This window comes from Vibrio sp. B7 (assembly GCF_963888765.1).
In the GTDB taxonomy this organism is placed as follows: domain Bacteria; phylum Pseudomonadota; class Gammaproteobacteria; order Enterobacterales; family Vibrionaceae; genus Vibrio; species Vibrio anguillarum.
Map to the genome: position 1 here is coordinate 173015 of NZ_CAWPKR010000037.1, position 57671 is coordinate 230685.

Annotated in this window: 51 protein-coding genes, 2 tRNA genes and 2 pseudogenes (2 of these 55 running past the window's edge); 24 read left to right on the forward strand and 31 right to left on the reverse strand. The window is 45.3% G+C overall.

The window, feature by feature from the left end; translation table 11 throughout:
- Together AACV32_RS14510 and AACV32_RS14515 are read right to left on the reverse strand one after the other, a co-directional pair.
- A protein-coding gene (locus tag AACV32_RS14510) for a glycoside hydrolase family 32 protein (RefSeq protein ID WP_170895334.1) crosses the window boundary here: on the reverse strand, positions 1 to 236 show its 5' end (the start). The gene continues 1444 nt to the left of window position 1, outside the view; 236 of the gene's 1680 nt are visible here — the first part of the coding sequence; the start codon lies at positions 234 to 236; its stop codon lies beyond the left edge, outside the window.
- 118 nt (positions 237 to 354) lie between these two features.
- Positions 355 to 1341, reverse strand: coding sequence for a LacI family DNA-binding transcriptional regulator (locus AACV32_RS14515; protein ID WP_010319758.1), 987 nt, complete (start codon positions 1339 to 1341; stop codon positions 355 to 357).
- Positions 1342 to 1614: 273 nt separating this feature from the next.
- On the opposite strand from AACV32_RS14515, the gene AACV32_RS14520 reads away from it, so the two are divergent.
- The 3 genes from AACV32_RS14520 to AACV32_RS14530 all read left to right on the forward strand — a co-directional run bounded on the left by AACV32_RS14520 (position 1615) and on the right by AACV32_RS14530 (position 5702).
- Positions 1615 to 3054 (forward strand): sucrose-specific PTS transporter subunit IIBC, encoded by a 1440-nt coding sequence (locus AACV32_RS14520; protein WP_170895335.1) that lies wholly within the window; start codon positions 1615 to 1617, stop codon positions 3052 to 3054.
- Positions 3055 to 3138: 84 nt separating this feature from the next.
- Positions 3139 to 4059, forward strand: a complete 921-nt coding sequence (locus tag AACV32_RS14525) for an aminoimidazole riboside kinase (RefSeq protein WP_170895336.1) — start codon at positions 3139 to 3141, stop codon at positions 4057 to 4059.
- A 254-nt stretch (positions 4060 to 4313) separates the two neighbouring features.
- Positions 4314 to 5702 carry an EAL domain-containing protein gene (locus AACV32_RS14530; RefSeq protein ID WP_249339503.1) on the forward strand — a complete coding sequence of 463 codons (1389 nt, stop codon included), beginning with the start codon at positions 4314 to 4316 and terminating at the stop codon, positions 5700 to 5702.
- 46 nt (positions 5703 to 5748) lie between these two features.
- On the opposite strand, the gene AACV32_RS14535 is transcribed toward AACV32_RS14530, so the two are convergent.
- Positions 5749 to 6516, reverse strand: a complete 768-nt coding sequence (locus AACV32_RS14535) for a potassium channel family protein (RefSeq protein ID WP_017044802.1) — start codon at positions 6514 to 6516, stop codon at positions 5749 to 5751.
- 462 nt (positions 6517 to 6978) lie between these two features.
- Between AACV32_RS14535 and AACV32_RS14540 the strand changes: the two genes are divergently transcribed.
- Positions 6979 to 8610 carry a methyl-accepting chemotaxis protein gene (locus tag AACV32_RS14540; protein WP_170895338.1) on the forward strand — a complete coding sequence of 544 codons (1632 nt, stop codon included), beginning with the start codon at positions 6979 to 6981 and terminating at the stop codon, positions 8608 to 8610.
- A 68-nt stretch (positions 8611 to 8678) separates the two neighbouring features.
- On the opposite strand, the gene AACV32_RS14545 is transcribed toward AACV32_RS14540, so the two are convergent.
- From AACV32_RS14545 to AACV32_RS14560, 4 genes are all read right to left on the reverse strand, one after another.
- The gene (locus AACV32_RS14545; RefSeq protein ID WP_170895339.1) at positions 8679 to 9671 is read right to left on the reverse strand and encodes a cytochrome d ubiquinol oxidase subunit II; all 993 of its coding nucleotides are present in this window, start codon (positions 9669 to 9671) and stop codon (positions 8679 to 8681) included.
- Positions 9668 to 11008 carry a cytochrome ubiquinol oxidase subunit I gene (locus tag AACV32_RS14550; RefSeq protein WP_017050919.1) on the reverse strand — a complete coding sequence of 447 codons (1341 nt, stop codon included), beginning with the start codon at positions 11006 to 11008 and terminating at the stop codon, positions 9668 to 9670. The genes AACV32_RS14545 and AACV32_RS14550 overlap by 4 nt, the downstream gene beginning before the upstream one ends.
- Before the next feature lie 354 nt (positions 11009 to 11362).
- On the reverse strand, positions 11363 to 14167 hold the full coding sequence (locus tag AACV32_RS14555) for a BamA/TamA family outer membrane protein (RefSeq protein ID WP_170895340.1): 2805 nt from the start codon (positions 14165 to 14167) through the stop codon (positions 11363 to 11365).
- A 154-nt stretch (positions 14168 to 14321) separates the two neighbouring features.
- Positions 14322 to 14507 carry a hypothetical protein gene (locus tag AACV32_RS14560; RefSeq protein ID WP_249339345.1) on the reverse strand — a complete coding sequence of 62 codons (186 nt, stop codon included), beginning with the start codon at positions 14505 to 14507 and terminating at the stop codon, positions 14322 to 14324.
- A 61-nt stretch (positions 14508 to 14568) separates the two neighbouring features.
- Between AACV32_RS14560 and AACV32_RS14565 the strand changes: the two are divergent.
- The 8 genes and pseudogenes from AACV32_RS14565 to cydX all read left to right on the forward strand — a co-directional run.
- Positions 14569 to 15204 (forward strand): annotated as a pseudogene (locus tag AACV32_RS14565) (MBL fold metallo-hydrolase); the annotation flags it as partial.
- On the forward strand, positions 15194 to 15508 hold the full coding sequence (locus AACV32_RS14570; protein ID WP_170895341.1) for a hypothetical protein: 315 nt from the start codon (positions 15194 to 15196) through the stop codon (positions 15506 to 15508). The pseudogene AACV32_RS14565 and the gene AACV32_RS14570, both read left to right, overlap by 11 nt.
- Positions 15496 to 16357, forward strand: a pseudogene (locus AACV32_RS14575) (DUF692 domain-containing protein). The gene AACV32_RS14570 and the pseudogene AACV32_RS14575 overlap by 13 nt, the downstream one beginning before the upstream one ends.
- A complete protein-coding gene (locus tag AACV32_RS14580; RefSeq protein WP_170895342.1) occupies positions 16350 to 17096 on the forward strand; it encodes an HvfC family peptide modification chaperone in 747 nt (248 codons plus the stop codon). Before AACV32_RS14575 ends, AACV32_RS14580 begins: the two are co-directional and overlap by 8 nt.
- A complete protein-coding gene (locus AACV32_RS14585; RefSeq protein ID WP_170895343.1) occupies positions 17093 to 17692 on the forward strand; it encodes an HvfX family Cu-binding RiPP maturation protein in 600 nt (199 codons plus the stop codon). Before AACV32_RS14580 ends, AACV32_RS14585 begins: the two co-directional genes overlap by 4 nt.
- A 120-nt stretch (positions 17693 to 17812) precedes the next feature.
- Positions 17813 to 19090, forward strand: coding sequence for a cytochrome ubiquinol oxidase subunit I (locus AACV32_RS14590; protein ID WP_170895344.1), 1278 nt, complete (start codon positions 17813 to 17815; stop codon positions 19088 to 19090).
- A gap of 11 nt (positions 19091 to 19101) precedes the next feature.
- Positions 19102 to 20238 (forward strand): cytochrome d ubiquinol oxidase subunit II, encoded by a 1137-nt coding sequence (gene cydB / locus AACV32_RS14595; protein WP_170895345.1) that lies wholly within the window; start codon positions 19102 to 19104, stop codon positions 20236 to 20238.
- A 12-nt stretch (positions 20239 to 20250) separates the two neighbouring features.
- The gene (gene cydX, locus AACV32_RS14600) at positions 20251 to 20352 is read left to right on the forward strand and encodes a cytochrome bd-I oxidase subunit CydX (RefSeq protein ID WP_013856710.1); all 102 of its coding nucleotides are present in this window, start codon (positions 20251 to 20253) and stop codon (positions 20350 to 20352) included.
- A gap of 113 nt (positions 20353 to 20465) precedes the next feature.
- Here cydX and AACV32_RS14605 read toward each other — a convergent pair whose 3' ends face one another.
- From AACV32_RS14605 to AACV32_RS14620, 4 genes are all read right to left on the reverse strand, one after another.
- Entirely contained in the window at positions 20466 to 20828 is a 363-nt protein-coding gene (locus AACV32_RS14605) for a RidA family protein (RefSeq protein ID WP_064625364.1), read from the reverse strand.
- 12 nt (positions 20829 to 20840) lie between these two features.
- On the reverse strand, positions 20841 to 21893 hold the full coding sequence (locus AACV32_RS14610; protein ID WP_170895346.1) for a lactonase family protein: 1053 nt from the start codon (positions 21891 to 21893) through the stop codon (positions 20841 to 20843).
- 283 nt (positions 21894 to 22176) lie between these two features.
- Positions 22177 to 22253 (reverse strand) — tRNA-Val (locus AACV32_RS14615).
- Between the two features lie 37 nt (positions 22254 to 22290).
- Positions 22291 to 22367: transfer RNA gene (locus tag AACV32_RS14620), tRNA-Val, on the reverse strand.
- Positions 22368 to 22639: 272 nt separating this feature from the next.
- On the opposite strand from AACV32_RS14620, the gene AACV32_RS14625 reads away from it, so the two are divergent.
- A complete protein-coding gene (locus tag AACV32_RS14625) occupies positions 22640 to 23701 on the forward strand; it encodes a GGDEF domain-containing protein (RefSeq protein ID WP_170895347.1) in 1062 nt (353 codons plus the stop codon).
- On the opposite strand, the gene AACV32_RS14630 is transcribed toward AACV32_RS14625, so the two are convergent.
- The 7 genes from AACV32_RS14630 to AACV32_RS14660 form a co-directional block, all read right to left on the reverse strand.
- Positions 23689 to 24360 (reverse strand): DUF2726 domain-containing protein, encoded by a 672-nt coding sequence (locus tag AACV32_RS14630; RefSeq protein WP_170895348.1) that lies wholly within the window; start codon positions 24358 to 24360, stop codon positions 23689 to 23691. The genes AACV32_RS14625 and AACV32_RS14630 overlap by 13 nt on opposite strands.
- Positions 24361 to 24664: 304 nt before the next feature.
- Entirely contained in the window at positions 24665 to 30586 is a 5922-nt protein-coding gene (gene pulA / locus AACV32_RS14635; RefSeq protein ID WP_170895349.1) for a pullulanase-type alpha-1,6-glucosidase, read from the reverse strand.
- A gap of 390 nt (positions 30587 to 30976) precedes the next feature.
- Positions 30977 to 31795 (reverse strand): hypothetical protein, encoded by an 819-nt coding sequence (locus tag AACV32_RS14640; protein ID WP_249339502.1) that lies wholly within the window; start codon positions 31793 to 31795, stop codon positions 30977 to 30979.
- Between the two features lie 160 nt (positions 31796 to 31955).
- On the reverse strand, positions 31956 to 32930 hold the full coding sequence (locus AACV32_RS14645; RefSeq protein ID WP_170888357.1) for a chemotaxis protein: 975 nt from the start codon (positions 32928 to 32930) through the stop codon (positions 31956 to 31958).
- A 24-nt stretch (positions 32931 to 32954) separates the two neighbouring features.
- Entirely contained in the window at positions 32955 to 33734 is a 780-nt protein-coding gene (locus tag AACV32_RS14650; protein ID WP_170895350.1) for a substrate-binding periplasmic protein, read from the reverse strand.
- Between the two features lie 157 nt (positions 33735 to 33891).
- Positions 33892 to 34572 carry a response regulator gene (locus AACV32_RS14655; RefSeq protein WP_170895351.1) on the reverse strand — a complete coding sequence of 227 codons (681 nt, stop codon included), beginning with the start codon at positions 34570 to 34572 and terminating at the stop codon, positions 33892 to 33894.
- Positions 34569 to 36188, reverse strand: a complete 1620-nt coding sequence (locus AACV32_RS14660) for an ATP-binding protein (RefSeq protein WP_017049143.1) — start codon at positions 36186 to 36188, stop codon at positions 34569 to 34571. The genes AACV32_RS14655 and AACV32_RS14660 overlap by 4 nt, the downstream gene beginning before the upstream one ends.
- Before the next feature lie 360 nt (positions 36189 to 36548).
- Here AACV32_RS14660 and AACV32_RS14665 point away from each other — a divergent pair, with 360 nt between their 5' ends.
- The 5 genes from AACV32_RS14665 to AACV32_RS14685 all read left to right on the forward strand — a co-directional run bounded on the left by AACV32_RS14665 (position 36549) and on the right by AACV32_RS14685 (position 41632).
- Complete coding sequence (locus AACV32_RS14665) at positions 36549 to 36803, forward strand: hypothetical protein (protein WP_013856662.1); 255 nt, start codon at positions 36549 to 36551, stop codon at positions 36801 to 36803.
- Between the two features lie 144 nt (positions 36804 to 36947).
- Positions 36948 to 38378, forward strand: a complete 1431-nt coding sequence (locus AACV32_RS14670; RefSeq protein ID WP_170895352.1) for a TolC family protein — start codon at positions 36948 to 36950, stop codon at positions 38376 to 38378.
- Positions 38375 to 39349, forward strand: coding sequence for an HlyD family secretion protein (locus AACV32_RS14675; RefSeq protein ID WP_017042989.1), 975 nt, complete (start codon positions 38375 to 38377; stop codon positions 39347 to 39349). The genes AACV32_RS14670 and AACV32_RS14675 overlap by 4 nt, the downstream gene beginning before the upstream one ends.
- A 5-nt stretch (positions 39350 to 39354) precedes the next feature.
- Complete coding sequence (locus tag AACV32_RS14680) at positions 39355 to 40503, forward strand: ABC transporter permease (RefSeq protein ID WP_170895353.1); 1149 nt, start codon at positions 39355 to 39357, stop codon at positions 40501 to 40503.
- Positions 40496 to 41632: an ABC transporter permease gene (locus tag AACV32_RS14685; RefSeq protein ID WP_129532555.1), complete on the forward strand. Its 1137-nt coding sequence runs from the start codon at positions 40496 to 40498 to the stop codon at positions 41630 to 41632. Before AACV32_RS14680 ends, AACV32_RS14685 begins: the two co-directional genes overlap by 8 nt.
- 4 nt (positions 41633 to 41636) lie before the next feature.
- Here the strand turns inward: AACV32_RS14685 and AACV32_RS14690 are convergent, their stop codons facing one another.
- Entirely contained in the window at positions 41637 to 42011 is a 375-nt protein-coding gene (locus AACV32_RS14690; protein ID WP_164996775.1) for an ATP-binding protein, read from the reverse strand.
- Positions 42012 to 42148: 137 nt separating this feature from the next.
- Here AACV32_RS14690 and metA point away from each other — a divergent pair, with 137 nt between their 5' ends.
- Positions 42149 to 43090, forward strand: a complete 942-nt coding sequence (metA, locus tag AACV32_RS14695; RefSeq protein WP_013856656.1) for a homoserine O-acetyltransferase MetA — start codon at positions 42149 to 42151, stop codon at positions 43088 to 43090.
- 145 nt (positions 43091 to 43235) lie between these two features.
- Positions 43236 to 43949, forward strand: coding sequence for a type IV pilus biogenesis/stability protein PilW (gene pilW / locus AACV32_RS14700; RefSeq protein ID WP_017049141.1), 714 nt, complete (start codon positions 43236 to 43238; stop codon positions 43947 to 43949).
- Positions 43950 to 43971: 22 nt separating this feature from the next.
- On the opposite strand, the gene AACV32_RS14705 is transcribed toward pilW, so the two are convergent.
- From AACV32_RS14705 to AACV32_RS14715, 3 genes are all read right to left on the reverse strand, one after another.
- Positions 43972 to 44193: a hypothetical protein gene (locus AACV32_RS14705; RefSeq protein WP_017049140.1), complete on the reverse strand. Its 222-nt coding sequence runs from the start codon at positions 44191 to 44193 to the stop codon at positions 43972 to 43974.
- A 62-nt stretch (positions 44194 to 44255) separates the two neighbouring features.
- On the reverse strand, positions 44256 to 45290 hold the full coding sequence (gene rlmF / locus AACV32_RS14710; protein WP_170895354.1) for a 23S rRNA (adenine(1618)-N(6))-methyltransferase RlmF: 1035 nt from the start codon (positions 45288 to 45290) through the stop codon (positions 44256 to 44258).
- Positions 45290 to 45793: a M48 metallopeptidase family protein gene (locus AACV32_RS14715; protein WP_010318598.1), complete on the reverse strand. Its 504-nt coding sequence runs from the start codon at positions 45791 to 45793 to the stop codon at positions 45290 to 45292. The genes rlmF and AACV32_RS14715 overlap by 1 nt, the downstream gene beginning before the upstream one ends.
- A 165-nt stretch (positions 45794 to 45958) precedes the next feature.
- On the opposite strand from AACV32_RS14715, the gene AACV32_RS14720 reads away from it, so the two are divergent.
- Positions 45959 to 46186 (forward strand): glutaredoxin family protein, encoded by a 228-nt coding sequence (locus AACV32_RS14720; RefSeq protein ID WP_010318599.1) that lies wholly within the window; start codon positions 45959 to 45961, stop codon positions 46184 to 46186.
- A gap of 23 nt (positions 46187 to 46209) precedes the next feature.
- On the opposite strand, the gene AACV32_RS14725 is transcribed toward AACV32_RS14720, so the two are convergent.
- Positions 46210 to 47079 carry a LysR family transcriptional regulator gene (locus AACV32_RS14725; RefSeq protein ID WP_026027359.1) on the reverse strand — a complete coding sequence of 290 codons (870 nt, stop codon included), beginning with the start codon at positions 47077 to 47079 and terminating at the stop codon, positions 46210 to 46212.
- A gap of 154 nt (positions 47080 to 47233) precedes the next feature.
- On the opposite strand from AACV32_RS14725, the gene AACV32_RS14730 reads away from it, so the two are divergent.
- The 3 genes from AACV32_RS14730 (at position 47234) to AACV32_RS14740 (ending at position 49789) form a co-directional block, all read left to right on the forward strand.
- Positions 47234 to 48448 (forward strand): MFS transporter, encoded by a 1215-nt coding sequence (locus AACV32_RS14730; protein WP_013856650.1) that lies wholly within the window; start codon positions 47234 to 47236, stop codon positions 48446 to 48448.
- Positions 48449 to 48517: 69 nt separating this feature from the next.
- The gene (locus tag AACV32_RS14735) at positions 48518 to 49084 is read left to right on the forward strand and encodes a DUF1415 domain-containing protein (RefSeq protein WP_026028400.1); all 567 of its coding nucleotides are present in this window, start codon (positions 48518 to 48520) and stop codon (positions 49082 to 49084) included.
- A gap of 129 nt (positions 49085 to 49213) precedes the next feature.
- A complete protein-coding gene (locus tag AACV32_RS14740; RefSeq protein WP_010318603.1) occupies positions 49214 to 49789 on the forward strand; it encodes a nucleoside triphosphate pyrophosphohydrolase family protein in 576 nt (191 codons plus the stop codon).
- Between the two features lie 228 nt (positions 49790 to 50017).
- Here the strand turns inward: AACV32_RS14740 and btuD are convergent, their stop codons facing one another.
- The 8 genes from btuD to rtxA all read right to left on the reverse strand — a co-directional run.
- Complete coding sequence (btuD, locus tag AACV32_RS14745) at positions 50018 to 50773, reverse strand: vitamin B12 ABC transporter ATP-binding protein BtuD (RefSeq protein ID WP_017044830.1); 756 nt, start codon at positions 50771 to 50773, stop codon at positions 50018 to 50020.
- Positions 50760 to 51755, reverse strand: coding sequence for a vitamin B12 ABC transporter permease BtuC (gene btuC, locus AACV32_RS14750; protein ID WP_170895369.1), 996 nt, complete (start codon positions 51753 to 51755; stop codon positions 50760 to 50762). Before btuC ends, btuD begins: the two co-directional genes overlap by 14 nt.
- Positions 51756 to 51894: 139 nt before the next feature.
- Entirely contained in the window at positions 51895 to 52923 is a 1029-nt protein-coding gene (locus AACV32_RS14755) for a succinylglutamate desuccinylase (protein WP_017044832.1), read from the reverse strand.
- A 193-nt stretch (positions 52924 to 53116) separates the two neighbouring features.
- The gene (locus tag AACV32_RS14760; RefSeq protein ID WP_013856645.1) at positions 53117 to 53719 is read right to left on the reverse strand and encodes a histidine phosphatase family protein; all 603 of its coding nucleotides are present in this window, start codon (positions 53717 to 53719) and stop codon (positions 53117 to 53119) included.
- A complete protein-coding gene (gene cobU, locus AACV32_RS14765) occupies positions 53716 to 54285 on the reverse strand; it encodes a bifunctional adenosylcobinamide kinase/adenosylcobinamide-phosphate guanylyltransferase (RefSeq protein WP_017049138.1) in 570 nt (189 codons plus the stop codon). The genes AACV32_RS14760 and cobU overlap by 4 nt, the downstream gene beginning before the upstream one ends.
- Positions 54285 to 55085, reverse strand: coding sequence for an adenosylcobinamide-GDP ribazoletransferase (locus AACV32_RS14770; protein ID WP_017048661.1), 801 nt, complete (start codon positions 55083 to 55085; stop codon positions 54285 to 54287). Before AACV32_RS14770 ends, cobU begins: the two co-directional genes overlap by 1 nt.
- Complete coding sequence (gene cobT / locus AACV32_RS14775; protein WP_170895355.1) at positions 55085 to 56113, reverse strand: nicotinate-nucleotide--dimethylbenzimidazole phosphoribosyltransferase; 1029 nt, start codon at positions 56111 to 56113, stop codon at positions 55085 to 55087. Before cobT ends, AACV32_RS14770 begins: the two co-directional genes overlap by 1 nt.
- A gap of 192 nt (positions 56114 to 56305) precedes the next feature.
- A protein-coding gene (gene rtxA / locus AACV32_RS14780; protein WP_170895356.1) for an MARTX multifunctional-autoprocessing repeats-in-toxin holotoxin RtxA crosses the window boundary here: on the reverse strand, positions 56306 to 57671 show its 3' end. Its footprint extends 14267 nt past the window's final position; only the last 1366 of its 15633 coding nucleotides appear in the window; the start codon falls outside the window, past its right edge; the stop codon is at positions 56306 to 56308.

Sequence of the window (57671 nt, forward strand, 5' to 3'; positions counted from 1 at the left end):
TCATCGGCATATTCATTGATGCTATCTTGTTGAATCAAAAATGAAAGCTGCCATTCACCGAGCACTTCTCGCAAGCGCATATGACTCGGCAAAACATTGACTAAAGCTGGATCTCGCAGCGCAATAACGATTTCGCCTCTTGGTGCGAGTACTCGCTGAATATTGGCCGGCCCGCCAACTAATCTCACCATCTCTTCAAATGACTTTTTTTCTACTGACACTGTTTCTAATGACATGACTTACACTCAATCTCTGGGAACGATTGCAAAATATAAAAAAATAAGCCTGCTTGCAAGCATTGGTGAAATATTGCCCTCAATTATGCGGGCTTCCCCTCAGCAAGTACCTTCAGTCTTAGCCAGTTTCACGTTCGATATTTTGGAATGTTAACACGACTTTACTCATCTCCTGCCCACGACCAGCAATACGTTCAAGCAACATCTTGGCTGCATTTTCACCTGCTTTATCAAAGGCATAGTTGAATGTTGATAAGCTTGGGTTACTGACAAATGCGAGCTCATCATTGCCAACTCCTAATACTTTTATTTGCGATCCAACCTGAACTCCAGACTCTTGTAGTGCTTTCACCGCTCCAACCGCAATTCTATCGGTTGCGCAAAAAAGACCATCTAATTGTGGGTATTGCGTGATTAATGTTTTAGCTTGTAAGTAACCAGATTCAATCGAAAAATCACCACGCACATGAAACAACAGGGTTAAATTGTTGATACCCAGTGCTTGCTCTAACCCTTGAGAACGCAAGCAATCCACCGCTACGTCATCGCTCTGAACACCAATAAAACCAATGTGTTGACAACCTTTTGCTATCAACCGTTTACCCGCTTCGAATCCAACGCGAAGATCATCATGAACAATACTCGGGATATCGTGCAGTGAGCCATCTTGCCCAACCAATACCACCGGGACATTAGATTGTTGGATTGCTTTCACTAATGGCATATCAAGGTGTGTAGCGTAAAGTACAATGCCTTCGACTCTCTTTTGATTAAATATTTGAATATATTCTAATTCTTTAGCGTGATCTTGATGAGTATTGGCAAGCAACACGTGTTTGCCCGCTTGTTCAAATATGGCACTTAAACCATCAACGCCTTGTGCTGTCGCATGCGAAGAGACTCGCGGAACGATGACTCCAATTAAATTGGTTTTTTGTGATTTGAGATCTTTAGCGACTTGGTTGACCATATAGCCGCATTCGGAAATTGCCTTTAACACTTTGATTTTTGTAGACTCTTTAACACCATACTCATCATTTACAACGCGTGAAACCGTCGATTTAGAAACTCCGGCCAGCTTAGCGACATCGTGCAAACTCGACATACATAACCTTACTCATTCTGTTTTGGGATTGTTTGCAAAACTCAGCGCTGCAAACGATCGAATAGTGTGATTCTAACGCTGTTTGTAGAATTATCGATCTCTCTTTTACTGATCTAATTCACAGAATCAATGGTTGGCTTTTGACTACTTTGAATTATTCATCAAAAATTCATTATGCAAACGTTCCCAAAAATACTTATTTTAATTTTATCCACCATGCTTATCTTAAAGAGATCAAGTCATCTGGATACCAAACAACAACCGGGGTGGGTTATGAACTATCCAGTCATAGCAAAACAATTATTAGAGCAATTAGGTGGCAGAGAAAATATCCAAGCCCTTGCTCACTGTGCAACACGTTTAAGATTAGCGCTAAAAGATGACGCATTGGTTGATGAACAAGCCATTGATTCACTTGAAGGTGTCAAAGGACAATTCAAAGTCGCTGGCCAATATCAAATTATTTTTGGCTCCGGTATCGTTAACCAAGTTTATGCGGAAATGGCCAAGCTGACCGGCCTTGCTGAAATGTCAACCAATGATGTTGCAAGCGCGGGAGCACAAAAGCAGAACCTAGTGCAGCGCGCCGTTAAAGGGTTGTCGGACATTTTTGTCCCTATTATCCCGGCCATCGTTGCTGGCGGTTTATTGATGGGGTTGTTCAATGTACTGACAGCCACTGGGCTTTTTATCGAAGGGCAGTCACTGATTGATGCCAACCCGGGCTTGGCTGATCTTGCCAGCATGATCAACACCTTCGCTAACGCCCCTTTTGTTTATCTTCCTGTTTTGTTGGCATTTTCTGCTTCTAAAAAATTCGGCGGCAACCCATTCCTTGGCGCTGCATTAGGTATGCTGATGGTTCACCCAGACCTGCTTAATGGTTGGGGATTTGGCGGCGCGTCTGTCGCAGGCACCATCCCTACTTGGAATATTTTTGGCTTTGAGATCCAGAAAGTCGGCTATCAAGGCTCTGTCTTACCCGTTTTAGTCTCCGCCTTTATTCTTGCAAAAATCGAAAATGGCCTGCGCAAAATTATCCCTTCTGTACTGGATAATTTACTGACGCCTATGCTCTCGATTTTCATTGCAGGCTTTTTAACCTTCACACTGGTAGGCCCGATGACCCGCGATATCGGCTTTCTATTAGGTGATGGGCTGAACTGGCTATACGATTCTGCTGGCTTCATTGGTGGTGCACTGTTTGGCTTTATCTACGCGCCGTTTGTGATTACTGGCATGCACCACAGCTTTATTGCTATCGAAACACAACTATTGGCTGACATCGCCATTACTGGCGGTACGTTTATTTTTCCTATTGCGGCCATGTCAAACGTCGCACAAGGTGCAGCAGCTTTAGCGGTTGGTATGAACACCAAAGATATCAAATTAAAAGGCATTGCGATTCCATCAGGTGTGACCGCCCTTCTGGGCATTACCGAACCCGCAATGTTCGGTGTAAACCTGAAACTTCGCTACCCATTTATTGCTGCGATCATCGGTTCAGCTTGTGCCAGTGCATTCATCACCTTGTTTAATGTCAAAGCACAAGCGTTAGGCGCGGCTGGGCTTCCAGGAGTGATTTCTATTAACCCAGAGAAAATCAGCTACTACATCATTGGCATGCTTATTTCTTTTGTCATTGCCTTTACCTTAACACTTGTTTTGGGTGCCAAAGAGCGCGCAAAGCTTGATAAACAAGCAACAGCGTAACCCCCAAGGCTGTTATGCTCCTAAGCCCGCTCGATGTGAGTGGGCTTATTTCTTCAGCGAATAACACGGATATTGGAAGAAAAAATGAATCGAGTTTGGGTGACAGGCGACGCGGTCGTCGACTTAATTCCTGATGGTGAAGCACACTATCTAAAATGTCCGGGCGGTGCTCCGGCGAATGTGGCTGTTGCCATCGCAAAATTGGGGGGTAATAGCGCCTTTTTTGGCCGTGTGGGTAATGACCCTATGGGGCGCTTTATGCAATCCACATTAACCGAAGAGAAAGTGGACACCCGATATTTGCAGTTGGATGGTCAACAAAGAACATCAACCGTCGTGGTCGATTTAGACTCGCACGGCGAACGCAGTTTTACCTTTATGGTGAAACCGAGCGCGGATCAATTTGTCCAATGTTCAGACATTCCCACCTTTTTAGCGGGCGAATGGCTGCATTGTTGCTCCATTGCACTGGCCAGTGAACCGAGTCGCAGCACTACCATTGAAGCGATTAAACGCATCAAAGCCAACGGGGGATTTGTCAGTTTTGATCCCAATCTACGAGAAGAGGTCTGGCCTAACCCCGAAGAGATGATCCCAGTGGTGATGAGCGTGGTGGCAATGGCGGATGTGGTTAAGTTTTCCGATGACGAACTGCTCTTGCTCACGCAGCGCCCTAGCCTTGAGCAGGGATTAATCTCAGTGAAAGAATTGAACATTCCGCTGATTGTCATTACTCAAGGTGCAAAAGGAGCGCTGGTGATCACAGCAGAGATGCAAACAATGATTACGGGAAAAGCCGTAAAACCTATCGATACAACAGGTGCCGGAGATGCTTTTGTCGGTGGATTGCTGTGCCAGTTGTCATTACATAAAGAGTGGTTTACTAAGGGTACTATCATAAACGCAGTGCAATGGGCTAATGGCTGCGGAGCATTAGCCACCACCCAAAAAGGGGCAATGACAGCGCTACCAGATAAACACATGCTTGATCAATGGATTGGCTAAAATGATGGCTTGTACTTACAAGGACGTAAGTCGTGTTGAAGTTCGAGCAAACTGCGAAATAAACGGATGATTTTCAGAGGATGTTTGCTACGCTTACTGCATGATTAAGCAAACAGCCCTCGGATAAGATGCAGACATTTGTTAAATATGAACGATGTAGACGGTGGGTAGTTAGCTTACTATTTTGCTTACTGCCCATCGTTGTAGCTAGCCCAATTATCGCTTGGCAGACACGAGCTGATTTGAATCATCACATGCAAAACGTTCTGGTAAAAGGTATAGATTACATTAATCTACTGCTAAGAAATGCTCATGTTGCCAACGAGCGTGCGGCGCCCTACCTTAATATGGATTGCCTAGATGCTACTCGTTATTTGCGCGAGCTAGTGGCGACAACTCCCGATATCCGGACCATCAATTTAGCCAAACAAAATACTATTTATTGTAATTCGTTAACCGGTCAAGTAAACGATCACTACCAAATCGACAGCTATGTCAGTGGTGAGCTCTATTTAATGGCTGGTAATCGACTCACACCTCTCCGGCCTGTGTTGGCTTTTCACAGAACTTACGAACAGGGTATGGTGATCACTGGTGTTAGTTCCTATTACCTAACTAACATGCTTATTTTACTTGATCGCTATGGCAAACTTTATTTTCACGTTGGCAAAAATCACCTCGACGAGACTGGCGTTGTAACTTCCGAACCGTTATTTCCCACAATCATTAATACTTCAGAACGCTACCCTTATTCACTATCGACCCTATTAACTATTGATGACTACTGGCTTTATTTTAAAAACACCAAACAAACCAGTGCGATGTTAGCTCTCTTAATGGGAATCGGTTTAGGCGGATTTGTTTTTTGGAAACTCGGCCAAGCTTCGTCAATGCAAGGAGAAGTGAAACGCGCTATTCAATCCAACGAATTCGTTCCGTATGTACAACCGATTGTTGATGGTAGTGGTCAGCTCTGTCATATCGAAGTGCTTGCCCGCTGGCAACATCCTGTTCATGGATTAGTGAGGCCCGATCTTTTTATTCCCTTAGCGGAGGAATCTGGGCTAATCATTCCTATTACGACTCAGTTAATGTCCCAAGTAGAGCATGAACTTTCATTACATCAGTCACAATTTCCAGAGTATTTCAGTATTGGATTTAATATTTCAGCCAAGCACTGCGTAGCTTCCAATTTGTTTGATGATTGCAAACATTTCATTGAAACCTTCAACAATCGTAAACATATTTTAACGCTAGAGCTCACTGAGAGAGAGTTGGTTACTGATAGTGATGAAGCGAAAAAGCTCTTCCAGTCATTGGATAAAATAGGTGTGTTGCTGGCAATTGATGATTTTGGTACGGGTCATTCTAGTTTGAACTATTTGCAAGAGTTCAAGTTTGACATTTTAAAAATCGACAGAAGCTTTATTACCATGATCGGTAGTGATGCGATCTCTAGTCATATTGTTGAAAACTTAGTCGATTTGGCTAAGCGACTTGGGTTAAAAACCATAGCAGAAGGTGTGGAAACCCAAGGCCAGATTGACTTTTTGAACGAAAGAGAGATTGACTATTTGCAAGGCTATTTCTTTTATAAGCCTATGCCGCTCAGTGAGTTTATCACTCTGCTTAAAACCACCTAGATCAATCTCTGGCATTCCAATACGATGATAACTAGAACTTCAGTGGTTATTTCTTATGACGAGAGGCCAACTGAGCACGGTAGCGAGCTAAATGAAAACGCTTGCGAACAGGTTGTTGAACAGAAAGTTGTTTTAACACTTTATTAAGCTGTTTCGTGTGATGTGCACTATTATGCTCTGCTGATTGCCCATCTTCTTCAATGAAAAATGAGGCGACACTCGCGGTCAATAAACCGAAAAGTGTAATACCCGTCAACATCAGAAACACGGCAACACCACGCCCAAATGGAGTGATTGGATACATATCGCCGTAACCAACAGTAGTAATCGTGGTCATTGCCCACCAAATCGCATCAGAAAAATCATTGATTGGGCTATCCGTGCCCTTTTCGACCAAATAGACAAAAGCCGCAGAAAGAAGCACTGTCGATAAGCTGGTTAGCCCAATAAAGCTGAGCGTTTTTTGTCTCAGTACCGCCTTTGTTTGACGCCATGCTCTTGGCAAGATCAGTAAAATGCGTAAAAAACGGAGCGGACGTAGGAATGGCATGGCAACAATCAACACATCTGGCCAGTTTTTTACCATGTAACGCACTGGATGTGGGCTGAGTAAGACCTTGACCAATAACTCCGTTGCAAACAATGCCCAAATAATCCAAAGCAGATGCTCCAGAAAATCAAGCTCTTCGGGCTGTAAAGGTGCAATATCTGGTAGTAAAGCGACGATCACATACACTACCGATAGTAGCAGCATCGGAATTTCAGTTTTATGTTCGATCGCAGACAGTAGCTGTAAACGTGTTTTTAATTTCATGATTCAAATACCTTTTTCCGTTTACCTTAACGCCAAAAGTACCAAGTGAACAGTACAACCATCCCTTTCGTTACCCAATTAGCACTCAATTCGAAATGGAAATCACTATAAACTAGGTGGTTGAGATGTAAAGAATTGTGACCTTAACAACGCTAAAATAACCGCCTTGAGCGTTATTCTAAGCTCTTCACACCCAATATTTCACTCACAAAAATCTCAAAAACACCATAGGAGTCAAGTTTCAATTGTGATACGATGCACAACTTTATGGATATCTCTCTATTTTCATATGGACGTGACCCGATACCCAAGCCACTTAGGATGCTGTCGATGACCAATAAGTGAGGCCGAAAAAACATCAATAAAATGGTGTAATTGGCGTCAATGAACGTGATCAATACAGCAATGCTGCAAGTGGGACAGGTATAACTCCGTTGTTTTACTCCGAGGTCACTTATTACCATGTCTTTTTTAAAAGATTTAGCCATTCGCAAAAAAATTGCGCTTGCCTTTACTATTATCGCGTTAGTCAACATCGCCTTCGGTTATTACCTATATCGTTCATTGAACGAAATACAAGATGACCTACTCAATCTAACGGATGACACACTTCCATCAATGATGATGGTCAATAACGTCAAATACAATATGGCTTCTGTGCGACGTGCTCAAATCAGTTTGCTTTCCGCAACCGATCAAGCCGAAATTACGGAGGATATTCGTTGGATGCAGGAACACTATCAAGCAATTGATAGTGCACTAGCCACCTATGAGCGTGCGGTTTGGACCGATCACGAGCGTTCGATTTTTATGCCAGTTAAAAACCTCTGGCGTGACTACTTAACTGCGCTTGGCTCTTTTAATGACGATATCCTCAATCAAAATATCGTAAAAGCTCAAGGGGATATTTCAGCCTCTTTGGTTACATTTGAACGCCTAGAGAGTGCGATTGACGATCTTCTCAATTTAAACCAAACCTTTGTTGCCAAAAATCGCTCTGAACTGATGACGCTTATTCAAGCTATCACCTCATTTTCCACAGGCAGCATCGTTGCGCTGATAGCGTTTATGGTGTTCATTACACTATTACTTTCTCGCTTAATCTGCCAGCCACTACAGTTGGTTGTACAGCAAGCGAATGCCATTGCTGGAGGTAATTTAAGCCATCGATTAGCACGTCAGCATATTGGGCAAGATGAGCTAGGTGAATTGGCCGATGCGTGTTCAAGTATGCAAGAGAATTTACGCTCAATGGTGGAAGAGATCATCGCCGGAGCGACTCAACTATCTCATGCTGTCGATGAAGTTAGCGCCGTCTCTGAACAGACATCACAGGGCATGCAAGAGCAACAGGTCGAGGTCATGCACATTGCTACGGCCATGACGCAAATGAAATCAACGGTTGCAGAAGTGGCACGAAGCACAGAAGTCGCTTCTGACGCCGCTCGTGAAAGTAACCAACAATCCATCCTTGGATCAAAACAGATGGATTCCGTCGCTAATGCTATCTCTCTTGTGACTCAAGAAATTGATCAAGCAGAACAACGCGTATTAGAACTTGAGCAACAAGCACAGCAAATTAACGTTGTCGTTGACGTGATAAGCAACATCGCCGACCAAACCAATTTGCTTGCACTTAACGCAGCAATTGAAGCGGCGCGTGCTGGTGAACAAGGGCGTGGTTTTGCGGTTGTGGCTGATGAAGTCCGTGCTTTAGCTGGCAAAACTCAGCAATCGACGGGCGACATCGTCAATATTATCCAAAGCCTACAAACATGTGCACTGCGTGCTCGTGAAGCGACGTCACAAAGCAGTGTACTTATGGGACAATGTGTGGAGCAAAGTGGCCAAACTCAAATCGCGATTGACCACATTAGTAATCAAAGCGCGCATATCGCAGATATGACCATTCAAATCGCCAGTGCGTGCGGAGAGCAAGATTCGGTTAGCGAAGAGCTCAGCCGCAATATCGAACGCATTAGTGAATCAGCCAAGCAAGTTGCACAAGGTTCTTCCAGTGCCGCTCAAGCGTGTGCAGAGCTGAGTCAGTTGGCAGCAATGCTACAAAATACGGTACGTCGCTTCCAAGTCTAACTCTCATATCGTGGGTTTAAAAATAACGGCCTCTTTTGAGGCCGTTATAGTATCCATTCTCTTGCTATTTATTTATAGCTTAAATCTGTCGCTTTACCTTTAAAGATTCGGTAAACCACAAAGGTGTACAGCAAAATCATCGGCATCACAATCACGACACCAATGCCCACTACCAATAAGCTAGCCGTAGAGGCGGCTGATTCTTGAGCCGTCATTATCCCGGGGACGACATCAGGGAAAAAGCTATAGGCTAATCCAAGAAAGCTTAATGCAAAAATTAGCATCACGCCAAAAAATGGCCATTGAACGCCCATATCATTCACTACAGGCACTCTTTTTAAATAGCGATCAACCATAAAAATCGTGACTAACACCACCACCGGAACAGGAGCTAATAACAGCATTTCAGGGAAACTAAACCAACGTTCCGCGACCAGTGGATTAAATAACGGGTTAACAATACTGACTGAGAAAATACCCAGCGCGGCCAACCAACCCGCGCGGCGTGACCAGCGCGCCGCTCGAATTTGTAACGCGCCTTCGGTCTTTAACACCAGCCAAGCTCCACCGATATAAACATAAGCGGCCGTCACGCACAGCGAACTGAGTAGTGCAAAGCCATAAGCCTGCATCGACTCCTCAAAGCTCATCACATACCGTCCAATCATGTAACCTTGGGTTAATGCGGCAAGTAAAGAACCGGTTTTAAAACACAAGTCCCAGTGGTCTTTATGATCCGCTTTCGCTTTTGCACGAAAATCAAACGCTACACCACGCATAATCAATGCGATCAGCATCAGTGCGGTGGGCAAATACAGCTCTGTCAAAATCAAGCTATGTGCACTTGGAAACGCAATCAATAAAATACCAACGCCTAGCACTAGCCATGTTTCATTGGCATCCCAGAAAGGACCAATTGAGGCGATCATTCTATCGCGCTGTTGCTCATTATTTTGGGGTAATAAAATACCGACACCCAAATCATAACCATCAAGTACCGCATACATGAAAATGCTAAAACCAAGCAGTAAAAGATAAATTTCCGGTAGATAAGAGATCATAATTGTGCCTTTTGCTCGTCAATCGGTTGAATCGTTATGCTTGTAGAGAACTGCCTTGCTAAATAAAACAGTGTATGAATATAAGCAACTAGCAATACGGCATAAATGGTTAAATACATGGCTAATGACAGCACAACAGAACCACTTCCAATCGCAGTAACTGCATCAGAAGTACGTAATACACCACTGACAAGCCATGGTTGACGACCAATTTCAGTAACATACCACCCTGCTAATGTGGCTACCCATCCCGAAAACGTCATCGCGACAACGGTATAAAGGTAGAACTTGGGTAAGGTTTTTTTACGAATTAAACACCATGCACCAAACCAGCTCACTAGCAGCATCAGCACGCCAATTCCGACCATAATTCGAAAGCCAAAGAACAGTGGCTTAACCGGGGGATGGTCCGGTGCAAATTGATTTAAACCCACAATTTCACCGTCGAGGTCATGCGTGAGTATTAAGCTAGCTAATTTAGGAATGCCGAGTTCAAAGTGATTGCTACGTGTGGCTTCATCCGGCCAAGCGAACAAGAGTAACGGTGCTCCTTGCTCCGTGTCCCACACCCCTTCCATCGCGGCAATTTTAGCGGGTTGGTGTTTTAACGTATTTAAACCGTGTAAATCGCCAACAAAAATTTGTATTGGTATAGCAATGGCCGCGAGAATAATGCCGACTCTAAGGCCCACTTTCGCTGCTTCCAGTTGTGAATTACGCAAAAATTGGTAAGCAGAGATCCCTGCAATGACAAAACTTACGGTGAGTAAAGAAGCCAGCAACATATGTACAAGCCGATACGGCATAGAAGGATTGAAAATAACCTCTTTCCAACTGGTGACATGAACAATGCCTTCGATCACTTCATAACCAGCAGGTGTATGCATCCAACTATTTAAAACTAAAATCCAAAAAGCAGAGAGTGATGTGCCTATCGCCACCAGCACGGTTGCTAAAGTATGCACCCATTCAGGTACTCTTCCACGCCCAAAAAGCATCACGCCAAGGAAGGTCGCTTCCATAAAAAAGGCCGTCATCACTTCATAGCCTAACAATGGCCCAGCTACGTTACCGACTCTCTCCATAAATCCTGGCCAGTTAGTCCCAAATTGAAAACTCATCGTGATACCAGAAACAACACCGAGCGCAAAAGTCAGGGCAAATATCTTGACCCAGAAATAATATAAGTCCAACCACAACTGAGCTTGCGTTCGTACAAAACGCCACTTAAAAAATACCATCACCCATGCAAGCGCAATCGTAATGGTTGGAAATAAAATATGAAAACTGATATTGGCGGCAAACTGGATCCGCGACAACATGAGGGTCTCTAACATCACTCTTTCCTCAATCAAAAAAGACTAGGCAATCAAATAACAACAATTTACTTAATTGTTAATTACGTTGATCGACCTAATTAAGTTCACTGCCTGAGGATTTTCTTACTTAAAGTCACTAAGGCTCCTCGTCGATTGAGGGGAATGAAAATCCAGAACAGCGCAGCCAATGAGTTGTACCAATCATCAGCTGTAAGACCGAGGAAAAAGATGTATCAAATTACGGAAGAATTATGACAAAAAATAACCGTGCCCCATAACAAGCGTTAGGTTTGAGTAAGCAGTAAGCCTTGCTTCGGCTTACAACGCAAAAAGGGTCGCATTTGATGCGACCCTTTACTCCTCAACAAACGGTTAAAACTGAGCAGTTAGCTTGATATACACTTCATCTTTGCCTAATTTACTGTCTAATCCATGAGCGTAACCAATCCGTACTGGTAACGTGCCGCCATAAAGTACGATGGTATCGATCTGCATTTCAGCACCAATCCCCGTCAGGGCTTGGTAGTTTTGGTTATCGTTCCAGCTTGATCCTGAGTCGACAAATACAGAACCTGAAATATCCCCCAAGCCAATTGGCCACAAATTCCAGTTTCGTTCAGCGCGATACAATAAGCGGCTTAGTTCAACACTTTGTGTCGCGTAAGCTTGCCCTACTTGAGCCGCAGAGCTGTAGCCACGCAACTCTATCTGTTGGCGGCCATAGAGCTGCGCGCTGTCACCTTCGTAACTGCCCAACTCAAACGCTTTGGCTTTTGAATCTGCATAACCTGCCGCAAGGTGAGTGGTAAGATTGAAGCTCCCCGGGAGGTCCCAATGTGCTTGCCACTGCGCCTGCCATTTTTGTCCAGAGTAATCACCGCCAACATTGGACTCCCATACCAAATCAGCGTAATGACCCCACGCATAACCAGGAACATTCAATAAGCCTTCACGGTTATCCCATTGCAGCGCAGCCCCTGCTAGCCACTCATCACTGGCTTGTGTATAGCGCGTACCTTGAGGCGCTTTGATCAGTGACTCTTTCTGCCAATAAGTTCCGATACCAAACATTAAGTTATCATCGAGGCCATGCCATAAATAATTACGTTGTAACGTTAAGTCATCTTGACGGACAATGCGATCGTCTTTATTGGTCAATGGGTTTAACTTAAACTCATGCTCTCGGCTGAGCGTCGCTTGCCAACGGTTGTCATATTGATATCCCAATTGGTACGTCGCCAACGCATTTTTTGTATCCCAAGCCGCTTGGATTTCATATTGATGTCGCCCTAACACATCTGAACCACTGGTCGAGAAACCAAGTAACGATTGGTTATCATCCCCTTGCCAAACGGGAACCCAATAACGTGGCGTTAAAGTCGACAACGGTGAGTAGTCGGTAGTGTCACTTTTTTCGACCTGAGATATCGGCGTCGAAGCAGCGGATGTCACCTTGGCAAAGGAAGACAGCGGAGCCTCATTGAAAGCCGTCACCGCCGGAATGTGGCGCAAATGGTAACCATCATGCTCATAAGCTTGGTAGATAAGCCCTTGCGATTGATTCCATTGCGGAGAAAAAGCACCACCAATTTCATTGGTTAACTGCTCCAACTGCAAACTGGCCAAGTCCATTCGGTAGATCTGATAACGCCCCGTGTAATCGGCGCTGAACAGCAACTCTCCCTCTTGGGTAAAACTCAATTGATGCTCGGTTGCTGATGTTTCAGTGACAGCCAACCAGCGCTGCTCTTTGGCGACAAAACGCATGATATTCCAAGCGCTAGACGGCTGCTTCACAGAAGCATAAATGTCACCTGTCGGAGACAGCGCCATATCACCAATAACCCAACCATATGTGCCTTGCCATAGGCGGGTTTGCTGCCCATCCAGCGTCACCTGCCATAACTCAGGCAACCCTTGTTCATGACGGGTAGCGAAAACACTTTGCCCATCTCGGCTCCAACGTACTTGGGTAAAGCGCTGTTGCTCGGTTAAACGCTGCCACTGCCCATCAACGTAGCGATAAAGATCATTCAACACTCGTCCATCAAGATAACTATTCACTTGTGACGCGACGATACCTTGCTGGGGATGAACATCGAGGCTAGTTAAGCTTTTTGTAGTCAATAAACGCTGCCATTGATTTTGCTTACTATCCCACATCGCTAAATTTGCTCGATCAACCCCATCACGACGCCAAGCCAGTAATTGCTCTGATCCACCATTGGCTAATAGATATTCAAACGGCTGGCTATCGAGAGATTGAGCCTCCGAAGGCTGTTCCTTACTTTGCACAATTTGATCTGAAAACTGCGTGATTAGATCGGCACGGAACTCTTGCCAAAGCGCAAAAAAGTCTTTACCAAAAGCACGTTGAGCGCTTCGGTTTAAGAAAACGCCCGGAATTAGGTAGCCACTATAATCGCTTAAAAAATGCTGGAGTGCGTCTTCGCCATACGTTTTGGCTAAATAATCAATAAAATACGCGCCGTAGAGGTAATTACTGCCAAGCGGTAAACGTTTGTTCGCTACCACGATTTGGTTGAGATCAGCTAGTTGCCCGCTCGCCACTTCCATGCGCATTTGCATCGCAAAATGGCTATTGTGCAAACGTCCATAACCTTGTTCATTTTGGCTTTCCATGTAAACCGCTAACCCTTCTAACAGCATCGAGGGTGTCATTGCATGCGGGAAAAGCAGTGTGTGACGGCCAAAAATACGTCGAGCTCCAGTGACCGCACGCTCATTTAATTCCATATGAACAATGTGAGTGTATTCATGGCGGATGAGCATGTGCAACCATTCATCATTGCCTTCCAATCCATTGACATCGCTGGGGGGATTTAAGATCAAGCGAATTTGAGCATAAGGCAGCGGCGTTGCCCAACCGTTGGAATAGTCGTAGTCATCCACCAGCGTTAGGTGCGTTTTTTCAGCTGGCATCTTTGAGAATTGACTGGCAAGGTCTTGATGCACTTTCTCGGCAATATCTAACGAACGCGCCGCGTACTGGGCCAATTCACTGCGAAAGTGCACGATAAAATGTTGCGATTGTTGAGTCTGCCATTGCTGACCAGCTTGATCCCAAGCGACTGACTCAGCCAATACTGTTGGTGTATGCATACCCAAACAAACCATCAAACCCATAATGGGTGAGAGTACAAATTTTGCTGACATCGTTACAACAACCCTTTTCAATAATTTAAGTGCGGCGATTGTACGTTGAATGTGAAAAGGATTGGGTATCGAAATGTATGGCTTTGTCAGGATAAGGCCTGACTATCATTTGCTCCCCCATTTAAGGAGATGGCACTTAACATTGATAAGCAATCTATTTCATATCGCACTCTATTTGACTGATCGGAACGCTCGATTGACCAAAACAGACATAAGCGGTAATTGGTTGATTTACCTTCATTTTCACGTAGCCAGCTTTTACATCATCCTCTCGAAATCGAACCATATTGGACGTTGCTTCTGAACCATCGACATAAATCGCCGTGAAATCATCATTCATCCAAGCAACCACTTTGTCGTAACTCTATTTGGTCTTAAACACGATCTCGGCGCAGCGAATAGGCGGCTACTTCTTTAAGCGAGAAGACCCACTAGATATTGCAGGCCCGCAAGCGGGATCAGCCTTCCCTAGCCTATCAGGCTATATGGACGCACTCTTTAATAGCAAAGATGGCGCTTACGCTTATTTAAATGGTTTATATGATGGCAGCGATGGTTTGTTCCCAGTCACCATCACTGATGTTCCTTACAAAACCACGACACCAACTAAAGTGTATCAACAAGACGGTTTAACCATTTACGCACCCGGTATTCCTCATGGGGACGTGCCATGTTTGGCTTATCGTATTGAAAGTGATCAGGGCGTTATTGTTATTTCTGCCGATCAAAACGGCAGTAACCCAGCATTTCTCGATTTTGCTCAAGGCGCTGACATTTTAGTCATGCCGATGGCTGTTCATGAGTCAGCCGATGAAGTTTCCGCATTTATGCACGCTAAACCTTCAGTGATTGGCGAAATTGCAGCCAAAATCAATCCTAAACTGCTCGTGCTCAACCACTGGATGGGAGTCGGCCTTAAACATAAATCAGAGTCCACCAAGATCATCAAACAGTTTTATCACGGCGAAGTTATTGCCGCCCGTGATCTCTCAAGCTACCCAATGAGTTCCGTGAAGGAGATAACCCATGAATTGTAAAATTGTTTTGTCTATTGCGATGACTTCGGCCATTGCTCTTCATCCTGCAATGAGCGTTGCAGAAACGTCAACGGAAGCACCAGTGAGTGTGCAACCCACCTCGCAAAATGGTGGCAAATGCGCGGCTGGCAAATGTGGTACTGAAAAACATTTTGAAAAACAGGATTTAAAAAGCGATCCGCAAGGACGTTTAGTACGCGCCAGAGATGGTAAATGTGGCTTAACCGCAGAGGGAATCGCACCTTCCGCTGAAACCATTACTCTAACCAACAGCAAAATCACTGGTGGTGTATGCGGGCAATAGATCGCACTTCAAAAGGCATCGGCTTGCGTAGCGAACACATCGATTTGCTATGCCAGTTGCCTGACCATCCCGACATCGATTTCCTTGAGCTTGCTCCGGAGAACTGGATGAACATGGGCGGACTTAAACGCGAGCAGTTACAGCAGATAGCAAAGCACTATCCTCTGGTTGCACATGGGCTGAGTTTGTCGATTGGCGATTGTCAGCCACTGAACAAAGCGTTTGTGAAAAAGGTAGCGGCATTTTTAGATGAATTTAACATCGACATTTACAGTGAGCATTTGAGCTTTTCACGTGATGCCCAAGGGTACTTGTATGAACTGCTGCCTATCCCGCGCTATAAAGAGAGCATTGCTTACTTGGTTGATCGCATTCACTGCGTTCAAGATATTGTGCAACGTCCTTTGGTGCTGGAAAACATCTCCTACTACCACAGTTACGGCAAGGAGATCCCCGAAGGCGAATTTATTGCTGAGATAGTCGAGCGCAGCGGCTGCCAGCTGCTGATTGATATCAATAATGTGTATGTGAATAGCCGTAACCACAATTACTGCCCGTTTGACATGCTGGCCACTTTACCGAGCGAAGCGATCGGCTATTACCACATCGCAGGTCACTTAAAAGAGCGAAGATTTCTTGCTCGATACCCATGGCAAACCAGTACAACAAGAGGTGATTGACTTGGCTCGTTATGCTTACGCTCAACAAGGTAGCCGTCCTTTGCTGCTTGAACGTGATCATCATGTGCCCCCTCTGGTGGTTTTGACTGAAGAGTTGCGCACTATCCATCATGAGATCATGCAGCCAGCGCCATCATTAGTTATCGATATGGAGCGTAGCCATGCTTAAACCACCAATGAACATGAGTATGTCAATGCACGCACTGACCTGCGTGATCCGCTCTCCTGTCGCACAAGGCGAACCGCCCTGCCGTTATCGAGAGTTCATTCGAGAGAATATCTACTCTGTCATTAAGCACACTTTTCCTCTGTTCTACGCTCAACTTAACGAGGAAACACTCTACATTTTGACGGACGAATGGCTGGTAATACATGGCGCTATGGAGCCTAAGTTCCATCAGATTGCGACTGAATTTGTTCAGTTTATCCAACAGCAAAATAACCATAACGCCAGTGTTAACCTCAGTGCTGAGCAAATCGCACTACTTGAATATGAATGGATCGTTTTCAACGCTGAAATGGATAGTGCTCATGTGCCGAATCTCAACGTGTGGTCGGATGACGCTGAAGCTCAACCGGAGGCGTTTTGCATACAGCTTAACCCAACGTTAAAACTGGTCGAAGTGCCTTTTCTTGTCCATCCAGAATCGGTCACTTTTTTGATTCAAGAACAGAAAACGGTCTGTTATGGGGTATTTCGTCATGTATCGCATCAGGTGGTATCACAAAAACTCAGAGAAGTGGATATCGCCCTAATTCAGATGATTCAAAACGCCCCAGCGCAGTCACTAACGCAACTAGAACAACAGATAGCTCAACACCTATCCAACTTCCATTTTTTGGCGTGGGTTCAAACGTTTCAGCAACAAGGACTCATCAGCCTGTATTTATTAGGAGAAACTCTATGATTCATTCAGCCCTCAATTGGTACGATGGCGTGATCGAAAAATTTAAAAAATTCGATTTTATCGTACTACTTGCGATTCGACTTTTTCTCGTGCCGGTGATTTTTGTCGGCGCTCATTCCAAAGTGGTTGGTTTTGCTGGAACCGTTGCCTGGTTTGGCGCCTCAACCGCCGATGGTGGTTTAAATCTACCTTTTCCTGAACTGCTGGCATTTTTAGCCGCCGCGACGGAAGTGCTCGGCTGTATATGCATCGCACTTGGTCTTTTTACTCGCATTATGGCGATTCCAATGATTTTCATGATGAGCGTGGCGAGCGCAATGGTGCACTGGAAACATGGCTGGGATGCGATTGCCACCAGCAGTATGGAAGCAACCGTGCGCTTAAATGGATTTATTGAATGGTTAGCCGTAAATTTCCCAGGCCGATACAACTACATCACTGAGCTCGGTGACCCTGTGATGCTCAATAACGGGATGGAATTTGCGGCGACTTACTTTGTGATGCTGATGGTTCTTTTCATTTATGGTGGTGGCAGCTACGTCAGCCTCGACTACTGGCTAAAAAAACCATTCACTCGCACGCCTCAAACCGCTTAACACCTAATGATGCCGACTAACTTGAAGTTGCCACCCGCAGCTTCAAGTGGCAGGCGTTATCAATCACACATTCATCTCTGACTATCTTACCTGCCATTTTGCTGGCAGGAGGGAGACTTTATGCTTACAGATGTGGTGGAACTGTCACGGTTCCAGTTCGCCAGTACGGCGCTTTACCATTTTATTTTTGTTCCGCTGACCATTGGCTTATCATTTTTACTGGCGATCATGGAATCACTGTATGTCATGACCGGCAAAACCGTTTACAAAGACATGACTCGTTTTTGGGGCAAGCTGTTTGGCATCAACTTCGCCGTTGGCGTTGCCACCGGCCTCACTATGGAGTTTCAATTTGGCACCAACTGGGCGTACTACTCTCATTATGTGGGTGACATTTTTGGTGCCCCGCTGGCGATCGAAGCTTTGATTGCCTTTTTCCTTGAATCTACCTTAGTTGGGCTATTTTTCTTCGGCTGGGATCGCCTTTCTAAGCGTCAGCACTTAAGCGTGACTTGCTTAACCGCTTTAGGCTCTAACTTTTCTGGTTACACCTTAGGTGAAGTGCAACAGGTGAAACTGGCCGCCATTGAAGCCGAGTGGGATACCAAACAAGCCCCTGCCTCTTTTACTCTGTTTGGGCTACCTAACCAAGAAACCATGCACACAGACGCGGCGGTTAAAGTCCCTTATTTGATGGGTATTATCGCCACGCGTTCATTGAATGAGCCCGTCATCGGCTTAAAAGATTTGATGGCGCGCAGTGAAGAGCGCATTCGCAATGGCATGCTCGCTTACGGGCGATTAGAAGCCTTACGCAATGGTGACGATTCACTGCAAAACATCGCTCAGTTTGAAACGCTAAAAGAGGATTTAGGGTACGGTTTATTACTCAAAAAATACACCGATAAAGTGACTGATGCGACTGAAAGCCAAATCAAACAAGCCGCGCAAGATACCATTCCGCAAGTTGCACCTCTGTTTTGGAGCTTCCGCATCATGGTGGCCTGCGGTATGGCGATGTTCGCTGTCATTGGGCTCTGTTTCATCCAAATTTGTCGGCGAAAAATCGGTACTCAGCCTTGGCTACTCAAAGCAACACTATTGTCGATTCCACTCCCATGGATTGCCAGCGAAGCGGGTTGGTTTGTCGCTGAGTTTGGCCGCCAACCTTGGGCTATCGGTGAAGTACTTCCGGTTAATATGGCCGTATCTAACCTATCAACCAGCGATTTATGGATTTCACTGGGCCTAGTTTACTTACTCTATAGCGCATTTTTGGTGGTGGAAATGTACCTGATGGTAAAGTTTGCTCGGCGCGGACCAAGCGCCCTACATACCGGACGTTACCATTTTGAAACGCAAGATGGGCACGGATCTCTATCTCACGAACACCATTAAGGGAGAACACAATGTTTGATTACGAAACCTTACGTCTGCTGACTTGGGCGATTGTCGGTGTGCTATTGATTGGTTTTATCATCACCGATGGCTTTGATATGGGCGTTGCAGCGCTACTGCCCATTTTGGGACGCAGTGATGTTGAACGGCGAGTGATCATCAACAGTATCGCGCCTCATTGGGATGGCAACCAAGTGTGGTTGATTACTGCTGGCGGTGCGATTTTCGCTATCTGGCCACTGGTTTACGCCACCGCATTTTCTAGTTTCTATTTAGCGATGATGTTGCTACTTGCTGCGTTATGGCTGCGCCCAATTGGTATGGATTATCGCTCAAAAATCGATAACCCCACATGGCGCAAGGCGTGCGATAACGCACTGTTCATCAGTGGCGTTGTGCCGCCCCTTATCTTTGGCATTGGTTTTGGTAATTTATTGGTAGGAGTCCCTTTTCAGCTCAATAACTTATTGATGCTCGATTACCAAGGCCATTTTTGGGATCTATTCACACCATTTCCACTACTGTGTGGCCTGCTCAGCCTTGCCATCGTCGTCACTCAAGGCGCAACGTTTTTACAGCTCAAAACTTGTGATGTGTTATGCGAGCGAGCCCATAGCGCGTCGGTCGTCAGTGCCAGCATTGCCGTGGCTTTATTTCTCATCGGCGGATTCTTTGCAGCCAACATGGCGGGTTATATTATCATGAGCCCAATTGTCACGGATGCAGCTTCAAACCCCTTGCATAAAGAGGTGATTAGCGTCGCTCGTCATTTACTGCATAACTATCAAGCACACGCCATGCTGTGGTTGATCCCTTGCGTGGGCATCGCGAGCTTATTGGCGTGCATATGGGCAAGCCTGAAACGAGCATCTGGCGGGGCATTCTTATTCTCTAGCCTTGCTATTGCATGCATTATTTTAACGGCAGGCGTGGCGCTATTTCCGATGATCATGCCATCAAGCTTAATGCCATCACACAGTTTGACGATTTGGGATGCCACATCCAGCCAAAAAACACTCAATATCATCACGCTTGTCGCCATCTTAGTGGTGCCAGTCATCCTCAGTTACACGGCTTGGGGTTACTACAAAATGTTCGGTCGATTGAGTGATGATTATATTCGCAACCACAGCGTATCGCTGTACTAAAGGAGATGGCTGATGTGGTATTTCTGTTGGGTTCTTGGCGTATTACTCGCCTGCGCATTTGGCATAATCAATGGATTGTGGCTTGAGCAAGCAGAGCACTTCGATGAATCGTAACTCACTCATATGCAAGCAGATAACCTGCTAAGAAGCGTTAAGATCATCAAGCTTTAAGATAAAAAATGGCGCTGTTTTTAGCGCCATTTTTTATCACATCGTAAGAAACGTATTTACTGAAATTTTGGGCCAGCCGCGGCAACAAAAGCCATCTCAACCAGATAGTCAGGGCTTGCCAATTGCGCTTGAACGCAGGCTCGGCTTGGTGCGCATCCTTCTGGAAACCAGCTATCCCACACTTCATTCAAAGCGGCTAAATGAGCAAAATCCGTGACATAAATCGTCACCGATAACACGCGACTTCTGTCGCTGTCGATCGCCGTCAACTGCTGCTCGGCTTGGGCTAAGATCTGCTCAACCTGCCCTTTTATATCGGCTTTTGTATCGCTATCAGCCACTTCCACAAAGTGGGCAATGCCGTTGAATACGGTAATGTCAGACCAACGTTTACTTGGATTAATACGATGAATAGTCATTAATTTCTCTCTTTATGGTAAAGATAACTCGCAACAGTGCTGTTCGATCACACAGACTGGCGCGCCGACTTTACAGCTAAAGCCGCTGGCAACCAACCTGCCTGTGGTTTCATCTCGGCGATAACTGGCGATTGTGTGTGAATGTTGGCTAGCAACCAACAACCAATCTCCATCCGCAGACAAAGTGAAGTCACGCGGGAATTGGCCACCGACGTCAAATGCGGCAATCCATTGCGGTTGTGGCTGGCATAGTTCAAAAAGAACGATTTTATTTTGCTCTCGGCAGGAAGCATAGAGAAAACGTTCATCGGGCGACAACTTAATCGCCGCAGCCGCTCCACTTTTCGCCTCATTCGGCAAGAGATCGCACTCAGCCTCTATTTGCCATTGTGTCCCGGAAAATACTAAAGTGACCAAAGTCTCCGACAATTCACAGACCACAAAAGCTCGGGTTTCTGCGTGATTAAACACCACATGGCGCGGCCCACTCCCCGCTGGCATCTCCACAGTTCGCACCAATGAAAATGCCTGATTATCACTGTTGATGGCGAAAAAATGAATTGCATCACTCCCTAAATCGACCACAACCAGTTGCGACGACTGTTTAAGGAAAACCACCTGATGAGCGTGAGGTGAGGTTTGGCGCTCTGCATTTGGCCCCTGACCATTAATCCATAGATCAGCAATGCATGACTCAGGTTTGCCAGTGTCGTCCAAACGAACAATGTTCACATTACCCGACCCATAATGCGCCACGGCGCAATAGCGCTGCTTGGTATCAATAGCAAGATGACATGCATAGCTACCAGACAATGGCATTTGAGAAACAGAGCCCTTGTTAATGTGTATTAATTGTGGGTTGTCGCTCGCTTCTACCTCATTAAAAGTGTAAAAGCCCTTGGTGGTTTCAAGAAGGTAGGAAGGGTTACGCGTCGCCATCACCTCTTGAAAAACACTAAGTTCACCCGTGATGGTGTTAAGCTCAATCAGCTCAACGCCGTTACTATTGCTTGGTGCATCCGTATAAGTACCAATGTAAAAACGCGCGGCATTGTGTGTGCTCATTTTCCACCTATCATCAAAAATAAAACACTATACCCAAATTTCACCTTAATCTGGGATAATTTAATTAAGCTGCCTGTGTGGCAGTGATGAAAACCGCCATACAGTCCAAACTTAAATCCAATCGGGCGATTGCGGAACATAATCAATGAACAACATGCTCGGAATAATGTTTATTTTTCCTAGAGGATAAAATCCATCTTCGCTGTTAAATAATTTTCCGCGATAACGTTGCGTGGGTTTTTAGATACAACAAAGCCCGCACGTGGCGGGCTTTGTTTGAATTTGGTGGGTCTTATTGGATTCGAACCAACGACCTTCTGGATGTCGACCAGACGCTCTAACCAACTGAGCTAAAGACCCAAATTTTTGTTCTTGAGCATGATACATGCAACTGAAATGGTGCGTCCGAGTGAACTCGAATCACCGACCCCCACCATGTCAAGGTGGTGCTCTAACCAACTGAGCTACGGACGCATATCTTCAGAACGGAGTGGATATTAACGGCTGTTTTTGCTGTGTGCAAGTCTATTTTCTTTGTTTTTGAGCCAGTTGGCTTATCTATCACCAGCTTGTCTGTTTTTTATTCACAACTCTGGGTTTAAGCACAATAACCGGATTAACAATAGATGTAAGCTGTCCAATTTATTTCATTGTATAAGTTATGTGAGATTATCCATTGATTCGGACCAATTATCTCGTACTATAAGCTTTATCAATATCTTCGATATGCAATACGGTGACGTAACATGGATGTGCGATTATTCAATCATTCTCATCATTTGAGAGCCTCTGTACTTTGTGGGTTAAGCTTACTGCTGACCGCTATTGCATTTTTCTTCGTCCTATTTAACGTTTTTTACACTTACAGCTACGGGCTAGCAGCATTAGAATTTGTCTTCATGTGTTACTCCTATTACGTTTACTTGATTGCAAAGCAACAAACACATTCAGCTACTCATATTCGTGTCTACGTTTATTTTCTAGTCTTTATTATCAGCGCAGGGACTTTTATCCAGCCTTTAAGTAATGGTCTATTTTTATGGACCACGTTTTTCCCAGTACTTTTTTATCTATTGCTAGGGGTTAAGCATGGCCGCCTCGCTACGGGCATCGCACTCATTCCGCAACTGTTCAACATTTATTATCAAGCCTTATGGAATGAAGCTTATGATCCAATCCCGTTGATGATCAATCTGCTTCTTTGCTACTGCGGAATTTGGACAGTGGCTCATATTTTTGAATCTAGCCGTAAAAAAACCGAAAACTCACTACGCTATCTTGCTTCTCGTGATGCGTTGACGGGCTCTCACAATCGTTTAGCACTCACTCATGCCTTCGCTCACTTTGTGCAAAATAAAGTGGATACGACGCTGTGCCTTTTAGTGATTGACCTTGATTATTTTAAGCAAGTGAATGACACCCATGGGCATGATGCCGGTGACAAGGTGCTGATCGATACGACGCAGGTAATGTCTCAAATTGTGGGCGACGATAACCTCTACCGTATCGGCGGGGAGGAGTTTTGTGTGACTTTGTTTAATAACAGCATCGCGCAAGCCGAACATGTGGGAGAAAAATTACGCGAGGCGATTAATCAACATTTGTACGCTTATGGATCGAAGCGAATCCAACTGACCTTAAGTGTCGGTATTTGTGAATACCGTGAAGGTGACAAGTTGGATGTACTACTGAAATTAGCCGATGTTGAGCTTTATAAAGCGAAGAAAAATGGACGTAACCAAGTTCGTATTTGCCAAGTCAATGACAGCAAAAATGATGCGACACTTTGGGCTTCTCAGAGTTCTTGATCCTCTCCGACTTCATACACCACATTATAATTTTCAGTATAGGTACACTGTGGTTGACGGCTACACGTAAAGAATCGTCGACCTTTGAATTCGCCTTGGCTGGCAATTTTTATCACCATTGGGCTGCCACATTTTTTGCAAAAACGCACTTCTTTATCGGTTTCGATCAAATCAATATGTGCGGCCAGTAACCTTCTAAGTTTGCTCACTTGGTAGCTGTGTTTGATGTTCGCACCAATCAATGGAATGTTGGCAGACTTACACACATGCATCAGCAATTTTTCACGCTCTACCTTGCCTTTATGCAGTTCTTTTCCGTTATCCAACTCGATGATGACTCGCGGCTCTAAGGTTCTTGCATCACACACCACAAAATCAAAATAGTTTTTGGCGATTCGGTTATTGGCGATGAACCACTGCTTTTTATTCAAGTTCACCGCTGGGGTAACCACGTTGGCCATTGAAACTTTAGCCAACACCACACCGTGTTCCCCTACTGCAGATTTCAGCGCGTTATGAAAGGCGCCTTCCGACATATTGAGTAACGCCCCTTTCTTCTTATAAGCGTAGTCTTTGGTATCGTCGTGTTTGATCACGTACTTTTGGATAAAGACAAAAAACAGCACCAGCAGTGCAACAATGATAAAAATGTTGGTCATACGATAAAAACCATTTTGAAGTAATTAGCTAACTCGCTAATTAATAAACGAAGTACCACCCAAAGGCCAGTTTATTACTATGGATTTGTTGAAGAGGGTGACCTAATCCACATGGCCGCAGGCTCTCTTGTAAGCTGAATCTAGAATGTGTACCAGAGTGTCATTCAGGTTGATAAGCTACGCCAATGAGTGGAATGTCGCAACTTGTGTTTTCTGTCAATGGACAATGACCAAACGAGAGGCTCATTAATGAGAGTCTTAGTAGGAAAAAGCTCGCCGCAGCGAGCTTTTATTGCTTTAACGATTAATCCAGTCGAAGTAAGCGACCAGTTAAAGCCGGAGCGATGATTGTCGTTGTACCAATTTGCGTGGCGATCGTCTCTTCAGTCATTAAATCCTTCAATTGAGTCGCAGCTTTTACGCTTCCCATATCAAGAGATAATCTCCGCTCCACAGTGCTGGTGTTCAGCACATAGAGGATCTGCTCATCACCGTACACTTTGAGATCCGCGTACAAACTCTCGTCAATCCAGACATTACGCCGCTCCCCTTTAGCCAGTGACGGGTATTGGCTGCGCAGTAGCATTAGTTGACTGACGCTGTTTTTCAGCGCTTGCTGTTGTGGTGACAAGCTTGAACCATCTACTTTGCCACTAGAACGAGCAACGTGATCATCACACAAACCAACAGCGGCACAATTTTGTGTCACTTGCGCTGCAAAGTTTTCGACTTCATCCCCAATCTCTTCACCATAGTAAAGCGTGATTGGCCCAGAATAAGCAGCAAGAAAACTGAACGCGGCAAGATGTCGCGCATAATAATCACCTAAATTACCTCGTTGGATCAGGTCACCAAAGCGAACCAAATCATGATTACCTAACATTAGATTTGGCATGGCGTGATAAGGCGATTTCGCTCGGTTATTCCAACTGGCTTCTAGACTTAGAGCGCTACCACTTGCGCCAGATTCTTCCACTGCTAGTGCTTGCATCACACCATAGCGTAAAGGAAAGTTGAAGGCTGAGGAGAGCGCTGGGTTTGCATCACTGCCATACGCAGTTAGGGTAATGTCATCAGCCCCTTGCCACACTTCACCGACCATATAGCCTAATGTGCCCCATGATTTCCCTGCATTGAGGTTATCTTGCGATGCTTGTTCAACCGCCGCGCGCAGCGAACGCCAGCTCTCAAGCGGGACTTGATACGCTTGGTCTAAACGCCAGCCATCAATGCCAAACTCACGGATCCAGTAGCTGGCAACTTCAGTGAAAAATGCCTCACTCGCTTGGCTAGGATAAGTGACCAACTTGCCCGGATAACCACTTTCCCCGTCATGAAGCTGAGGCAACTTGCCGCTCGGTGACGCTTTCACGCCAACAGAGCTGGTGTGGCCAAATACGCCATCCAATAACACATACAGCCCTTTGTCATGCGCACGATCAATCAGCTCTTTTAGTTTAGCGTTGCTGCCAAAGTTAGGATCTACGTTGAAATAATCACACGCAAAATAGCCAGTAGCGTCAAGCTTATCATCGCCATTTTGACCCGCACAGGAATCAAATACTGGCGTTAACCACAACGCATTAACGTTCAAGCTAGCAATATAATCCAAGCTATTGATGATGCCTTGCAAATCACCACGGTGGTGCGAGTTGCCGTAACCAACGCCGTAATCAGCGTTTGAATCTCCATCAACAAAGGATTCCACCATCACTTGATAAATTCGCAAATCACAAGCGGGGTTATTGTCTTGATAACACGCGTAGTCAACACCCGTATCCACAACGCCAACCACCAGTTGCGATGTGTTGGATGCATCCAGTGTGAACTTCCAAACACCTTGCTCTGTTACGGTAAGCTTGATATTGCCATTTCCTGCATTTTCCAATGTCGCGGAACCGCTAGCGATACTAAAGCCACCAAAACCAAGGTTTAGTGTGCTCCAATCTTCAGAAGCAATTTTGAATTCATACACTCCGGGAGTCAGATAACCTTCAAACGTGTAGAGACCATTTTGCTGATAGGATAATGGATTTGAAACTCCCCAACCGTTCATCGAACCACGCACGTACACCGTGGTTGAACCATAAGGTGCAACATCAATTGGTGGCGCATCAATGCTTAAGCCAGCACCCTGCTCGCCCTGCTGCGGCATCACAAACACTGCCGCCGTTAAGGCTGGAACGGTAAAGCGGCCATTGTTAAACTGGCTCGCTTTAACACGCACATCTTGTGCTGTGCGTAAAACAGGATGTAATTCAAAGCGCTGCGCATTCGGAATAACCACACTTTGCTCTGCGGTATTAGCGTTGATGGCGACAACGATGGCCTCAACGTTAGGGTCGAGATCCGCACCAGCTGAAACACCATCATTCACCGACATAACAATCATGCCAGGCTGCGCATTTGGCCCCGTATTATGGAAACGAACACGATTTAACACTTCTTGCTCAGAGATTAGCTTGAGCAACGGTGTTTGCGCACGAATCGCCAGCAAGGCTTTGAAGGCATTGTCTGTCCATGCGATATCTTGCGCGGAAGCCACCGTATTGGGGTTGGCTATCACACTTTGAATCGCACTCCAGTTGGCCTGATCTTTATCTGCTCTTGGCAAGCCGACATTCCAGTTGTTGGTCTGCTTGCTAAAGTCAACACGGTTGTACCAATCACCACTGTCGTAACTGTCGCGCGCCATCGATTTTGAGCGAAGTAGTTCTGAACCCATATGGAAGAAAGGAACACCTTGCCCAAGCATTACTGGCGCAAGACCAATGATCTGCATGCGCGCTCTATCCGCTGAGCTGGTTTCTGCTTTTGCTTTATATTGGTTGAAGTCCCACAGGGTTTGATTGTCGTGTTTAGAGACGTAGTTAATCGACTCTTGTGGGTCAAGTGTATAGGCCGCGCCTTGGCCACCGTATTGGAAATCACGGCCAAGCACTGTCATGCCGCTGGCGGTTTGCAATGGATAGGCTTGTAAATTGCCAGCCATGCCATAGCGAATTAAGTCCATTTTCGATTTCAGCTCATCACTAAATCGATCACCTGCATTAGCAAAACCCGGAGTGGTTAATAACGCCTCACCGCTATCAAATGGACCACCGCCACGCACACCGTCACGTAAGCGATCGTTATAAGTCCCTATTCCCGTTCCAGCCATTGGCCATTGCGTGGCATTTTCGCCTCTGGCACCGTTGGCGACTTCACCAAAGTTCCAGCCTTCACCATAGAACCAAGTGTCAGGATCAACCGTTTTCGCCGCCTCATAAATCTTGAGCATGCTTGATTTCATCAAGTGTCCCATAAGATCGAAACGGAAACCGTCGATTTTGTAATCTTGCGCCCACATCGTGACGCTATCGGCCACCAGTTTCTCGAACATACGGTTTTCTGAAGCGGTATTGTCACAGCAGCTAGAATTTTCAACCGCACCTGTGATGGGGTTCAAGCGGTGGTAATAACCGGGCACGGTTTTATCCAGTACTGATTTGTCATACAAACCTGACGAGTAGGTATGGTTGTAGACCACATCTTGCACGACTCGAAAACCAAGCTGATGCAGTTTTTGCACCATTTGGCGGTACTCTTTCACCCGTGACACACCATCACTTTGCACTGCATAACTGCCTTCTGGCGCGCTGTAATGGAATGGATCATAACCCCAGTTGAAGCTGTCAAGCGGCCGCACATCCGCCAATAATGCTTGTGCTTGCGGTGTATTCGGGTCGGTTTTTTCCAACAGAGAAAGTATGGTCGCGCTCATCGACGTGCCATCAGAACAGAGTGACGCTTGCGGGTTAATACCACACAGTTTTGCGACCGTATCATTAAGATCGACCCGCTTTTGCTCATCTTCCGGAATCGACGCTAAATCATAGCTTGGCAGTAAGTGAATGGTGGTTAAACCCGCTTGTTTTAAACTTTTCAGGTGCGCAACACTGTCACGTTCTTCTTCCAAGAAGGCGAGGTATTTACCGTTGTATTCCGCTGTTCCTTTGCTATCACTGTTGCTGAAGTCACGAATGTGTACTTCATAAAGAATGTTATCTTCAGGATGACTCAGTTCAGGAATAATTTGAGCATCCCAATCGTCCGGTTTTGACTCTGCTGCGGTTAAGTCCACCAATTGAGAATAAAGGCTGGATGTGCTGAGCGATTGCGAATACGGGTCGGTCGTCATCATCCATTCAAGTTGCGCCGTTTTAGGATGGTAGGCCTGCACGCGGTAACGATAGAAACTGTTTTTCAGCGAGCGCTCACCTTGATAGTGCCAAACTCCGGTATTTGGATCTTCAACCATCATCTGCGGTGAGGTACTGCGAAGGGTTTTATCTTGATCATACAGATACAACTCCACTTGCTGCGCGGTCGGAGCCCATAGCGAAAAATGCGCGCTATCACCGTCTATCCACGCGCCAAGTTTCGCTTCATCGGCATCATCGCTGCCCGCCGTGTAAAGATTATCGACTATTCCTGGGATCTGTACTTTTGTTGCAACCAGTACTTTACCTTCAGCATCTCTCGCCACTGTCAGTAGCTGAGTTTTCAATAGCGCTTTAGCTTGTTCATTGCTCACATCCAATGTGAAGGCTGTTCGACCCGCTAAATGTGGGAAATGCGCATTATTGGTCACGCCTGACAAGGCTAATGGGTAATGAATGAATTGTTCAGGATGGGCGATATCACCATTGCCTTGTGCGCGGCTCCAAAGCTCATAGCTTGCCGCTTCGCTGTGATCGAACCACGCCAGTTGATTTACCGCAAGCCAATGTGCAGCTGCGCCCTCAATGGCAACTTGAATTTGCTCATTCGGAGAGTAGTTCAACACCGCACTACCGTGGCGCGTATAAAGCGTATTGCCTTTGACAAAATCCAGCACTAAATCATCGCCGCCCAGCGCTTTATTATTGCCACTGTGCACAATAAAGTTCATGCAGTTGCCATGTTCTGCTTTAAGTGGAATGCGATATATCGCTCCATAAATCGGGTCGATTTCTGAGGCTAAGTAAGGATTTCCCCAATCCACACTATTAAGCGCAGATTCAGAAACAGAATCACAGCTACCGTTGTTCCAAAGGTGTAGTCCCCAGCCGTCATAATTATTGTCATCACGCAGGTAGTAAATGATCGCTTCTTGATAAGTTGGGGTCGGCTCGGTTGTCGAGTTATCCGCCTGTTTCGGTTGTGGATCAATACTGTCGGGGATGCCATCACCGTCATCGTCGCTTGAGGCAAAATCCCCTAGCCCATCGTTATTGGTATCAAGGCTTTCTAAGCGATCTCGTGGGAATACATCCTGCGCGTTGCTCACGCCATCACCATCAATATCATCATCTTCGACATCCGCAATGCCATCGCCATCGAGATCGGCAGCAAAGCTTAAGGCGTCATAAGGATCTGCCCCTAATCGCCATTCAGTTTCATCAGGCCAGCCATCGTTGTCATCGTCTAGGTCTGCGTGATCGCCAATGCCATCATTATCGGAGTCAATACTCTCTTGGATGTCGTAAGGAAAATGGTCAATCAAATCGGCTACGCCATCTCTATCGCTATCAAAGCCAATAACAGGCTCACCATTTTCAAGCATCAGTGTTTTATCGCGAATATCGCTCTTTTCTCGCTGCGATTTTTTGATCTCATCGCCAAACAGTTTACTGGCTTTTTTCAAGGTATTGGCCAATTCAGGCAAGCTGGAGTCATCGATAGTAGCAGGTAGCAGTTGCGCTAGCGCTTTAGCAGATTGAGCAACCAAGATGTGATTATCGACATAATCCGCTTTGACATCCAGAGTTGGAATACGCAGCGCCTTTTTCAGCTCAGCCAACGCTTTACTCTCTCGCTTACCATTTTGCATCTGCACGCTGAGGTAAGTCGTAAAAGGGCTGATCACCGGATAATTTGCTGGCGCCATCATTAAATAATTGCGCGCCGCTTTGACGGTGGGAATATCTTGGTCAACGGTTTTTCCCTTGATAGCAGAAGCCATCAGATAATAATTTTTTACGTCACCACGCAGCCCCGCCACGTTAATTTTTGCGATACCTTTTTGGTCGGTATACGCTTGAGGTTCGTTTTGTTCAAATTGACGATTGCCGTTCACATCCAGCCAAACTTGGGCATTGGTTAAATACCCATCCATGACTTGAACGTCTAACGAGTCATTACAACCCGCTAGCATACCAATTGAAGCAAACGCTAAAGTCATTCTCGTTAGGTTTGTTTTCATTGTTGTAATCCGTTTTATAACGTTAGTGCTCGTCCTGCTCTCACTGCTGGCAGAAAACCTATAAATCAGTAGACATATGCCTATATCTACCTAAGCTAACGTTATAATTTTGACACCGCCAATTACCTCCCCCTTGCCATTTTGCTCTCAGGGCGTAGAGCCAAGGGAGGAGAAGAAAAACACAGAGTTCACTCACGCTCAGGGTAAATGAGATGAAAGGAAAGCAGCGAGAGCAAGATAAAAACGTGATCGGAAAGACAAAGCGTAGAATGAGGAATCATGAAGTGTGAAAGAATATTACATTTTGACCAATCTAATAGAGTTTGATCTTAGTCTCATAGCTGAGGCCTGAACATGGAAAAATAGCCAAGCCTTGAACCTAAAAATAGCCTATTGAGGGATATCTAAATGAATGATGGTACGACTTTCAGGATGCAGTGCTTCTAAACTGCTACGCCAATGTTTTTCAATCAATTTGTCCATTAAACCACCAGTTTGAGCTTTGCGTAGGGCACGCTCAATGATCGGCTGATATCGCTTTGTTTCTTGGCTAAGATAAAAAATGAAATCGCTTTGATATTGCAATATCAAGTGCTGTTCAATGGCCAGATACGGAAGTGATTTAGCTTCATCGGAAACTTCATTCATGCCTCTTGGAAAATAGTGAATCGGCCCTTCTGCAGATAGTTTTTGATAGAGATTTCGCCATTCACCGTCTTGTTGATACACTTTTAAGCTATTATTGCGCCAGACCTCAACATCATACCAATTAACGCCTAACCCAGCGGTTAATCCCGCCTTTTGTAAATCATTAAGCGAATGAATAGTATCAAACGTTCGTTGTAATTGAGGTGGAATCAACAAAATACGTTTACCAATCAGTCCTTTGGTCAATGGAACATTTATGCCCGCATAACGCTCATCTCGTTCTTGAGTTTGTAAAAACCACATCAGTGATAATTGATTATTTTCAACCATTTTACTAATTCGTTTTTGAGGTACATGGTCCGGCGTAATAATTATATTGACCTTCACCCCCTGCTCCTCAAGCGATTTTTGCAATAACTCATGATAATAAGCATGGGTATTATTTTGTAGTGTTGGCAAATGTAAGGTTAACGACATTTCTGATGCAATTGCTTGGGTGTGTAAAGCAATAGAACCCAAGAAAATCAGCATAGTCATTCGCATATTACTTGTTCGCTTCATACTGCCTACCTCCAAAATATTTTCCTATCTAAACTATAGCCCCTTTGATTGGTTTATGTGCGGCGGCATTCGATTGCAAATAAAAGATGTGGCTGGTGATAAATAAAAAGAGCCTCATATGAGACTCTCCTTTACTGACTAAAGATAGGCCACTCTAAAATCAAGCAAACACATACTTATCCATCAGGGTAACCATTTTGCCAATTTCGGGTTTGGTCAAGGTATCATCAGCACCCAGTGCTAATGCCTTTGCTCGGTTATCATCACTCATGATCGAGGAGAACATCACTATCGGCGTTGTTTTATAAGTTTCGCTGTCACGCAAGCGCTTCAATAAGTGCATACCATCCATGCGCGGCATTTCTACATCCGTTACGATCGCATTCACTAACTCTGCCACGGGTACGTTTTCGGACTTGGCTACTTTTTCAATTTCCATCAATTTCTCATAGGCTTCACCACCGTCTTTACACGCAATAATGTTGTAGCCTGCAGAGCTTAATGTGTCTTGTATTAAGCTTCGGATAAAAGCCGAATCATCCACCACCATGATGGTTTTCGCATTACGTTTGCTGATCATTTTTTGGTTGAGGTCGACCGATCTGTCCACCGTGACATCGTATTTTTCCATACTCAATTCAGGGTTGATGTCAGCGATGATTTTCTCAAAATCCAAAATCATGATCAGGTTGCCGTCTTTGCGAACAACCGCCACGACGCAATCTTGCTCACCCGCTTCTAAAAACTGACTCGGCGATTCAACATCGTTCCAAGAAATACGGTGAATACGACTAATGCTGTCAATCAAAAAGCCATTGGTCATGCGGTTAAAATCCGTCACGATAACAAACTTTCGATCAAGGCTTGGATTAGTAGGCACACCAAGCCAACCGGCAAGATCAACTAACGGAGTTAGTACATCACGTGACGAAAATACACCGATCATATGCGGCTGAGCATTGGGATAATCGGTGGTATCAGGAACTTGTATCACTTCCCTAACTTTCGCAACGTTAATGCCGTAATAGCAGGTTTTCGTGCGTCCATCTGGCAGTACCTTTTCTAAATGGAACTCAATAATCTCAAGTTCGTTGGTACCACTCTCTGTCAAAATTGTACTACTTGGGTTGCTCATACTGGTCACTAATCTTAAGAATGGTTATTGGTATTTGTTTAATATGGCTTGATATCGATTAACACCGTCTTCATTAACCGTGTTCTTTACTTTATCAATACCGATTTGTAAATCGTCTAATAGTGTTTGGTCTATATTTTTATTAAAAGCATAGTAAAGTAATCCCTGCTTTAACACATAAAGTGTTTCAAATTGATCTGGTGTATATCCTGCTTGTTTTATCCACCAATGGGCTGACCTTTCATCGTATGCAATCAAATCAATACGCTTTTTCACTAACTGCTCTGCCAGCATAGTGACATCGGTCGCTTCTTGCATGGAATCTCTCGGAACACCATATTGCAACAGCATTTGTTCGCCGACGTCATCTTTTATCACCCCGATTTTATAGGAGGTAATTTCTAAAGGTTCCCCAAGTTTGATATTACTGCCTTTACGTGCAATTACCGAAACTTTGATGTCATCAATTGGGCCTACCCAATGAAATAATTCCTCTCTGTGTGACGTCCTTGTTGTCGAGAAAAGTACTCCGTCTTTTTTCAAAATGGCAGAGCGGTAAGAACGAGCCCACGGTTGCAATACGATCTGGCTCGATAATACGTCATGTCCTGAGAATTTAGCTGCTTCTTGGAGTAAATCAACCGAAATTCCAGTGATTTTGCCCTGATTCATAAAATTAAAAGGGGGATAGGCCTCTGTATAATACGTTAGTGTTTCAAGACTAGCGGGATAAGCAGGTGATGATGCCAACACACTGATTAGCCACATAGGTAGAATAGTACGCAGATATTTGATTACGTTCATCCTCTCTCCTACATGATGTTATCTGCCTTTTGTTCTTAAACTTTAGATGGGGTTTGAAACGCCGTCTAGTTCATCGCAAGCATTCATCATCAACAATACAAACAACGTGATTAAATAGCATTAAATTTCATGCAGTTAACCCATTAAATCTCTTTGTCTAACGCACAACTTTTTTGTAGCAACGCTCCGGGCGACCAACCGTGCCGTAATTTAAGTCGGCGGTCAGCTCACCACTGCTGATTAAATATTCCAGATAACGCCTTGCCGTGGTTCGACTTGCGCCAATTTTCTCTCCCGCTTCGTCCGCGGTCAAACTGCATGGTGTATTAAAAAGATGGCGTATTTTGTCTAGCGTAACCCCATCAATTCCTTTGGGAAGACGCAGATGAGTGAGAAGCTCACTGGTATTGGCTGTCAACATTTTATCAACTACGTTTTGGTCAACATCAGCCACGGAGCCCAGCTCTAATTGTTGGGTTTGGTATTTTTTCAATGCCGATTCAAGACGGGGAAACATGACTGGCTTGAGCAAGTAATCAACTACGCCACCACGCATTGCCTGTTGTAGCGTTTCAACATCGCGCGCTGCAGTAATCAAAATTACATCACAGCCTTGGTTATTGCCTCGAACTTTCTGTAAGAGATCGAGCCCCGTACCATCCGGTAGATAAACATCCAGCAATACTAAATCGGGTTTGAGGATATCTAACTGCAATTGGGCATCGGCGTGAGTCGTTGCAATGCCAATGACTTCAAATCCCTCAATTTGTGTCAGGTAACGATGATGTAATTGCGCAATCGCGATATCATCTTCAATGATCATGACACGGGTATTCATACTTGTTCTTCCTTAGGCAGATAAACCGTAACTCTTGTTCCAACATCTTGATTACTTTTCATTTCTAGCTGCCCTTGATAGCGATCAGCTAACTGTTTTACCAGGTGTAAACCCACACCTCGGTTATGTTTTGCTTTGCTAGATACTCCCTTTTGCCACAATTGCTGTGGCGACATTTGTTCGGGTAAACCACACCCTTTATCATCCACTTCAAGAATAATTTCGGCACCATAATCGCTGAGTGACACTTCAATGATGCGTCGTTCTTGTATCACCCGTTTTTCATTGCGGATCATCGTGAGTGTCGCATCAAATGCATTGTCAATCAGGTTACCCAAGATGGTGACGATATCTTCGGCATTGATACGCTGCGGCAAAGGTTCTAGACGCGATCCCTCTTCAACGACTAACTCCAAACCAAGTTCACGAGCCCGCTCAGTTTTACCCAGCAGCATTCCGGCAATGAGTGGATCTCTAACTGTCTCGCGTAGAAATTCAATGAGCGATTGGTAATGAGCCGTTTCTTGGCCGATTAAATGCTGAACCGCTTCCAGCTCTCCCATCTGTACAAGCCCACTGATGGTGTTGAGTTTGTTGCGATGTTCGTGAGTTTGAGAGCGCAGCATTTCAGCATACTCTTTGGTTTGGGAGAGTTGCTCGGTTAACTCGTTGATTTCATCTCGGAGGCGGAAGCTGGACACCGCCCCAACCACTTTACCGTCAACAATAATCGGACTTCGATTGGCGATCAGACGCTGTTGATTGAGGTACAGCTCGATGTCGTGATCAGGCGTGCCACTTTCAATAACACTCATGAGATCACTTTCAGGCAGAAACAGAGAAAGTGGTTGATTCAGTGCTTTCTCTCGGTTAATCGCCAAAATCTCACACGCACTTTTATTAATGGAACGAAGAATACCCGCCTCATCAATACTTAAAATGCCTTCCTTTAAGGTACTCATGGTGACATCGAGTTCGACATACAATCGGCCAATCTCTTCTGGTTCAAAACCGAGTATCGCTTTCTGAAAACGGCGTGAGGCGTAGCTGGAAAGTACAGCATTCGCCAGCACTACCAGCAGTGCCATCCCAATTAGATAGATGAGAAAAGGTTCAATTTTATCTTGTAGTCGTTCTATTAAGTAACCAACTGACACCACACCAACGATTTGTCCTTGGGCATTTTTCACCGCCGATTTTCCACGCACGGATTTACCCAATGAACCCTGAGCAAAAGAAACGTATGACTCACCATGTAGCAAAGCTTGATCATTATCTCCCCCTTTCATGGGAAGACCAATTCGTTCATCAACAGGATGGACTAAGCGGATCCCATGTTGATCGCCGATAACAATGAAGGTTGCACCGATTAATTTTGTTAACTCTCGATAACGCTGTTGGTGATCCACCCCACTACCAGATTCAAGCATATCGACCACTGATGGAGTTTGTGCAAGAAATGAAGCAACCCCCAAAGCCTTTAAGCCCATCTCTTCTTCTTGAGAATGTTTGATGTACACAAAACCAGCGGCAACTAACAGCAGTAATTCAATCAACCCTGAAAGGGTCATTATGATCAGCATACGCTTACGAAAACTGATACTACTCCACACCATAAATCCCTCTTTAACTCTGCATACAAGCTAACACTTATTTAACATTTGAGCGAAGAGAGAAACGAATAACTGTGAACAATACTACGCATTCCACGCACCATTTTGGTTCGTTTTATTGCAATCTATTTCGAAGACTTGCCAAGCAGAATATGCACAAGGTTTTATAAAAAATTATCATGGTTATTTCGTGATCTATATCACGCCTATTTTAGAAAAATTTTATCTTATAATGCCAAAGCATTTGTATACTAATTGTGCAGTGAAGAAGATGATGAGGAAACCTCACAAAAAGATAGCCCTATAATAACCATACCAATTGCTATCGATTCCATTCATAACATTGTCAGAAGGACACTTACAATGAAACGCGATGCCTTTGGAATTTGCCTTTCCCGAGATATGCTGTTTAACCATTTACAGTCAACCTTTACTCACGTTCGGGCTTATGAAGAAATAGCGACTGAGTCAAATGATGACCTGAGAGTGCTGCTCGCTTTCCCGCAGATGTCGGGTAAGGACGTACTGACCACGATGCAAGGCAGTACAAACGTGAGAGGTAGCAAAAAATTGGTTTGGCGGGCCGATTATCTCTGCCCTTCTTACCATAAGTATTAAATTTAAATATTGAATTTTGGTGATATGCGCTTCATGCTAGCGCATATCACTTGCTGTTGTTTCGACATTTCAACCCATCGCACTGTTGACTTCCGCAGCAAAAAACTAGAGCATTAACTCTAATTACTATTACTCGAGCTTAGCATGAAAGCGAAAACACTCAGCCTATTCGTCTTTACTCTGCTTGGTGCAGCCCCTTCTTTCGCCGCGCCGATTTCCTTTCAACAAGCATGGGATCTTTTGCAACAGAGCAATAATTCACTTGCCGCTGGGCGGGCAAATGTCGAACGCTATCAGCATATTGAAAATTCCACAGACAGTCTCAATTTGCCTGCTGTTTCTATTGGTGCAAACTACACGCGTTTAGACCAAGATGTTACTTTGTCAGGAAAGCAGATATTCGATAGCACTGGGCAATCTATCCCATCATCTTTAGGTTTAGGACCGATATTCGCCAGTGCTGGCTCCATCACATCAACCATCACCGAACGTGATATTTTCAGCTCTTCGATTCGCGCTATTTGGCCCATTTTTACAGGCGGACGGATCAGCGCCGCACAAGCCGCTGCGGAAGGTAAAAAAGAAGAAGCACAAAGCCAGCTCGCAATGGAAACACAAGCGCGCTATGAAGACTTGAGCAAATATTACTTTAGTGTTCTTTTGGCAAAAGAGGTTTTAGTGACTCGCCAAGCCGTTGAGCAAGGGTTAACCAAGCACCGTGATAATGCACTAAAGTTAGAGCAACAAGGACAAATTGCCCATGTGGAACGGCTACAAGCTGAAGCCTCATTAGATAAAGCAACGGTTGAACGCAAAAAAGCACAAAAAACCTTAGATATTGCCCAAAGCGCACTAACCCAAATTCTAGGTCAAACAGAAAAAGTCGAGCCAAGTGGTTCACTGTTTGTCAATGACCGTTTACCGCCACTCTCTGTTTTTGTGGAGCAAACGCTCAATACCTATCCGGGCTTGGCACTACTTGAAGCAAAAGAAAAGCAAGCAAGCAGCTTGATCAAAGCTGAACAAGGCAAATACTATCCAGAAGTCTACCTTTACGGTGATTACAGCCTACATGAAGACGATTCGCTGGCCAGCCAAATGAAACCGGATTGGTTAGTGGGTATTGGGGTCAACATTCCGTTAATTGAAACATCGGGTCGCAGCGATCAAGTCAAAGCAGCGCACAGCGCGGTCTCACAAGTACGTTACTTAAAGGCGCAAGCTAAGCAAGACTTGAGCGTGTTGGTGGAAAAAACCTATTTGGAAGCCGAACAAGCATTGGAAGAAGTGATGGGACTAAACTCAAGTCTCACACTGGCTAATGAAAACCTGAACCTACGCCAAAAGGCATTCAGTCAGGGTTTAGCAACGTCTTTAGATGTAGTGGATGCAGAGCTCTACCTTGCTAGTATAAAAACGCAACAGTCATTAGCCAGCTTCAACTACTTACTTTCTTTAAATAAGTTACTGGCATTGACCAGTGAAATGAATACTTTCCCTATCTACACACAATCAGCGATTTTGTTGCACTCATCAATGACTCACGAATCACCTGCTCAAAAGGATGCCTTATGAAAGCCGTAAAACCAACACTGATTGCTCTTGCTGCTGTGGTGGCGATCTCTTGGGTAGGCTATCGCTTTTACCAAGCATCTCAACCTAAACCTGTCCGCTTACAAGGTCAAATTGAATCTCAACAATACAGTATTTCCTCAAAAGTTCCCGGCCGTATTGATCAGGTACTGGTGCGCAAAGGCGATAGCGTTGAACGTGGCCAGCTCATTTTCACGCTGCACAGCCCTGAAATTGAAGCCAAATTAGATCAAGCGATTGCGGGTCAAAAAGCGGCGGGCGCACTGGCTAAAGAAGCAGAAACAGGCGCACGCGATCAGCAGATCCAAGCGGCAAAAGATCAATGGCTTAAAGCCAAAGCCGCAGCGGATTTAATGGAAAAAACCTATTTGCGTGTCAATAATCTTTACCGTGATGGTGTCGTCGCTGAACAAAAGCGTGATGAAGCGAATACCCAATGGCAGGCCGCTAAATATACTGAAAGCGCCGCTTTTCAGATGTATCAAATGACCAAAGAAGGCGCACGCTCTGAAACTAAACTCGCTGCCGCGGAAAAAGAACGTATGGCTGCTGGTGCCGTAGCGGAAGTTGAAGCTTATGCCGCGGATACTAAAATTGAGAGTTGGTTTGACGGTGAAGTGTCCCAAGTACTGCTGCAAAGCGGCGAACTGGCTCCACAGGGCTTCCCTGTCGTCACTGTCGTGGATACCCAAGACTCATGGGCGGTGCTCAACGTACGCGAAGATCAACTCAAGCATTTTACGAAAGGCACAACATTTACGGCTTACTTACCTGCTTTAGAAGCCAAAGTAGAATTTATCGTTTCCCACATTGCAGTGATGGGTGATTTCGCCACATGGCGATCAACAGACGCCTCACAAGGGTTTGATTTACGCACCTTTGAAATCGAAGCTCGCCCTACCACACCTGTCGAAGGTTTGCGTATGGGAATGAGTTTAGTGGTTGAGCTATAAGCCTTATGTCGATTCAGGTTCGCCCTCAATGGCCTCTGCTGCGCCATGATCCTTGGCTATTGTCTAGCCTAAGCTGGATACCAATAGTATTGGCATTCAGTATTTGGTGGATTTTCTCACAAGGGATAGTGCGCGATCTGCCGATTGGCGTGGTCGATTTGTCTCACAGCCAATTGTCACGTCAATTGATAAGAGATTTCGATGCAACCTCGACTATGGCAGTCACGCACCAGTTCCAAGATGTCAATCAAGCCAAAACTGCGTTAATTGAAAGTGACATTTATGCGTACGTTGTCATTCCGTATCAATTTGATAAATCAATATTTCGTGGTGAGCAGCCACAAGTATCGACCTTCTTCAATAGCCAATACATTTTGGTTGGACGATTGATCAACTCTGCTATTGTTCAAGCACAAAGTACGTTCAATGCCCAAGTGGATGTCGTAAAAAACCTAGCGACTAGCCAACAAACCACATTGAGTGCGATGGGGCGAGCCGTACCAATCAGGACACAGATTACGCCCCTGTTTAATCTCAATACAAACTATGCGCAATTTTTAGTCTCGGCGGTTGTACCCGCTCTTTGGCAAATCGTTGTCGTGGTCAGTACCATTATGATTTTGGCAGCAAACCATCGTCACTTTGGTTTGCAAATGTGGCTTGGAGAAAAGCCATTACGAATTTTAACGCTAACATTGATGCGTTATCTGCCGATTTTTATGCTGCAAGGGATTGGTTTTTTAATCTGGTTTTATCAAATATTAATGTGGCCAATGCACGGCAGTTTTGCTCTATTGATTATCGCACAACTTGCAATGACGCTCGCCTGTATGATCATGGGCGCACTCTTTTTCTTTCTAACACTCGATCCGGCAAGAGCGATGAGTTTTGCTGGCGCTTTTACCGCACCAAGTTTTGCGTTTATGGGCATTACGTTCCCAGTGACGGATATGAATACTCTAGCGCAGTGGTGGCGAAGCCTGCTGCCAGTGAGTCACTACATTGAAGTGCAAGTAAGCCAAGTAAGTTATAAAGCTGAATTGCTGTCATCACTTAAGTATTTAGTGCCAATGCTGGGCTATGCATTGCCGCTGCTGCTCACTTTGATTCTTATCCGTAAACACAAGCAAGCCGAGCGAATCAACCATGACTGAAACTACGCGATTCATTGCTCTACTGAAAGCAGAGCTAAAAGCGCTATTCACTAACCCTGTGGTGCTGTTGACTGTCTTTGGTGGCGTGGTTTTTTACTCCTTTTTATACCCTTTGCCTTATACGCAGCAAACTCCACGCGAGCAGACACTCTCGATAGTCAATCTCGATAAAAGCCAAGCCAGTTACCAACTAGAACGCATGGTTGACGCAACGCCACAAGTCAAAGTGATTCAACGAGACAGTACCATTGAAGATGCCAAGCAGGCGTTTCTTAACCGCAAAGTTAGCGGTATTTTAGTGATTCCTGAACATTTTTATAAAGACCTACTGCTTGGGAAAAGTCCAACACTGGCCTACGCTGGCGATGCCTCTTACTTTCTAGTGTACGGCACCATCGTTGAGGGCTTATCGCAAGCTGGTGGAACCTTAGCCGCGAAAAGTAAAGTGTCACGTTTAGTGATGGAAGGAGAACCGCTTTCTCTGGCCGCTCAGCACTATTCCGCCACAAGCATCAACCTAAAACCGACCTTTAACCCACGCATGGGTTATGTTGATTACGTTGTCCCAGCGGTGTTTGTTCTGATCTTACAACAAACCATGATCATGGCGGCAGGATTAATGGGCGGAACACAAAAGCACGGAAATGGCTATTGGAGTCATACCACACCACTACGATTAATATTGGTACGCAGCATTGTTCTTGTTGCTGTTTATTATCTACTCAGCATGTACTACTTTGGTGCCAGTTTTACCTCACATGGTATCAACACCCTCGCCAGTGCGGGGCATTTATTGCTACTTCTACTGCCTTTCTTACTGGCCTCTTGCCTATGCGGCATTTGGCTTGGTTCAGTTACACCGCGGCGAGAATTGGTGACGTTAGTGGTATTAATCAGCTCAATGCCACTGATTTTTTCAGCTGGTTTTATTTGGCCGTTAGAAGCAATTCCACGCCCTATCATTTGGATATCCAACCTCTTTCCAAGTACGCCTGCCATTCAGAGTTTTCTCAGTTTGAACCAAATGGGCGCATCATGGGATCAAATCAGCACTCAGTGGGGGATCTTGTGGGTGCAAGTGTTTGGTTGGGGAGCCCTTGCTTTTTACCAACTCCAGCGGAAGCGTTAATTAATCATTCCTGCCACTGCTGACGCATACGCTCAACAGTGGCATCATCGATACCATGAACATTCTGGTACTGTGCACGACAAACATTAATCACTAAGGTTGCATGGTAACGTTTAGCCAACTGCCGGTAAGCTCGCATCTCCCAATGTCGAACAAAAGTATTCGCCACAACAACGTCCTCACCTTGCGCTAAACAGCGCTCCACTTGCTGTTGACACCACCGATGAGCTTGCTCGATTTTATCTGGCTGATAACAATAGTTGCCTTTCTCATTGATAAAATACATATCCGCTTCAAAATGCTTTGCATGTAGCGTCCTTGCTAAGGTGCTTTTGCCTGAGCCGGGTAATCCCCTGATCAAAGTTAAGGTTAGCGCCATGTGTATCCAACAGGTAAGTAAACGGATATCCAATAGTAACCAATTTCACAGCAAGATTCATTTTGCTATCGACATCTGGTTTTGATTGAGTTAAGTTCGGCAGTATAGACGTCCAAAAATAGCTTAGGGAGAAAGCTGTGCCGATTAAGATCCCCGACCAACTGCCAGCCGGTGATGTACTGCGTCATGAGAACATTTTCGTGATGTCAGAAACACGTGCCGCCACACAGGGCATCCGTCCACTGAAAGTTTTGATTTTGAATTTAATGCCGAAGAAAATCGAAACCGAGACTCAGTTTTTGCGCCTGTTATCCAATACTCCGCTGCAAGTGGATATTGAATTACTGAGAATTGATGAGCGCCCAAGTAAAAATACCCCCACTGAGCATTTGGAGAACTTTTACCGTCAATTTGAGATGGTAAAAAATCGCAACTTCGACGGGCTCATCATCACCGGAGCACCTTTGGGGTTGGTCCAATTTGAAGATGTGATTTATTGGGAACACTTAAAAAGCGTGATGGAATGGGCTAAAAATCACGTCACTTCCACACTCTACGTTTGCTGGGCAGCGCAAGCGGGGCTAAAACTGCTCTACAATCTGCCCAAACGAACTCGCAAAGAAAAATTATCGGGCGTTTATCATCATGAAATCCACCATCCCTTTCATCCGATATTACGCGGCTTTGACGACACCTTTTTAGCGCCCCATTCTCGTTATGCTGATTTCTCACCAGAATACTTAGCCGAACATACGAATTTAGATATTCTCGCCACCTCTGATGTGGCGGGTGTGTACTTAGCCTCAACCAAAGATAAACGTAACGTGTTTGTCACAGGTCACCCTGAGTACGACGCACATACACTGCATGGTGAATATATTCGAGATTTAGGTGAAGGGATGGAACCCGCAATCCCAGTCAACTACTACCCCAATGATAATCCAGATAATAAACCAGTCGCCAGCTGGCGAAGCCACGGTCACTTGCTGTTTGCAAACTGGTTAAACTACTGTGTTTACCAACAAACACCTTACGACCTTGAACACTTTAGCGAAGATAAATTTACCAAAGACGATTAGTATTTCATGCCTGATCATCTCAGTAATGAGGTGTTCAGGTTTTCATCAAACATAGTGCATACTGACTCGCATTCTTCTCTGCTCTTTCCCCCTCGATCTTCTGATTTCCTTATCATGCGTCTAAGCGATTTAGGAGCTGCAGATAATGAAAAAAGTACTGATGATATTGATAATGTTCACGTTATCGGCCTGTGTCACCGTGAACGAAAAAGGTGAGCCTGAAGTAAAAGCGGATCCGGTTGAAATGGCCGAATCTCGCATTGCGCTCGGCCTAGGCTATTTAGAAAATGGCAACATGAGCAAAGCGCGTGAGAACCTAGAAAAAGCCACACAACATGCGCCAACTTACTATCGATCGCAACTTGCGATGGCTCACTACTACGAAACTGTCGGTGAAACAGAGGCCGCACGTAAAACCTATCAAACCGCGCTTCGCGCCCATCCCAAAAATGGCAATATTCTCAATAACTACGGCACATTTTTGTGCAAGCAGGGCGAATATCAAAAAGCCGATGAATATTTTAACCGCGCCATTGCTCAACCCTATTATTACCTTGTCCCTGCAAGCTATGAGAACGCAGCCTTTTGCGCGTTAAAATCTGGCGATAAAGAACAAGCGCACTACTATTTTGCAAAAACATTAGACCATGACCCTAATCGAGCTCGTTCATTGCTGCAATTAGCTAAATTGGAAATTGACGCTCAACAATACACGCAAGCTCGCATCCGCTTGATGCAATTTAATCAGCGCTACGGTAACCAAAAAACATCGCTTCAATTATTGGTAGAGTTAGAGAAAAAGGCAGGAAATAAAGCGTTAGAGAAAAAATATCAAGCGGCGCTCGATACCTTTTCCTAACATCGTATTACTAGGGCAAGGGTTATTTGATATTGGTGGGTCTACCGTCTTTGCCACCAGTACGGTCACGATAGTGGATACGGCGAAGACGTCTGACTTTCTGAGCGCGCTGAATTTTTTGATATTCGCGATAGATAATACGAATAAAAAACCCAAGCCCAATCATCGCAAGCAAGGCAAACAGATAAGCGAAGGGCTGGCAGATCCATCCGGGTTGGCAAGGTAAATAAAGGTCAAAGTCCATACCTTACTCCTTCTATTGCTATCTCAACTCACTGACCAATATAGTCAATCAACGAAGTCAGCCTAGCACTTTGCCGCTAACCATTGTTTGCGTTGACTGTCATTTTGGAAACTCCATGCGATGAATCGACTCACTTTTTGCCCTTGTTGCATTTCAACAACCTTCACCACTGCAGCACCCACTTTATCTAACTGTTTTTGCATCCAACGTACATTCTCTTTTTTAGAGATCAATGTGGTGAACCACAGCACTTGCTGAGCGTAGTGTTGACTTTCAAAGGCCATGTTTTTAATAAAGGCAGCTTCACCACCGGGGCACCATAACTCAGCTTTTTGTCCACCAAAGTTGAGCCTGACCGCCTTACTTCTGTTAGCGTCTTGCCCCGCAATTTCTTGACCTTTTTTGACTCGATTACGCTGTAAATTTTTCAACTTACGTTCGCTGCCTTGCTGCGCCTCTACTTGTGATGCATGAAAAGGCGGGTTGCACGTGGTGAGATCGTAACGCTCATTTTCTTGAATAATCTGCTTAAAAATGTGTTTTGCATCACTCTGCAAACGGCATTCAATACGCCCATTGAGTGAAGCGTTGTTATTAACCACCAGATTGGCGGATTTAATAGAGATAGGATCAATATCGCTACCAACATAGCGCCAGCCGTACTCTGCCACACCCACTATCGGATAAATACAGTTCGCTCCGACCCCAATATCAAGTGCGTGAACCTTCTCATGCTTGATTGCTGAACACTCATCTAGCAGCAGATCGGCCACGCGATGAATATAATCAGCTCGACCGGGGATCGACGGGCACAAATACCCAGCGGGAATATCCCAATGGGTCACATGATAATGATGTGCCAATAACGCTTTGTTGAGCATTTTCACCGCCATCGCATCGGAGAAATTGATGCTCGGTTCACCACTCGGGTTGCGAATAACAAAGGGCTTCAAAGCAGGCAGTGTATTAATCAGCGCGGGGAAATCGTATTGTCCTTGATGCTGATTACGAGGATGTAACCCCTGCTTTGCTTTTAACGCAGGTTTTTTATGGCTCGCTTCTGGTTGGCTTTTCTGCGACTTCGCTTTGGCTGACATTACTGCTCCTCTTTTAAATCGAGATACATCATAAATAATCGTGCATCAAACTCGAGCTGATGATAATTCGGTTCCATATGGCAACACAGTTGATAGAAGGCCTTGTTGTGCTCTTTTTCTTTGATGTGAGCCAGCTCATGTACCACTAGCATGCGCAGCAGCGGCTCCGGTGCTTCTTTAAACATGCTCGCTATGCGGATCTCATTTTTAGATTTGATTTTCCCACCATGCACTTTGGCAACATAACTGTGCAACCCTAGTGCGTTATTGATAATGTGGATTTTATTGTCGTACACCACTTTACTGATCGGCGCCGTTTTCTTCATGTATTGATTTTTGAGATCAATCGCGTAGTTAAACAACGCTTTTTCACTTTGAATCGAATGGCGCTGTGGGTAGCGTTGCTCAAACCAGCTAACGAATTTACCGGCCGTGATCAACTGTTCAACTTGTGAAACGAGATGAGGCGGATAGTTTTGTATGTAACGAAAAGATGGATGCATAGCCCAGCAACTGACTCATAAAAAAGGCGCTAAGTGTAACTGAATCAAGCCTGCGTTTCATCTTTCCAATCACAAGGAGCAAGGCTTCGTATCCGAGAGAGTTGAAACTCAGCGCCTCGGTGGGTAAACTTGCCGCCCTTTATGTTCGGTTAATGAGTGAATTGGATGAAACGTATTGTGCTCTACGTCAAAGATAAATGCCCGCACTGTAAAGATGCTCAGCGCTATCTTGACGCCAAACAGATCCCCTACCGCTTATGTAACGCAAAAATGCAACGCGGCCGGAAGGAACTGGATGCGATCGGCGCGCGCAGTGTACCGGCTTTAAAAATTGGTGATCGAATTATGATTGGCTGGAACCCAAACAACTTTGAAAAAATCTATCAAAGTTAATCGAACGATACACATCGCCCCTTTCACACATACTGTTTCACAAATTCAATAAAAGTACGGTCGGCATTAGACAAATAGCCCTCTTTGCGCCATGCGAGGGCTAAATCTAACCAGACTGGCGGTTCAAAAGGGATCGCTCGTACATCCGGTTCATGCTCCGTTACAAGCTCTAATAACGCAGTCACTGCGTACTCATGTTTGACAATACTTAAAATCATTGGCAAAAGATTGGTTTCAAAAGAGAAATGTGCGCTGAGCTTATGTTCTTTACACACTTTATCAATGAAGTCGCGGTGGAAATAACCGGGCTTAAACATTACCAATTCATGCTCAAAAAAGGTCTTAAAATCTATCGATTCTCGTTGTGCTAACTCATGTTCTTTCCCCACTACCGCCACCATTTGCGATGATAAGAGGGGATCAACCTCTAAATCCGGAGGAAGATCATGATTGAGGATCACGCCAATATCTAGCTCACCACTGAGCAACATTTTTCTAATCGACTGAGTTCCCGCTTCTATCACCGTCATTTTTAGCAAGGGAAAGTGACTTTTAAAAGCCATTACAATTTCTGGAAAGAAATAGGATCCCATCATGCTCGGCGCGCCGAGCCTCACTTCGCCTTTGACTAACCCTTTAAGCTCATCCATCGCCAATTGTGCATCTTCAAGTTGCTGCAAAATACGAGTGGCGTGTTCATATAACACTTGCCCTTCATGGGTCAGCGTCACTTTTCGCTCATCTCTTTTTAGCAAAACAACCCCTAATTGCTGCTCAAATTTTTTAATCGAAATACTGAGTGCTGGCTGCGCAATGTGCAGTTGCTGGGCTGCTAAAGTAAAGCTGCCGCACTGAACCACAGCCGAAAAATGTTTTAGATGGCGAGTATCCATAGCGTTATGGTTCCACAAAATCAAACGAAGCGAGATTCGTCCAACGAGGTTGGGATATATTTTATATATCACGACGATATTTTTAATATATTTTATTAATCACCAAGCCACTGCTACTGTGATCACAGATACATAACGTAAGTGAAGCGTAATCATGATCGAAATTGGCAGTAAAGAATACCGAAAAGTCACTTGGGGACTTGCGCTCGGCTCGTTCTTAGTCTTTTGTAATCTCTATCTTTTTCAGCCAATGTTGCCCTACCTTGCTACGCATTTTGCGGTTTCGGAAACCCAAATTAACTGGTTATTTGCCGCATCAACCCTCGCACTCTCCGTCAGTTTAGTCCCTTGGGCAATCAGCTCTGAATCCTTTGGCCGCCGCAAAGTGATGTTATTAGGGCTATTCATGATGCCATTAATCGGCAGCTTAATGTTGATCAGCCAACAGCTATGGGTGCTGGTTTTAACACGTGCACTAATGGGCGTCGCATTGGCCGCCTTTGCTTCGGTTGCCGTGGCTTACATGGCTGAGGAGCTTTCGCCTCAAGCATTTAGCCAAGCGATTGGCGGTTATATTGCTGCGAATTCATTAGGTGGTATTAGCGGCCGAATTTTAGGCGGTATATTGACCGATGCCTTTGGCTGGCAACAAGCCGTGATTGTGATTGCCATACTGACTTTCGTATGCGCCATCATTGTTCTGTGGTTACTGCCCATTCAACGCAATTTCACGCCGCAACGAGGCTTGTTCTTTCACCACAACCGTGCGCTAGTAAAACATCTTTCTAACCGCACACTGTGGCTTGCGATGCTGATTGGTGGTACTAACTTCGCGCTGTTTGTTAATCTCTACTCAGTGATGGGCTTTCGGCTTGTCGCCGAACCCTATTCGCTACCGATTGGCTTAGCCTCATTGATCTTCCTATGTTATTTGGCGGGAACACTCAGCTCGAAACTGACCGCCAACTGGACAAAACGCTACAATGCCATTTCGGGCATGATGTTGGGAGCCTTACTCAGTTTATCGGGGATGTGGCTAGCTTTGGTTGAATCGATCCCGTTTATGCTGATCGGTTTAATGTTGATCAGTTTCGGCGCCTTTTTTACTCATACGCTCGCCTATTCATGGGTGAGCCAAAAGGCCAGCAGCGCAAAAGCAACCGCGACCGCTCTGTATTTGGTTCATTACTATGTGGGTGGCAGCCTTGGCGGGTTTTTCTTACTCTATTGCTGGCAAAATGGCGGTTGGGCGGTGGTGGTTTCGGGTGGAATGGTGTTGTATGTGGCGATGTTTTTTCTCTGTTGGAAATTGCGCCATGATGACCGCGCCCTTGCGCACCGCAAACCGCTGCATGAATTGATCAAGTAGTGTTATCCACTCACTTTATCAAAAGACTCATGTTATGCTTGCGCCAAATTGACTATTTTAATAAGCACTATGAGCGTAACGATAAATAAAACCGCCATCACAACTGAAGTCGAACAGTGGCTTAACGATGTGGTGATTGGCTTAAATCTCTGCCCTTTCGCCGCAAAACCACAACGTAACCAACAGATCAAAATTTTCGTCAGTGAAGCCGATACTGAAGAACAATTGCTGCAAGACATTTTGCAACAATTGCTAGAGTTAGAAGGCAGCTCGGCACAGTCTCTTGAGACCACCTTAGTGGTGGTGCCAAACATGCTCGAAGATTTTTTTGAGTACAACTTTTTTATCGATTGGGTCGAAGCATTAATTACGCAACAAGATTGGCAAGGCATCTTCCAAGTCGCTACCTTTCACCCTCACTACTGTTTTGGCGGCACACGCCCCGAAGATGACGAAAACCTAACTAACCGTTCGCCGTACCCGATTTTCCATCTTATTCGCGAAGAGAGCATGGAAAAAGTACTCAAGTACTACCCTAACCCAGAAGCGATTCCCGATACCAATATCGCTCGTGTTAGTGCTCTAAGTGACCAAGAACGCCGCCAACTGTTTCCTTATTTGTTTCTCAATAAGTAACCCTGTTCTTTGACCAAACTGATGGCATGGGTCGCAGCTTTGCCATCAGTTTGTTACTATCCATTTTCTTACTATCAGTTTGTTACTACGCGTCACAATCCCTGTTAACCAAACCAATGGACCGAGATAATGCATTTATCCAAGCTTACTCAAGAGATTTACGATCATCTTTACCGCGATATTACCGAGTTTCGTAGCACCTTTGATCTCCCCGTTGCTGATGCCAGCAGCTTAAACGATAAAGCTGACACGTTGCATACTTCGCTCGCGATTGAAGAGTTGACTGAACTTGCTGAAGCTGACAATAAAACGGAACAAGCGGATGCGATCATCGATACTGTGTACGTTTTGATGGGTCGTTTAGTCCACCTTGGGCATAGCCAAGTGAGTGACAACTTAGCGATCAGCTATTTGATTGATCTTCTGCTCAATGTTGCCGTGAATCGTGGCATCGAATTTATTCCATGCTGGGATGAAGTGCACAGCTCGAACATGAGTAAAGTGTGTCGCAATGAAAAAGAGTATGCCGATACCCAAGCCTACTATGCTGAACAAGGTATTGAGCTGATGGCCGTACAAAAAGGCGACTACATTATTGCTAAATGCGCACAAGATTTTGTCTCTGAAGGCAAAACGATTCGCCAAGGTAAAGTACTCAAATCAGTCTATTACCGTCCTGCTGACCTTGCTTCATTGACGCAATAACCTTGCAAAGACTCAGATAAAAAAAACCACCTTGTGGGAGCAAGGTGGTTAAGAGACTTATAAAAAGCCTAACAAGAACGAGAATGTATCGATTCTATTAATGCGATTGGCGTGCCAACTTTCACATAAAACCTAACTATTTGTTTTTAATAGACTTACTATTTTTATCATTCTATCTTCAGCACATTGATGCGCTAAAAGTGTGCTGACTGCACGACAGTTGTGCTTTTAATCAAAGATAAGGTAAGGCTTTCCTTCAACAACAACCTGCTTCACCTGAGTCTGAAACGCTGCACTTAACGCTTGGCTCTCTAATACTTGTTCAACCGAGCCGGAACTTTGCAATACGCCATCTTGCAGTAACAGAGCGCGATCGGCATGGCGCAATGTTCGATTGAGATCGTGATTGGCCATTACTACCGCTATCCCTTGCTGTGCAACCTCTTCAATCAAACGATAAAGCAACCCTTCTTGAGCAATATCAAGAGGCGCCGCAGGTTCATCTAATATCAATAACTGCGCGTAAGGGTTTAAGGTTGGCCAAATTTGCAAGCAAATACCGGCCAAGCGGACACGTTGCCATTCGCCGCCTGACAGTTGGTGAATGGATCGATGCAATTTGTCTTGAATATTCAATCGTTGAGTGAGATGAACCACGGCTTGATTAACAGCCTGAGAATGTAAATCGGCGCAACTGGGGATCGCTAAGGCAAGATATTGATAAACATCAACATTAAAAACAGGCTTGTCGTTTTGCGACAGATAAGCTCGGTGCAGTGACAGCGCCTCTAACGATGCGCTTGAAAGCTGAAGATCACCAATGTAGACCTCACCTTGGCTCTCTGTCACGCCAGCTAACGCCGACAGTAAAGTGCTTTTTCCGCTGCCATTAGGCCCAATCACATGCAGCACCTCTCCCGCTTGGCAGGTAAAAGAGAGTGGTAATAAGCGTGATGAAACCTGCAGGCTATTAACGTGAATCATGGTTTTTCAACAACATCCAAATAAAAATCGGCGCACCAATGGTGGTAGTGACGACACCAAGTGGAAGCTCAGCAGCATTAAGCGCCGTTCTGGCAACGGTATCCGCGCAGACCAGTAAAAGTGCGCCGAACAGAGCCGACATAGGTAAAAGATAGCGGTTTTCAGAACCAAACGCCAAGCGCAATAAATGCGGAACAACCAACCCAACAAAACTGATCACACCGCCCAATGCCACCGCAACTCCTACCAGCAGCGACACGGAAAAAATCAATTTCCAACGTAGTCGATGCACATCCACACCTAACTGCTTTGCATGAGTTTCGCCCAACATCAGTTTGTCTAACGTTTTTCCTTGCAGAGCAAGCCAGATGATCACCGGAAGCGCAGCTAATGAAAGCGTATGTTGATACCAGCTTGCACCACCAATACTGCCCATCAACCAGTAAACCAGTTGCCTTAAACTGAGATCATTACTGAAATAAAACGCCCATGTCACCACAGCACCAGATAAAATACCCAGCGCCACACCGACCAACAATAAGCGGGTTGTACTTAAACGCATCGCTTTAGCCATGCTGACCAGTAAAAGAGTAAACACCATCGCACCGACTACGGCACAAAGCATGAAAATTTCAGGGGAGGCCAAGGCAGGGAAGAAAAACAGCACCACTACCATCGCCACACTGGCGCCACCAGAAATACCAAGCACGCCCGGCTCGGCCAAAACATTCCCTAATAGCACTTGCAGCGCCGCGCCTGATACGGCTAGTGAAGCACCAATGATGACGGCAGAGAGCAGACGAGGAGCACGAAGTTCAGTCACTAACTGCCATTCCAGTGGTGACCAAGTGTGAAATGGGCTGATAAAGAGTTCACCCACCATCAAATAAAACGCACTCATCGTAATCAACAATGCCAGCATAGCGTAGAGGGCGTAATGCCAGCGACGCTGTTTTTTTAAGAGTAACTGATTGAACGTCATGCGCTTATATGTAAGTAAGAGAAACAATAATGGCCTAACCTTACCGTTAAGCCATTTAAATAGAAAGTGATATACCAAAGCAATCGCCTGTTAACCTTGTCAACAGGTCAAAAGATTAACAAGCCAAAAGTACCATCGGTTAATCGTATACCAATTGATCGTCTTCATAGCGTGTCGCCACTTTGCACACCATTAACGCGGCGCGCTGGCCTAATGCCACTTTTCGGTTAGGAAATACGATCGCTTCATCTTCATTTTTCGCCATGAGTGGCTTTTCACCATCATGACCAAATACCTCACCATGTTTAAACGCGGTGAAGTTTTCGACGTTATCATCAAACATGAAATCAAAATCGTCATGCAAACGGACGATGGTACGGCTGACACGATAAATGGTTGGCTTTCTTGGCAAGTGTTCAGGTGTCGCATTGGCTACCAAATCGCGCATGGCTAAGTCAAACGCGACTAATCGCTCTAGGTTGTTTTGACCAAGAGGTGCGACTTGCCCCAGCTCAAGCGTTAAAGCTTGCGCGGCAAAATTCTCTGCACTGTACCAACTGAAGGTACTCGAGGGTGAATTTGAAAGCAGCACCGCTTCGATATGCGCACTTTCAATCAATTCCATCAGTGCGCGGCTGCGGACAGGATGGCGAGATTTGGGGCTGACGGCAAACGAATAATGTTTGGAGTGACGAATCGCACAGTGTAAATCAAGATGCCACCGGTTTTGCTCAGCAGTGTGTTCGAAAAAGTCTTTCACTGTCTGTTTTAGATGCTGTGCAATCTCTCTTTCTAGGGAGGTATTGCCCTTTTTATCATCAAATAAACGGTTCAAATTTTCTTGCACGAAACGGGTATGTTGATTCGTCGCCTGAGGATGAGCCACAATAAATAAGCAGCGGTGTTGGACCGCTTGAAAACCTGACTGAATATCATCCACCAGCTTATTTACTAATTCCAGTGGCGCAGTTTCGTCACCATGAATACCGCAAGAAATAATGATGTGCTTACTCTCATCGTTGAGATGAGCGGGGATCACTTCGAGCACTCCACGCGAGAGCACTTTAAGCGTAATACCAGCTGCCGTTTTGATTTCGCCAGTGACCATTTCTTGGTCTAAATCCAAACTATCAAATAGGAAAGATTGGCGGAAAAGGGACTTCGTCATGCGTTACTCCTTTATTGCACAGCGGTATGTTAATGAATTGTAGAAGCAATTTATGTTGAGGCGATCCCACTTATCAACGATCGTCTCAATACCTTATACAAAATACGCTTAACCAGGGGCCGGCGTTAATTGCCGGGAATTCTATCATTAAATCTGATAGTTACTCCATACTCTACTGCATGCTCACCCGGTGCTAAATTTGAATTCCGATGCTCTTCACACTCACATTCTCAGCGTTATCTTTTCCTATTTGGATATGAGTTAATGATTGATAGTCGATATTCAACACACTATACCAATGGCGGTTTTGCCAGTCAGTGCCTAGAACATTGGCAAGTATCATTCTGATTGTTCCACCATGAGCGATGATTAAAGTGTCTTGCTTAATCCCTTTAATCTGAGCCTCCCAAGCACGAGTTACACGCTGATGAAAATCGGCCAAGTTTTCTGCATTCGGTAGTTGATGTTGGGCCGGATTGGTCCACAAAGTTTCCACTACTGGCCACATCGATTGCAGTTCATCAAAGGCCACGCCATCGACGTCACCAAAATCCATCTCTTGGAAATCAGGCTCAATTTGGTAATCCAATTTCGGCTGCTGTAAAACCAGTTGCTGCGCTAAATCACGGCAACGGCGTAGCGGCGAAGTAATGATGTTTGAGAAGGAGTAAGGGGATCTCAGCAAAGTGTGAGCGATCTGCTCTTGCCGATGCGCTTCAACGAGCACATCTGTTTTACCATTGAGCGCAGGCCGACCGACGGTTTTACCGTGGCGCATTAAATAGAGATTGATCATTGTGAGCCTTTTAAAGCGATGTCTTTTAAAACAATCGGTAAGCCCGCCGCAATAAAGCTCACTCGGGTTGCTAACTTGGCTAGCGCTTGGTTAAGCCAGCCCGCGTTATCGACAAATAAGCGCGAAACCTCCCCCATCGGGATCACGCCAAGGCCCACTTCGTTAGCGACGATAACCAAAGTGGCGGGCGTTTGCTCAACGGCAAAACAGAGTTGTTCGACTCGCTTTTTTATCTCCGCTTCGTGAGCTTGCTGGCCATGGTTGTAGATAACGTTATTCAGCCACAGCGTTAAGCAGTCCACCAATACCACATCATGTGCTGAAAAAGTGGCAATTAACTCAGGTAGTTGTTCAGGACATTCGTGCTCTTGCCATTCCGACGTTCTTTGCTGCTGATGGTGAGCAATCCTTGCCTGCATTTCATCATCAAACGCAATTGCGGTGGCAACATACTTAAGCTGAGCCTGCGGCAGCCGCATTAGCAGGGCTTGGTGTTCTTGCTTTGCGGCCTGTTCAGCGAAACAAGATTTACCGCTACGCGCGCCACCCAAAATCAAATGCACCATTATTCAATCATTCCCATGCTCAAATAACCCAACCCAGCGAATACAATAAGCAGCAGATAGATCAGCAGTTCCATAATCTGTTGTGCAGCGCCAAGGCAATCACCCGTGAAGCCACCAATACGCGCCATCAACCAAGCTTTGAAGAAAATACGAAAAACTACAGCAACCAATACCAAACTTAAGCTTACCTGCCAACCAAACCATAACGCAGGCGCTAAGCCGCACAGCAGTAGAAAAATGAGCTCTGGAAGGGTTTGTTTATTGGCTAGCGGCTTACTTTTGCTGCTATCGAGATCGCTTACATACGGCATGTCGAAAATCAACGATGCCGCTATCGCACGGCTAAAACTGTAGCCTAGTACCCACACCATTAATACGTTGCCATAACCAAGTAGCGCCTCTAAAAAGAGAAACTTACACAGTAGCGCCATCACTAAACTGGCCGCACCATAAGTGCCAATGCGGCTATCTTTCATGATGCTTAAACGGCGCTCAGCCGTCATTCCTCCGCCAATGCCGTCCGCCATGTCAGTTAAGCCATCTTCATGAAACGCCCCTGTTAATAGCAAACTGGCCACCATCGTCAGTGCGATGCTTACCTCGTTTGGTAAAATCAGGATCAGCACACTGTAGATGGCACCGCAGATCGCGCCGAGTAATAGACCAACCAAGGAAAAATAGCGCCCAGATCGGTTCATTCGTTCACTGCAATAGGGCGTATTGTTAGGAATAGGAAGGCGCGAGAAAAAACTCAACGCCAACCAGAACAGCTCTAATTGATAAGCGAAAACGCGCAGCATTACACTGTCACTCCTGCGTCGGCAAAACTGGCCATGGTGCTGTAAAACTCGGCGGCCGCTTTGACCAAAGGTACGGCTAATACAGCACCCGTTCCCTCACCCAACCTCAACCCTAAATTAAGCAGTGGTGTCGCGTTTAACAGTTCCAGTACGCGTTGGTGGCCCGATTCATGGGACTGATGAGCAAAAATCATCAACTCGCGGCAATCTGGTTCAATAAGTGTGGCCACATACGCGGCTACCGTGACGATAAATCCATCCACCAGAATCGGCGTTTGCTGCTGGTAAGCGCCTAAAAATGCTCCGACCATTTGCACAATTTCAAAGCCGCCTACTTCCGCAAGTACCGTTTCTGGATCCAAACCACGGCAGCGTGTTACGCCTTGCTTCACCAGCTCTACTTTTTTCTGATATTGCTGTGTTGAAATGCCGGTGCCGTAACCAACACACTGCTCAACAGAATGTTTAGAAAGCGCCGCTAATATCGCAGAAGCGCTACTGGTATTACCAATGCCCATTTCACCAAACATCACTATATTGGACCCCGCACGGATCACCTGCTGCACGGCATGATTGCCTAGCAGTAGCCCTTGCTTCACTTGCTCTACAGACATCGCCGCTTGGCGAGCAAAGTTCTCCGTTCGGCTACCTAAGCGCTGCACAAGAAAGTGCGGATTGTCACTTTCTACAGGGAGTAAAATCCCGCAATCTATCACTTTCATCTCGACTTGATTGCTGCGACAAAAACAGTTAATGGCCGCACCACCCGCCAGAAAATTAAGCACCATTTGCTGAGTCACCGCGCTTGGCGCAATGCTAATGCCTTCATCTGCAATACCGTGATCGCCAGCAAAGACGAGTACTGTAGGCTTATGAATGGTGATCTGCTGAGTGGGCTGAGGCTGATTTTGACTTTGGATTAAGGCGAGCTGGTGTGCTAATGACTCAAGTTGGCCCAGCGCTCCCAACGGTTTGGTTTTTTGATCGATTCTTTGCTGTATCGCTTGGCTATGATCTTGTTTTAACATTGCTTCTGGGCTCTTCCATGAAAAGAGAAGAGTGTACTCGTATTCGCTAGTATCGGCTAGGTTTTGCCTATTTGAGCCTAAAAAAACACCCCCTGTTTTCTACAAAATCAGGAGGCGTTTTTAGGTTTATATGGGCGCTATTGTCAAACAGACACGCCCACAAAGGCTGGTTTTAACCCATGAAAGACATGATTACGACAAGCTAAACTTCCCGGTATTCACATCCGACCATGCGGCCATAATCGCTTGCTGAGGCTGAGAAGCTAATCCATCCATAAAGTTGCTTTCTCCCACCTTAGGCGCGAAGGAACTCATCGCTTGAATGAGGTTGTCTAACGCATTATCAGTCAAACAGGTATATTCCTGCTCGCCTTGAGCGTCTTTTTCACCTAAACCGATAATAAGTTTGGCTCGATTATTTGCAAAATAATCATTGAAAGTCACACAACCTAACGCATCAAATAGCGTTTGATCGGAAGAGGTATCAGTATGGCGTGCCATAGAGATTTTCAGATCGTAACCACTACGCTCAAACCATAAACGGTTCCAATCAATACCGTTGAAGATGATGTTTTCACCTTGGCGAATATCTTCAACCACGTTATCGATCACCTCACCACTGACCACAAAACTGTCTACGCCAGCACCGCCTTTGAACGTATTTTGGTAACCCCCAAGCACCATGACATCGTTACCTTCACCACCGTTTAATGTGCTGAATTTTGAGATGGCGGCGGCAATTAAGTAATCCTCGCCCTCGCCAGCATTAATCGAAGCATGGTAACCCATCAGTTTGACTTCATCGTTTCCTTGGCCAGCATCAATTCGGTTGTGATTGCCAAAGACTCTCGCAAAGTCATTGCCTGCACCAAGATCAAGTTGGTTGTTATTACCGATGGTTACAGCAAAGTCTTGATCGTCTCCCATGTCCACACGGTTGAAGTTACCTGAAGTGACCGCATAGTCATTACCTGACCCCATGGTGATCTCACCACCTTCGCCAAAGACAAAGGATTGATCATCACCCGCGCCCATAAAGACGTGGTTAATGCGTCCGGCCACAACTGCCGTATCATTACCATCACCGCCGAACATCATGTTCTCGCGACCCATTAAAACGCCCATATCGTGGCCTTCACCGCCGGTGAAAATATTGGAGACTCCCGTTGCGTAGAACACATCGTCTCCACGTCCTCCCCAGAAGTTATTATTGTCGCCTAGATAAGCGCCGAGATCTTTACCGTCACCGCCCCAGTTGAAGTTGTAATTACCCAGAGAAACGTTCATATCGCCATCCCCTTGCAAATGCCCACTGTTACGAAGGAAATCAAACGTTTTATCCTTCATATTGAGCAAATCGGCGGTGAGATTCTGCTTCAGATTACTGACCAATGATGCCATCTCTGCCTGCTTATCTTTGCTAAACATGGTGGCAAATAAATTGGGCAAATTGAGCGCATTAAAACCAAATGCGCGCTCTGGTTTGGTTTCTTCAACAGTGGCTGATACGTTTTCCGTTGCCGCAGACGCGCCATTGAGAGTCACTTGCGCTGTATCG

Excerpts from the sequence above, each read along its gene's own strand:
- cobT (WP_170895355.1), bottom strand. The coding sequence starts at position 56,113 with ATGTTAAAACAAGATCATAGCCAAGCGATACAGCAAAGAATCGATCAA.
- AACV32_RS14540 (WP_170895338.1), top strand. The coding sequence starts at position 6,979 with ATGTCTTTTTTAAAAGATTTAGCCATTCGCAAAAAAATTGCGCTTGCC.
- AACV32_RS14535 (WP_017044802.1), bottom strand. The coding sequence starts at position 6,516 with ATGAAATTAAAAACACGTTTACAGCTACTGTCTGCGATCGAACATAAA.
- AACV32_RS14665 (WP_013856662.1), top strand. The coding sequence starts at position 36,549 with ATGAAACGCGATGCCTTTGGAATTTGCCTTTCCCGAGATATGCTGTTT.
- AACV32_RS14590 (WP_170895344.1), top strand. The coding sequence starts at position 17,813 with ATGCTTACAGATGTGGTGGAACTGTCACGGTTCCAGTTCGCCAGTACG.
- AACV32_RS14715 (WP_010318598.1), bottom strand. The coding sequence starts at position 45,793 with ATGCATCCATCTTTTCGTTACATACAAAACTATCCGCCTCATCTCGTT.
- AACV32_RS14735 (WP_026028400.1), top strand. The coding sequence starts at position 48,518 with ATGAGCGTAACGATAAATAAAACCGCCATCACAACTGAAGTCGAACAG.
- AACV32_RS14520 (WP_170895335.1), top strand. The coding sequence starts at position 1,615 with ATGAACTATCCAGTCATAGCAAAACAATTATTAGAGCAATTAGGTGGC.
- AACV32_RS14680 (WP_170895353.1), top strand. The coding sequence starts at position 39,355 with ATGTCGATTCAGGTTCGCCCTCAATGGCCTCTGCTGCGCCATGATCCT.
- AACV32_RS14550 (WP_017050919.1), bottom strand. The coding sequence starts at position 11,008 with ATGTTAGAGACCCTCATGTTGTCGCGGATCCAGTTTGCCGCCAATATC.
- AACV32_RS14585 (WP_170895343.1), top strand. The coding sequence starts at position 17,093 with ATGATTCATTCAGCCCTCAATTGGTACGATGGCGTGATCGAAAAATTT.
- AACV32_RS14740 (WP_010318603.1), top strand. The coding sequence starts at position 49,214 with ATGCATTTATCCAAGCTTACTCAAGAGATTTACGATCATCTTTACCGC.
- rlmF (WP_170895354.1), bottom strand. The coding sequence starts at position 45,290 with ATGTCAGCCAAAGCGAAGTCGCAGAAAAGCCAACCAGAAGCGAGCCAT.
- pilW (WP_017049141.1), top strand. The coding sequence starts at position 43,236 with ATGAAAAAAGTACTGATGATATTGATAATGTTCACGTTATCGGCCTGT.
- AACV32_RS14705 (WP_017049140.1), bottom strand. The coding sequence starts at position 44,193 with ATGGACTTTGACCTTTATTTACCTTGCCAACCCGGATGGATCTGCCAG.
- AACV32_RS14650 (WP_170895350.1), bottom strand. The coding sequence starts at position 33,734 with ATGAACGTAATCAAATATCTGCGTACTATTCTACCTATGTGGCTAATC.
- AACV32_RS14770 (WP_017048661.1), bottom strand. The coding sequence starts at position 55,085 with ATGCTGCGCGTTTTCGCTTATCAATTAGAGCTGTTCTGGTTGGCGTTG.
- cydX (WP_013856710.1), top strand. The coding sequence starts at position 20,251 with ATGTGGTATTTCTGTTGGGTTCTTGGCGTATTACTCGCCTGCGCATTT.
- pulA (WP_170895349.1), bottom strand. The coding sequence starts at position 30,586 with ATGAAAACAAACCTAACGAGAATGACTTTAGCGTTTGCTTCAATTGGT.
- AACV32_RS14525 (WP_170895336.1), top strand. The coding sequence starts at position 3,139 with ATGAATCGAGTTTGGGTGACAGGCGACGCGGTCGTCGACTTAATTCCT.
- AACV32_RS14655 (WP_170895351.1), bottom strand. The coding sequence starts at position 34,572 with ATGAATACCCGTGTCATGATCATTGAAGATGATATCGCGATTGCGCAA.
- AACV32_RS14725 (WP_026027359.1), bottom strand. The coding sequence starts at position 47,079 with ATGGATACTCGCCATCTAAAACATTTTTCGGCTGTGGTTCAGTGCGGC.
- AACV32_RS14690 (WP_164996775.1), bottom strand. The coding sequence starts at position 42,011 with ATGGCGCTAACCTTAACTTTGATCAGGGGATTACCCGGCTCAGGCAAA.
- AACV32_RS14660 (WP_017049143.1), bottom strand. The coding sequence starts at position 36,188 with ATGGTGTGGAGTAGTATCAGTTTTCGTAAGCGTATGCTGATCATAATG.
- AACV32_RS14570 (WP_170895341.1), top strand. The coding sequence starts at position 15,194 with ATGAATTGTAAAATTGTTTTGTCTATTGCGATGACTTCGGCCATTGCT.
- AACV32_RS14630 (WP_170895348.1), bottom strand. The coding sequence starts at position 24,360 with ATGACCAACATTTTTATCATTGTTGCACTGCTGGTGCTGTTTTTTGTC.
- AACV32_RS14625 (WP_170895347.1), top strand. The coding sequence starts at position 22,640 with ATGGATGTGCGATTATTCAATCATTCTCATCATTTGAGAGCCTCTGTA.
- AACV32_RS14640 (WP_249339502.1), bottom strand. The coding sequence starts at position 31,795 with ATGAAGCGAACAAGTAATATGCGAATGACTATGCTGATTTTCTTGGGT.
- AACV32_RS14675 (WP_017042989.1), top strand. The coding sequence starts at position 38,375 with ATGAAAGCCGTAAAACCAACACTGATTGCTCTTGCTGCTGTGGTGGCG.
- btuD (WP_017044830.1), bottom strand. The coding sequence starts at position 50,773 with ATGATTCACGTTAATAGCCTGCAGGTTTCATCACGCTTATTACCACTC.
- AACV32_RS14555 (WP_170895340.1), bottom strand. The coding sequence starts at position 14,167 with ATGTCAGCAAAATTTGTACTCTCACCCATTATGGGTTTGATGGTTTGT.
- AACV32_RS14605 (WP_064625364.1), bottom strand. The coding sequence starts at position 20,828 with ATGACTATTCATCGTATTAATCCAAGTAAACGTTGGTCTGACATTACC.
- cydB (WP_170895345.1), top strand. The coding sequence starts at position 19,102 with ATGTTTGATTACGAAACCTTACGTCTGCTGACTTGGGCGATTGTCGGT.
- AACV32_RS14645 (WP_170888357.1), bottom strand. The coding sequence starts at position 32,930 with ATGAGCAACCCAAGTAGTACAATTTTGACAGAGAGTGGTACCAACGAA.
- btuC (WP_170895369.1), bottom strand. The coding sequence starts at position 51,755 with ATGACGTTCAATCAGTTACTCTTAAAAAAACAGCGTCGCTGGCATTAC.
- AACV32_RS14545 (WP_170895339.1), bottom strand. The coding sequence starts at position 9,671 with ATGATCTCTTATCTACCGGAAATTTATCTTTTACTGCTTGGTTTTAGC.
- AACV32_RS14730 (WP_013856650.1), top strand. The coding sequence starts at position 47,234 with ATGATCGAAATTGGCAGTAAAGAATACCGAAAAGTCACTTGGGGACTT.
- AACV32_RS14610 (WP_170895346.1), bottom strand. The coding sequence starts at position 21,893 with ATGAGCACACACAATGCCGCGCGTTTTTACATTGGTACTTATACGGAT.
- cobU (WP_017049138.1), bottom strand. The coding sequence starts at position 54,285 with ATGGTGCATTTGATTTTGGGTGGCGCGCGTAGCGGTAAATCTTGTTTC.
- AACV32_RS14515 (WP_010319758.1), bottom strand. The coding sequence starts at position 1,341 with ATGTCGAGTTTGCACGATGTCGCTAAGCTGGCCGGAGTTTCTAAATCG.
- AACV32_RS14670 (WP_170895352.1), top strand. The coding sequence starts at position 36,948 with ATGAAAGCGAAAACACTCAGCCTATTCGTCTTTACTCTGCTTGGTGCA.
- AACV32_RS14720 (WP_010318599.1), top strand. The coding sequence starts at position 45,959 with ATGAAACGTATTGTGCTCTACGTCAAAGATAAATGCCCGCACTGTAAA.
- AACV32_RS14580 (WP_170895342.1), top strand. The coding sequence starts at position 16,350 with ATGCTTAAACCACCAATGAACATGAGTATGTCAATGCACGCACTGACC.
- AACV32_RS14685 (WP_129532555.1), top strand. The coding sequence starts at position 40,496 with ATGACTGAAACTACGCGATTCATTGCTCTACTGAAAGCAGAGCTAAAA.
- AACV32_RS14560 (WP_249339345.1), bottom strand. The coding sequence starts at position 14,507 with ATGAATGATGATTTCACGGCGATTTATGTCGATGGTTCAGAAGCAACG.
- AACV32_RS14755 (WP_017044832.1), bottom strand. The coding sequence starts at position 52,923 with ATGACGAAGTCCCTTTTCCGCCAATCTTTCCTATTTGATAGTTTGGAT.
- AACV32_RS14530 (WP_249339503.1), top strand. The coding sequence starts at position 4,314 with ATGCAAAACGTTCTGGTAAAAGGTATAGATTACATTAATCTACTGCTA.
- AACV32_RS14760 (WP_013856645.1), bottom strand. The coding sequence starts at position 53,719 with ATGATCAATCTCTATTTAATGCGCCACGGTAAAACCGTCGGTCGGCCT.